55 protein-coding genes and 1 riboswitch (2 of these 56 only partly in view) are annotated in these 55,144 nt (G+C 73.5%); of the genes, 25 read left to right on the top strand and 30 right to left on the bottom strand.

Translation table 11 applies throughout. From position 1 onward, the window contains the following. Positions 1–875, top strand: partial view of a phosphoserine phosphatase SerB gene (serB, locus tag AB0C96_RS13425; protein ID WP_362916793.1) — the 3' portion only. It extends 373 nt beyond the left edge of the window; 875 of the gene's 1,248 nt are visible here — the last part of the coding sequence; its start codon lies off the left edge, out of view; the stop codon is at positions 873–875. A 155-nt stretch (positions 876–1,030) separates the two neighbouring features. On the opposite strand, the gene AB0C96_RS13420 is transcribed toward serB, so the two are convergent. The 4 genes from AB0C96_RS13420 to AB0C96_RS13405 all read right to left on the bottom strand — a co-directional run bounded on the left by AB0C96_RS13420 (position 1,031) and on the right by AB0C96_RS13405 (position 3,511). Next, positions 1,031–1,549 carry a histidine phosphatase family protein gene (locus AB0C96_RS13420; protein ID WP_362916791.1) on the bottom strand — a complete coding sequence of 173 codons (519 nt, stop codon included), beginning with the start codon at positions 1,547–1,549 and terminating at the stop codon, positions 1,031–1,033. Between the two features lie 108 nt (positions 1,550–1,657). After that, the gene (locus AB0C96_RS13415; protein WP_362916789.1) at positions 1,658–1,867 is read right to left on the bottom strand and encodes a hypothetical protein; all 210 of its coding nucleotides are present in this window, start codon (positions 1,865–1,867) and stop codon (positions 1,658–1,660) included. A gap of 203 nt (positions 1,868–2,070) precedes the next feature. Next, the gene (locus AB0C96_RS13410; RefSeq protein WP_258017738.1) at positions 2,071–2,187 is read right to left on the bottom strand and encodes an SGM_5486 family transporter-associated protein; all 117 of its coding nucleotides are present in this window, start codon (positions 2,185–2,187) and stop codon (positions 2,071–2,073) included. Between the two features lie 16 nt (positions 2,188–2,203). Next, positions 2,204–3,511, bottom strand: coding sequence for an MFS transporter (locus AB0C96_RS13405; RefSeq protein ID WP_362916787.1), 1,308 nt, complete (start codon positions 3,509–3,511; stop codon positions 2,204–2,206). A 58-nt stretch (positions 3,512–3,569) separates the two neighbouring features. On the opposite strand from AB0C96_RS13405, the gene AB0C96_RS13400 reads away from it, so the two are divergent. Then, on the top strand, positions 3,570–4,253 hold the full coding sequence (locus tag AB0C96_RS13400) for an FCD domain-containing protein (protein WP_362916785.1): 684 nt from the start codon (positions 3,570–3,572) through the stop codon (positions 4,251–4,253). A gap of 78 nt (positions 4,254–4,331) precedes the next feature. On the opposite strand, the gene fabI is transcribed toward AB0C96_RS13400, so the two are convergent. Continuing rightward, entirely contained in the window at positions 4,332–5,102 is a 771-nt protein-coding gene (fabI, locus tag AB0C96_RS13395) for an enoyl-ACP reductase FabI (protein ID WP_362916783.1), read from the bottom strand. Between the two features lie 5 nt (positions 5,103–5,107). Further along, complete coding sequence (gene fabG / locus AB0C96_RS13390; protein ID WP_362916781.1) at positions 5,108–5,812, bottom strand: 3-oxoacyl-[acyl-carrier-protein] reductase; 705 nt, start codon at positions 5,810–5,812, stop codon at positions 5,108–5,110. Positions 5,813–6,026: 214 nt separating this feature from the next. On the opposite strand from fabG, the gene AB0C96_RS13385 reads away from it, so the two are divergent. The 3 genes from AB0C96_RS13385 to tyrS all read left to right on the top strand — a co-directional run bounded on the left by AB0C96_RS13385 (position 6,027) and on the right by tyrS (position 10,705). Next, positions 6,027–7,607, top strand: coding sequence for a TldD/PmbA family protein (locus AB0C96_RS13385; protein ID WP_362916780.1), 1,581 nt, complete (start codon positions 6,027–6,029; stop codon positions 7,605–7,607). Beyond that, positions 7,604–9,061, top strand: a complete 1,458-nt coding sequence (locus AB0C96_RS13380; protein WP_362916778.1) for a metallopeptidase TldD-related protein — start codon at positions 7,604–7,606, stop codon at positions 9,059–9,061. Before AB0C96_RS13385 ends, AB0C96_RS13380 begins: the two co-directional genes overlap by 4 nt. A gap of 240 nt (positions 9,062–9,301) precedes the next feature. Continuing rightward, positions 9,302–10,705, top strand: coding sequence for a tyrosine--tRNA ligase (tyrS, locus tag AB0C96_RS13375; protein WP_362916776.1), 1,404 nt, complete (start codon positions 9,302–9,304; stop codon positions 10,703–10,705). Between the two features lie 213 nt (positions 10,706–10,918). On the opposite strand, the gene AB0C96_RS13370 is transcribed toward tyrS, so the two are convergent. After that, a complete protein-coding gene (locus AB0C96_RS13370; protein WP_362916774.1) occupies positions 10,919–11,197 on the bottom strand; it encodes a GlsB/YeaQ/YmgE family stress response membrane protein in 279 nt (92 codons plus the stop codon). Positions 11,198–11,431: 234 nt separating this feature from the next. On the opposite strand from AB0C96_RS13370, the gene AB0C96_RS13365 reads away from it, so the two are divergent. Then, positions 11,432–11,806, top strand: coding sequence for a DUF3099 domain-containing protein (locus tag AB0C96_RS13365; RefSeq protein ID WP_362916772.1), 375 nt, complete (start codon positions 11,432–11,434; stop codon positions 11,804–11,806). Between the two features lie 220 nt (positions 11,807–12,026). Continuing rightward, complete coding sequence (locus tag AB0C96_RS13360) at positions 12,027–12,272, top strand: hypothetical protein (protein ID WP_362916770.1); 246 nt, start codon at positions 12,027–12,029, stop codon at positions 12,270–12,272. A 125-nt stretch (positions 12,273–12,397) separates the two neighbouring features. Here AB0C96_RS13360 and moaA read toward each other — a convergent pair whose 3' ends face one another. From moaA to AB0C96_RS13345, 3 genes are all read right to left on the bottom strand, one after another. Beyond that, positions 12,398–13,387, bottom strand: coding sequence for a GTP 3',8-cyclase MoaA (moaA, locus tag AB0C96_RS13355; protein WP_362916768.1), 990 nt, complete (start codon positions 13,385–13,387; stop codon positions 12,398–12,400). A gap of 191 nt (positions 13,388–13,578) precedes the next feature. Continuing rightward, positions 13,579–15,228 carry a cation acetate symporter gene (locus AB0C96_RS13350; RefSeq protein ID WP_362916766.1) on the bottom strand — a complete coding sequence of 550 codons (1,650 nt, stop codon included), beginning with the start codon at positions 15,226–15,228 and terminating at the stop codon, positions 13,579–13,581. After that, a complete protein-coding gene (locus tag AB0C96_RS13345; protein WP_362916764.1) occupies positions 15,225–15,623 on the bottom strand; it encodes a DUF485 domain-containing protein in 399 nt (132 codons plus the stop codon). The genes AB0C96_RS13350 and AB0C96_RS13345 overlap by 4 nt, the downstream gene beginning before the upstream one ends. A 186-nt stretch (positions 15,624–15,809) precedes the next feature. On the opposite strand from AB0C96_RS13345, the gene AB0C96_RS13340 reads away from it, so the two are divergent. Then, entirely contained in the window at positions 15,810–16,001 is a 192-nt protein-coding gene (locus AB0C96_RS13340) for a hypothetical protein (protein WP_362916762.1), read from the top strand. A 177-nt stretch (positions 16,002–16,178) separates the two neighbouring features. Further along, a complete protein-coding gene (locus AB0C96_RS13335) occupies positions 16,179–17,693 on the top strand; it encodes a S8 family serine peptidase (RefSeq protein ID WP_362916760.1) in 1,515 nt (504 codons plus the stop codon). Between the two features lie 82 nt (positions 17,694–17,775). Here the strand turns inward: AB0C96_RS13335 and AB0C96_RS13330 are convergent, their stop codons facing one another. The 6 genes from AB0C96_RS13330 to AB0C96_RS13305 form a co-directional block, all read right to left on the bottom strand. Continuing rightward, on the bottom strand, positions 17,776–18,495 hold the full coding sequence (locus AB0C96_RS13330; protein WP_362916758.1) for a lysoplasmalogenase family protein: 720 nt from the start codon (positions 18,493–18,495) through the stop codon (positions 17,776–17,778). Further along, positions 18,492–19,427 carry a sterol desaturase family protein gene (locus AB0C96_RS13325; protein ID WP_362916756.1) on the bottom strand — a complete coding sequence of 312 codons (936 nt, stop codon included), beginning with the start codon at positions 19,425–19,427 and terminating at the stop codon, positions 18,492–18,494. The genes AB0C96_RS13330 and AB0C96_RS13325 overlap by 4 nt, the downstream gene beginning before the upstream one ends. Positions 19,428–19,570: 143 nt before the next feature. Then, positions 19,571–20,812 carry an amidohydrolase family protein gene (locus AB0C96_RS13320; protein WP_362916754.1) on the bottom strand — a complete coding sequence of 414 codons (1,242 nt, stop codon included), beginning with the start codon at positions 20,810–20,812 and terminating at the stop codon, positions 19,571–19,573. After that, positions 20,809–22,104 carry an amidohydrolase family protein gene (locus AB0C96_RS13315; RefSeq protein WP_362916752.1) on the bottom strand — a complete coding sequence of 432 codons (1,296 nt, stop codon included), beginning with the start codon at positions 22,102–22,104 and terminating at the stop codon, positions 20,809–20,811. Before AB0C96_RS13315 ends, AB0C96_RS13320 begins: the two co-directional genes overlap by 4 nt. Before the next feature lie 10 nt (positions 22,105–22,114). Continuing rightward, positions 22,115–22,999 (bottom strand): SDR family NAD(P)-dependent oxidoreductase, encoded by an 885-nt coding sequence (locus tag AB0C96_RS13310; RefSeq protein ID WP_362916750.1) that lies wholly within the window; start codon positions 22,997–22,999, stop codon positions 22,115–22,117. Further along, on the bottom strand, positions 22,999–23,796 hold the full coding sequence (locus AB0C96_RS13305; protein WP_362916748.1) for an acetoacetate decarboxylase family protein: 798 nt from the start codon (positions 23,794–23,796) through the stop codon (positions 22,999–23,001). Before AB0C96_RS13305 ends, AB0C96_RS13310 begins: the two co-directional genes overlap by 1 nt. 127 nt (positions 23,797–23,923) lie before the next feature. On the opposite strand from AB0C96_RS13305, the gene AB0C96_RS13300 reads away from it, so the two are divergent. The 6 genes from AB0C96_RS13300 (at position 23,924) to AB0C96_RS13275 (ending at position 29,819) form a co-directional block, all read left to right on the top strand. Continuing rightward, positions 23,924–24,568 carry a TetR/AcrR family transcriptional regulator gene (locus AB0C96_RS13300; protein ID WP_362916746.1) on the top strand — a complete coding sequence of 215 codons (645 nt, stop codon included), beginning with the start codon at positions 23,924–23,926 and terminating at the stop codon, positions 24,566–24,568. A 307-nt stretch (positions 24,569–24,875) separates the two neighbouring features. Continuing rightward, positions 24,876–25,910 (top strand): DEDDh family exonuclease, encoded by a 1,035-nt coding sequence (locus tag AB0C96_RS13295; RefSeq protein WP_362916744.1) that lies wholly within the window; start codon positions 24,876–24,878, stop codon positions 25,908–25,910. A 63-nt stretch (positions 25,911–25,973) separates the two neighbouring features. Beyond that, positions 25,974–26,207: a hypothetical protein gene (locus tag AB0C96_RS13290; protein WP_077192103.1), complete on the top strand. Its 234-nt coding sequence runs from the start codon at positions 25,974–25,976 to the stop codon at positions 26,205–26,207. 93 nt (positions 26,208–26,300) lie between these two features. Continuing rightward, positions 26,301–27,128 carry an SURF1 family protein gene (locus tag AB0C96_RS13285; protein WP_362916742.1) on the top strand — a complete coding sequence of 276 codons (828 nt, stop codon included), beginning with the start codon at positions 26,301–26,303 and terminating at the stop codon, positions 27,126–27,128. 113 nt (positions 27,129–27,241) lie between these two features. Further along, a complete protein-coding gene (locus tag AB0C96_RS13280) occupies positions 27,242–29,059 on the top strand; it encodes a glycoside hydrolase family 15 protein (RefSeq protein ID WP_362916740.1) in 1,818 nt (605 codons plus the stop codon). Positions 29,060–29,063: 4 nt separating this feature from the next. Beyond that, the gene (locus AB0C96_RS13275; RefSeq protein ID WP_362916738.1) at positions 29,064–29,819 is read left to right on the top strand and encodes an SDR family oxidoreductase; all 756 of its coding nucleotides are present in this window, start codon (positions 29,064–29,066) and stop codon (positions 29,817–29,819) included. A 72-nt stretch (positions 29,820–29,891) separates the two neighbouring features. Here AB0C96_RS13275 and amaP read toward each other — a convergent pair whose 3' ends face one another. The 5 genes from amaP to AB0C96_RS13250 are packed head-to-tail and all read right to left on the bottom strand — an operon-like array spanning position 29,892 to position 32,271. After that, positions 29,892–30,497, bottom strand: coding sequence for an alkaline shock response membrane anchor protein AmaP (amaP, locus tag AB0C96_RS13270; protein WP_362916736.1), 606 nt, complete (start codon positions 30,495–30,497; stop codon positions 29,892–29,894). A gap of 5 nt (positions 30,498–30,502) precedes the next feature. Beyond that, positions 30,503–31,171, bottom strand: a complete 669-nt coding sequence (locus AB0C96_RS13265) for a DUF6286 domain-containing protein (RefSeq protein ID WP_362916734.1) — start codon at positions 31,169–31,171, stop codon at positions 30,503–30,505. Beyond that, complete coding sequence (locus AB0C96_RS13260) at positions 31,168–31,569, bottom strand: hypothetical protein (protein WP_362916732.1); 402 nt, start codon at positions 31,567–31,569, stop codon at positions 31,168–31,170. The genes AB0C96_RS13265 and AB0C96_RS13260 overlap by 4 nt, the downstream gene beginning before the upstream one ends. Before the next feature lie 6 nt (positions 31,570–31,575). After that, the gene (locus AB0C96_RS13255) at positions 31,576–31,773 is read right to left on the bottom strand and encodes a hypothetical protein (protein ID WP_362916730.1); all 198 of its coding nucleotides are present in this window, start codon (positions 31,771–31,773) and stop codon (positions 31,576–31,578) included. 36 nt (positions 31,774–31,809) lie between these two features. Beyond that, positions 31,810–32,271, bottom strand: coding sequence for an Asp23/Gls24 family envelope stress response protein (locus tag AB0C96_RS13250; RefSeq protein ID WP_362916728.1), 462 nt, complete (start codon positions 32,269–32,271; stop codon positions 31,810–31,812). 224 nt (positions 32,272–32,495) lie between these two features. On the opposite strand from AB0C96_RS13250, the gene AB0C96_RS13245 reads away from it, so the two are divergent. Beyond that, on the top strand, positions 32,496–33,212 hold the full coding sequence (locus AB0C96_RS13245) for a hypothetical protein (protein ID WP_362916726.1): 717 nt from the start codon (positions 32,496–32,498) through the stop codon (positions 33,210–33,212). Positions 33,213–33,266: 54 nt separating this feature from the next. Here the strand turns inward: AB0C96_RS13245 and AB0C96_RS13240 are convergent, their stop codons facing one another. The 6 genes from AB0C96_RS13240 to AB0C96_RS13215 form a co-directional block, all read right to left on the bottom strand. Further along, positions 33,267–34,046, bottom strand: coding sequence for an enoyl-CoA hydratase/isomerase family protein (locus tag AB0C96_RS13240; RefSeq protein WP_362916724.1), 780 nt, complete (start codon positions 34,044–34,046; stop codon positions 33,267–33,269). Between the two features lie 114 nt (positions 34,047–34,160). Then, on the bottom strand, positions 34,161–34,382 hold the full coding sequence (locus AB0C96_RS13235) for a helix-turn-helix domain-containing protein (protein ID WP_030366669.1): 222 nt from the start codon (positions 34,380–34,382) through the stop codon (positions 34,161–34,163). Positions 34,383–34,767: 385 nt separating this feature from the next. Continuing rightward, the gene (locus AB0C96_RS13230) at positions 34,768–36,366 is read right to left on the bottom strand and encodes an ABC-F family ATP-binding cassette domain-containing protein (protein ID WP_362916722.1); all 1,599 of its coding nucleotides are present in this window, start codon (positions 36,364–36,366) and stop codon (positions 34,768–34,770) included. A 689-nt stretch (positions 36,367–37,055) separates the two neighbouring features. Next, complete coding sequence (locus tag AB0C96_RS13225; RefSeq protein ID WP_362916720.1) at positions 37,056–38,531, bottom strand: hypothetical protein; 1,476 nt, start codon at positions 38,529–38,531, stop codon at positions 37,056–37,058. A gap of 147 nt (positions 38,532–38,678) precedes the next feature. Further along, on the bottom strand, positions 38,679–39,806 hold the full coding sequence (locus AB0C96_RS13220; RefSeq protein ID WP_362916718.1) for a hypothetical protein: 1,128 nt from the start codon (positions 39,804–39,806) through the stop codon (positions 38,679–38,681). A 65-nt stretch (positions 39,807–39,871) separates the two neighbouring features. Continuing rightward, the gene (locus tag AB0C96_RS13215; protein ID WP_362916716.1) at positions 39,872–40,540 is read right to left on the bottom strand and encodes a class II aldolase/adducin family protein; all 669 of its coding nucleotides are present in this window, start codon (positions 40,538–40,540) and stop codon (positions 39,872–39,874) included. Positions 40,541–40,921: 381 nt separating this feature from the next. Between AB0C96_RS13215 and AB0C96_RS13210 the strand changes: the two genes are divergently transcribed. Together AB0C96_RS13210 and AB0C96_RS13205 are read left to right on the top strand one after the other, a co-directional pair. Next, on the top strand, positions 40,922–42,196 hold the full coding sequence (locus AB0C96_RS13210; protein WP_362916714.1) for an inorganic phosphate transporter: 1,275 nt from the start codon (positions 40,922–40,924) through the stop codon (positions 42,194–42,196). 28 nt (positions 42,197–42,224) lie between these two features. Further along, positions 42,225–42,461: a hypothetical protein gene (locus AB0C96_RS13205; RefSeq protein WP_362916712.1), complete on the top strand. Its 237-nt coding sequence runs from the start codon at positions 42,225–42,227 to the stop codon at positions 42,459–42,461. A 150-nt stretch (positions 42,462–42,611) separates the two neighbouring features. Here AB0C96_RS13205 and AB0C96_RS13200 read toward each other — a convergent pair whose 3' ends face one another. Genes AB0C96_RS13200 through AB0C96_RS13190 form a run of 3 tightly spaced genes read right to left on the bottom strand, consistent with a single transcriptional unit; the run spans position 42,612 to position 47,109 of the window. Beyond that, on the bottom strand, positions 42,612–43,991 hold the full coding sequence (locus tag AB0C96_RS13200) for an extracellular solute-binding protein (protein ID WP_362916710.1): 1,380 nt from the start codon (positions 43,989–43,991) through the stop codon (positions 42,612–42,614). Next, the gene (locus AB0C96_RS13195; RefSeq protein WP_362916708.1) at positions 43,988–46,660 is read right to left on the bottom strand and encodes a caspase family protein; all 2,673 of its coding nucleotides are present in this window, start codon (positions 46,658–46,660) and stop codon (positions 43,988–43,990) included. The genes AB0C96_RS13200 and AB0C96_RS13195 overlap by 4 nt, the downstream gene beginning before the upstream one ends. Before the next feature lie 5 nt (positions 46,661–46,665). Then, complete coding sequence (locus AB0C96_RS13190) at positions 46,666–47,109, bottom strand: hypothetical protein (protein ID WP_362916706.1); 444 nt, start codon at positions 47,107–47,109, stop codon at positions 46,666–46,668. A gap of 203 nt (positions 47,110–47,312) precedes the next feature. Next, positions 47,313–47,446: riboswitch (cobalamin riboswitch) on the top strand. 183 nt (positions 47,447–47,629) lie between these two features. On the opposite strand from AB0C96_RS13190, the gene AB0C96_RS13185 reads away from it, so the two are divergent. The 7 genes from AB0C96_RS13185 to AB0C96_RS13155 form a co-directional block, all read left to right on the top strand. Further along, positions 47,630–48,631 (top strand): cobalamin biosynthesis protein, encoded by a 1,002-nt coding sequence (locus AB0C96_RS13185; protein WP_362916704.1) that lies wholly within the window; start codon positions 47,630–47,632, stop codon positions 48,629–48,631. A gap of 47 nt (positions 48,632–48,678) precedes the next feature. Then, complete coding sequence (locus tag AB0C96_RS13180) at positions 48,679–50,196, top strand: cobyric acid synthase (RefSeq protein ID WP_362916847.1); 1,518 nt, start codon at positions 48,679–48,681, stop codon at positions 50,194–50,196. A gap of 55 nt (positions 50,197–50,251) precedes the next feature. Beyond that, positions 50,252–52,393: a putative cobaltochelatase gene (locus tag AB0C96_RS13175; protein WP_362916702.1), complete on the top strand. Its 2,142-nt coding sequence runs from the start codon at positions 50,252–50,254 to the stop codon at positions 52,391–52,393. Beyond that, positions 52,393–52,992, top strand: coding sequence for a cob(I)yrinic acid a,c-diamide adenosyltransferase (gene cobO, locus AB0C96_RS13170; RefSeq protein ID WP_362916700.1), 600 nt, complete (start codon positions 52,393–52,395; stop codon positions 52,990–52,992). Before AB0C96_RS13175 ends, cobO begins: the two co-directional genes overlap by 1 nt. 36 nt (positions 52,993–53,028) lie before the next feature. After that, on the top strand, positions 53,029–54,438 hold the full coding sequence (locus AB0C96_RS13165) for a cobyrinate a,c-diamide synthase (RefSeq protein WP_362916698.1): 1,410 nt from the start codon (positions 53,029–53,031) through the stop codon (positions 54,436–54,438). Between the two features lie 25 nt (positions 54,439–54,463). Then, positions 54,464–54,913 carry a cobalamin biosynthesis protein gene (locus AB0C96_RS13160; protein ID WP_362916696.1) on the top strand — a complete coding sequence of 150 codons (450 nt, stop codon included), beginning with the start codon at positions 54,464–54,466 and terminating at the stop codon, positions 54,911–54,913. Between the two features lie 176 nt (positions 54,914–55,089). Beyond that, on the top strand, positions 55,090–55,144 hold the 5' portion of the coding sequence (locus AB0C96_RS13155) for a sirohydrochlorin chelatase (RefSeq protein WP_362916694.1). It continues 845 nt past the right edge of the window; the window shows 55 of its 900 coding nt (coding positions 1–55); it begins with the start codon at positions 55,090–55,092; its stop codon lies beyond the right edge, outside the window.

Here is a 55,144-nt window from a genome sequence, read left to right as displayed (position 1 = left end):
CGGAGTCCACCGCCGCCATCGCCGCCGCCATAACGGCCACCGGCGGCAATATCGACCGTATTTTCCGGCTCGCCAAGTATCCGGTGACCGCTGTGGAATTCGCGGTCTCCGGCGCGGCCACCGAGGCGCTGCGCACCGCGCTGGCCCTGGAGGCCGCACAGCTGGGGGTGGACGTCGCCGTGGTGGCCGCCGGGCTTCAGCGCCGGGCCCAGCGGCTGGTCGTGATGGACGTGGACTCCACGCTGATCCAGGACGAGGTCATCGAGCTGTTCGCGGCGCACGCCGGCTGCGAGGCCGAGGTGGCCGAGGTGACCGCCGCCGCGATGCGCGGGGAGCTGGACTTCGAGCAGTCGCTGCACGCCCGGGTCGAGCTGCTCGCCGGGCTGGACGCGTCGGTGGTGGAGGCCGTGCGCAAGGAGGTGCGGCTCACGCCGGGGGCCCGCACCCTGGTGCGGACCCTCAAGCGGCTCGGCTATCAAGTCGGCGTCGTATCGGGCGGTTTCACGCAGGTCACCGATGCGCTCCAGGAGGAGCTGGGGCTGGACTTCGCCAGCGCCAACACCCTGGAGATCGTCGACGGCAAGCTCACCGGCAGGGTCACCGGCGGCATCGTGGACCGGGCGGGCAAGGCCCGGCTGCTGCGGGAGTTCGCGCACGAGGCCGGGGTGCCGCTCGACCAGACCGTGGCGATCGGCGACGGGGCCAACGACCTCGACATGCTCAACACGGCCGGTCTCGGGGTGGCCTTCAACGCCAAGCCGGTGGTCCGGGAGGCGGCGCACACCGCGGTGAACGTGCCGTTCCTGGACACCGTCCTGTATCTGCTGGGCGTCACCCGGGAAGAGGTCGAGGCGGCGGACACCCACGCCGGGTGAAGCGGGCCCGCCCGGGTCACCGGGACGGGCGCGGGACACCCGCAACGCGACCATGACGACGATGTGGAAGGGCCCCGGCGGTGTGCCGGGGCCCTTCCGCATCACGGTCCGCGGCCGACCGGGCTCGCCGTGCTGCCCGGCGGCGGGTGCCCGGCTCAGTCCTGCGGCGTCCAGTACGCGACCAGCCGTCCGACGCCGTGCTCGACGGACTTCCAGGAACCGTTGAAGGTGAGCACCGCCAGCGCCGCGGTCGGGAAGCCGCTGCGGTTCATCCGCGGCAGCAGATCGCCGTCGGCCTCGCCCGAGAGCGCGTCGGCGAGGGCGTGCACACCGGGGTTGTGGCCGACCAGCATCAGATCGGCCACCTCGTCCGAGGTCTCGTTCAGCAGCGCGATGAGCTCACCGAGGGAGGCTTCGTAGATCCGCTCGTCGTAGACGGTCCTGGGCCGCTGGGGGAGCTCGTGGACGGCGAGCTTCCAGGTCTCCCGGGTGCGGGCGGATGTCGAGCACAGGGTCAGATCGGGGATGATCCCGGCCCCGGCCAGCCGGCGGCCGGCGACGGGGGCATCCTTGCGGCCACGCTCGGCGAGCGGACGTTCATGATCGCTGGTCTCCGTCCATTCGGCCTTGGCATGGCGGAGGAGGACAATCCGGCGGGGTGTATCGGCGCTCATGCGTCCCAGCTTCGCACGAAAGACGGCTCGTGGCGCGGGGTGTTGAGGCGCTCCCCCGGCAGGGTGACAGCGCACGCGGGCGCCCCTCAGCCGCCCTTCAAACACCCTTCAGGCACCGATCCGGACGATCCGGGCGAGGATCTCCAGCAGCGCCGCCAGGCCCCGCGGGGCCTCCGCCGCGCTCACCGGGGCGGCGCTCGCCACCAGCGCCAGCAGGGCTATGAAGGAGACCACCGGCAGGGCCGGCGCCCACCACGGCAGCCGGGCGCGCAGTCCCCGGGCCCTGACTGTCGGTGATCGGCTGAACGCGGCGGACATGCGGATCGCCTCCGTGGCGCAATCGACGGACCGCGCGACCGCGGCCCGCGGCGCGCCACCGCGTATCCGCGGTATACGTCGACGCTACGGATCACCGGCGGCCGTTCCCACCCGGGAAGCCACCCACTCACCCCTGATACCGGCCCCCTAGGGGACGGTGATGCCCCCACCCCTCCCCCGCGGGGTCCCGGGCCGCCGCCCGGTCATGGGGCGGCGATACTCGCCACGATCGCGACGACGACGGTCACGCCGAGCATCAGGCCCAGCACGAGGAGCAGCTTCTTCTGGCTGCCCTGGGGATTCGGTTCGAGCACTGGCATGCGCCCAGTGTCGCACTCAGGTCTCGTCCTCGATCCGGCGGTCCCGCCCGGCCAGCACGCCCACCGCGATCTGCGGCACCATCAGCCCCGCCATCAGGGCGATCGGCAGCCCCCAGCCGCCGCTGTGCTGGTAGAGCGCGCCGACCAGCAGCGGCCCGGGGATGGAGATCAGATAGCCGACGCTCTGCACGAAGGCGGACAGCTTGACGACCCCGGCGGAGCTGGTGGAGCGCATTCCGATCATGGTGAGGGCCAGCGGGAAGGCACAGTTGGACACGCCCATCAGCAGCGCCCAGACCCAGGCGCCGGCGGCCGGTGCCAGCGAGAGCCCGGCGTAGCCGGCCAGACCGCACAGGCCCAGCAGCGCCGCGAGCGGACCCTGATGCCGCATCCGGGACGCCAGCCGCGGCAGCACGAAGGAGAGCGGGACGCCCATCGCCATGGTGACGGCGAGCAGCACGCCCGCGGTGCCGGCCGAGACCCCGGCGTCGCGGAAGATCTGCGGCATCCAGCCCATGGTGATGTACGCGGCGGTCGCCTGGAGACCGAAGAAGACGGCCAGCGCCCAGGCGGTGGACGACGAGGCGATCCGTACGGGGGCCGGCGCGGGGCGCGCGGCGTCGCCGGCTGCCGACCCCGGGGCGGCCGCGCGCCCCCGCACCACCGCGAGCCAGGGCAGTACGGCGACCGCGGCGAGCGCCGCCCAGACCGCCAGGCCGGTGCGCCAACTGCCGCCCATCGCCTGGGTCATGGGCACGGTGAGCGCCGCGGCCAGCGAGGTGCCCAGGGCCAGCGCCATCGAGTACAGCCCGGTCATCGGGCCGACCCGGTCGGGGAACCAGCTCTTGATCACGACCGGCATCAGCACGTTGCTGACCGCGATCCCGGCCAGGGCGAGCGCGCTGGTGACCAGGAATCCGGCGGTTCCGCCGGCGTACGGCCGCACCGCGACGCCCACGGCGATCGCGACCATGCCCGCGCAGACCACCACTCCCGGCCCCCTGCGCCGGGCGAGCCGGGGTGCCGCGACGCCGAAGACCGCGAAGCACAGCGGTGGCACGGAGGTCAGCAGCCCGGCGAGGGTGCCGCTCATGCCGAGCCCGTCGCGGACCTCCTCCAGGAGCGCGCCGAGGCTGGTGATGGCCGGGCGGAGGTTGAGCGCCGCCAGGACGAGACCGACCATCACGATCCGCGGCAGCCAGCGGCCGGCCGGCCCGCGGTCCAAGTCGGCGGCCGGCCGCTCCCGGTCGGGTGCCGTCGGTGCGCCGGAGGTCGTAGGGGGCTCGGTCACGGGGCCGAGGGTCGCGAGGTCGTCGTCTGCCATGTGCGCCATCATAGAATCATGGGATGAATGCCTGTCCAGTCGATTGCGGAGCCCTGCCATGCCTCTGACCTCGCCCCGCCGGTCCGCGCTGGCCGACCAGGTGATCGCGCAGCTGCGCGCCCAGATCACCTCCGGTGAGTGGCCGGTGGGATCCCGCATCCCGACCGAGCCGGAGCTGGTCGAGCAGCTCGGGGTGGCCCGCAACACCGTCCGCGAGGCGGTCCGTGCGCTGGCGCACAACGGGCTGCTGGACATCCGGCAGGGTTCGGGCACGTACGTGGTGGCGACCAGCGAGCTGGCCGGGGTGATGAACCGCCGGTTCGCGGCCGCCGAGCCCGGACACGTCGCCGAGCTGCGCAGCGCCCTGGAGGCGGCCGCCGCCCGGCTCGCCGCCCGCCGCCGGACCGCCCAGGACATGCGGCAGCTCGACGCGCTGCTGGAGCGGCGCGAGGCGGCCTGGGAGTCCCGTGTGGCCGAGGACTTCGTACAGGCCGATGCCGCCCTGCACATGGCGATCGTGTCGGCCTCGCACAACGAGGTGCTGGCCGAGCTCTACGCCGACCTCGGCGGGGTGCTGCGCGACTTCCTGCGGGCCGACGTCGGCGAGGAGCTGCGGCCCGAGGCGCACATGGACCACGCCCGGCTGGTGGAGGCGATCCGCGCCGGTGACGCCGACCGGGCCGCCGCCGAGGCGAGCGCGCACCCCTTCGGCTGCCGGCCCGGCCCCGCCGAGCGCGGCTGATCCGCGCCGCACCGCCCCCGGACACACGTACTGCCCGCCCCGGAGACCGGGACGGGCAGTACGGGAGAGCTCCGGGCGTCAGGCGCCCATCATGTGCACGCCGCCGTCGACGTGCACGATCTCACCGGTCGTGCGCGGGAAGAAGTCGGAGAGCATGCCGACGACACCGCGGCCGGCCGGCTCCGGGTCGGCCAGGTCCCAGCCGATCGGGGCGCGGTGGTTCCACACGTCCGCCAGCTCCTCGAAGCCGGGGATGGACTTGGCGGCCATCGACTTGATCGGGCCGGCCGAGACCAGGTTGCAGCGGATGCCCTTGGGGCCCAGGTCGCGCGCCAGGTAGCGGTTGGTGCCCTCCAGCGCCGCCTTGGCCACGCCCATCCAGTCGTACTTGGGCCAGGCGATCTGCGCGTCGAAGGTGAGGCCGACGATCGCGCCGCCGTGCTCCATCAGCGGCAGGCAGGACATGGCCAGCGCCTTGTAGGAGTACGCCGAGACCTGCACCGCGGTGCTCACGTCCTCCCAGGTCGCCTCCAGGAAGTTGAAGGCGCCCTGCGGGCCGAAGGCGATGGAGTGCACGATGCCGTCGAGGCGGGCGTCCTCGCCCTGGTGCTCACGGATCTTGTCGGCCAGCCCGTCCAGGTGCTCCTGGTTGGTGACGTCCAGCTCGATGACCGGGGCGGGCTTGGGCAGCCGCTTGGCGATCCGCTCGACGAGGGAGAGCCGGCCGAAGCCGGTGAGGATGACCTCGGCGCCCTCGTTCTGGGCCACCTTGGCCGCCTGGAACGCGATCGACGACTCGGTCAGGACACCCGTGACCAGGATGCGCTTGCCTGCGAGGATTCCACTCATGCTGATCAGTGACCCATGCCCAATCCGCCGTCTACGGGAATGACGGCTCCGGTGATGTACGCGGCCTCGTCGGAGGCCAGGAAGCGGACCGAGGAGGCGATCTCCTCGGGCTGCGCGTACCGCGCGAGCGGCACCTGCTTGACGATGTTTTCGCGCTGCTCATCGCTGAGCACCCGGGTCATGTCGGTGTCGACGAAGCCCGGCGCGACGACGTTGACGGTGATGTTGCGGCTGCCCAGCTCGCGGGCGAGCGAGCGGGCGAAGCCCACCAGACCGGCCTTGGAGGCGGCGTAGTTCGCCTGCCCCGGGGCGCCCATCAGGCCGACCACCGACGAGATCAGCACGATGCGGCCCTTGCGGGCCCGCAGCATCGCGCGGTTGGCGCGCTTGACCACCCGGAAGGTGCCGGTGAGGTTGGTCTCCAGGACCGAGGTGAAGTCCTCCTCGGACATCCGCATCAGCAGCTGGTCACGGGTGACGCCGGCGTTCGCCACCAGCACCTCGACCGGACCCTGCTTCTCCTCGATCTCCTTGTACGCCTGCTCGACCTGCTCGCTGTCCGTGATGTCGCACTTCACGGCCAAGAACCCCGCGGGCGGCTCGCCCGAGCGGTAGGTGATGGCGACCTTGTCGCCTGCCTCGGCGAAGGCACGGGCGATGGCGAGACCAATGCCGCGGTTACCTCCGGTGACCAGAACCGAGCGGCTCAAGAGATCACCCTTTCCGTTTTCCGTCCGTCCTGCATTCGGTACGAAACTATCGGTCACGGGGCCCTTCCGTGGAATCGAGCACGGACAGGCGCGCGCGCCCGTCACTGTCGGGTCTCCACAGAACCACGCCGACGCGCCGTGCCACGGCCCGGCGTGCTCTGGGCCATGGGCGCGCCACAGGGCATGATGCAGGCGCCGACTACGGGAGGACGCTTTGGCCGCTGTACCCCATGCCCTTGACGAAACGTTCCTGGCGTTGCCGCTGCGCGCGCTGGCCGATGCCGCGCTGGCCCGCGCCCGCGCGCTGGGCGCCGACCACGCGGACTTCCGCCTGGAGCGGAACCGCAGCGCGTCCTGGCGACTGCGGGACGCCCGTACGGCCGGGACCTCGGACACCACCGACCTCGGGTACGCGGTGCGGGTGGTGCACGGCGGGGCCTGGGGCTTCGCCTCCGGCGTGGACCTGACGATGGACGCGGCGGCGCGGGTGGCCGCGCAGGCGGTGGCGATGGCGAAGCTGTCGGCGAAGGTCGTCCAGGCGGCCGGCGTCGACGTCGCGGCGCGCGGCGCTGCGGGCGAAGGGCCGCGCCGGGCGACGGGCGGGCGGGTGGAGCTGGCGGACGAGCCCGCGCACCCGGACCGCACCTGGGTCTCCTCGTACGAGATCAACCCCTTCGACGTACCGGACGCCGACAAGACCGGGCTGCTCGCCGAGTGGAGCGCACGGCTGCTGGCCGCCGACGGCGTGGCCCATGCGGACGCCTCGCTGCTGACCGTCCAGGAGAACAAGTTCTACGCCGACACCGCGGGCACCAGCACCACCCAGCAGCGCATCCGCCTGTACCCGCAGCTGACCGCGGTCGCGGTGGACCCGGCGAGCGGCGACTTCGACTCGATGCGTACCCTCGCCCCGCCGGTGGGGCGAGGCTGGGAGTACCTGACCGGCGCGCACTACGACTGGGACGAGGAGCTGGCGCGGATCCCTGCGCACCTCGCCGAGAAGATGCGCGCGCCCAGCGTCGAGGCCGGCGCGTACGACCTGGTGGTGGACCCCTCCAACCTGTGGCTGACCATCCACGAGTCGATCGGCCACGCGACCGAGCTGGACCGGGCGCTGGGCTACGAGGCGGCGTACGCCGGGACCTCGTTCGCCACCTTCGACCAGCTCGGGAAGCTGACCTACGGCTCCCCGATCATGAACGTGACCGGCGACCGGACCGCCGAGCACGGCCTCGCCACCATCGGCTACGACGACGAGGGCGTGGCCGCGCAGTCCTGGGACCTGATCAAGGACGGGACCCTGGTCGGCTACCAACTCGACCGCAGGATCGCCAGGCTGACCGGCTTCGCCCGCTCCAACGGGTGCGCGTTCGCGGACTCACCGGCCCATGTGCCGGTCCAGCGGATGGCGAACGTGTCGCTACAGCCGGCGCCGGACGGCCCGTCCACCGAGGAGCTGATCTCCGGGGTGGAGCGCGGCATCTACGTCGTCGGCGACCGCTCGTGGTCGATCGACATGCAGCGGTACAACTTCCAGTTCACCGGCCAGCGGTTCTTCCGGATCGAGAACGGGCGGCTGGCCGGGCAGGTGCGCGACGTCGCGTACCAGGCGACCACCACCGACTTCTGGGGCTCGATGCGCGCGGTCGGCGGGCCGCAGACCTACGTCCTGGGCGGCGCCTTCAACTGCGGCAAGGCCCAGCCGGGCCAGGTCGCGGCGGTCTCGCACGGCTGCCCGTCGGCCCTGTTCGAGAACGTCAACATTCTGAACACGACGCAGGAGGCCGGTCGATGAGCACGCCGACGTCCCGTACCACCGCGCCGCACGAGATCGTCGAGCGGGCCCTGGAGCTCTCCCGTGCCGACGGCTGCGTGGTCATCGCCGACGAGCACTCCAGCGCCAACCTGCGCTGGGCGGGCAACGCGCTCACCACCAACGGCGTGACCCGCGGGCGCACCCTGACGGTCGTGGCGACGGTGGACGGCGCGCAGGGCACCGCCTCCGGCGTGGTCTCGCGCGCCGCGGTGACCGCGGACGACCTGGAGCCGCTGGTGCGGGCCGCGGAGGCGGCCGCCCGGGACGCCGGGCCCGCCGAGGACGCCCAGCCGCTGGTCGGCGGCGAGAAGGCGTCCGCCGACTTCACCGACGCGCCGGCCGAGACCTCCCCGGACGTCTTCGCGGCGTTCGCGCCGGCCCTCGGCGAGTCCTTCCGGCAGGCCCGCGCCGGCGGCCGGGAGCTGTACGGCTTCGCCCACCACGAGGTGGTCTCGTCGTATCTGGGCACCTCGACCGGGCTGCGGCTGCGGCACGACCAGCCCACCGGGACGCTGGAGCTGAACGCCAAGTCCCCGGGTGCCGACGGGGGCGTGCCCCGCTCGGCCTGGGCCGGACGCGCCACCCGCGACTTCACGGACGTCGATCCGCGCGAGCTCGACGTCGAGCTGGGCCGCCGGCTGGGCTGGGCCGAGCGGCGGGTCGAGCTGCCCGCCGGGCGGTACGAGACGCTGCTGCCGCCGACCGCCGTCGCCGACCTGCTGATCTACCAGCTGTGGTCCTCCGCGGCCCGGGACGCGGTGGAGGGCCGTACGGTCTTCTCCCGGCCGGCCGAGAACGACGGGGCCGCGGCGGACCGGCCCGGGGCGGGCACCCGACTGGGCGAACGGCTCAGCGAGCTGCCGCTGACGCTGCGCAGCGACCCGGGGGCGCCCGGCCTGGAGTGCGCACCGTTCGTGCTGGCGCACTCCTCCGGCGACGATGCGTCGGTCTTCGACAACGGGCTGCCGCTGACCGCGACCGACTGGGTGCGCGAGGGCGTGCTCAACCGGCTGGTGACCACCCGGCACACCGCCGGGCTGACCGGCCTCCCGGTGGCGCCCGCCATCGACAACCTCCTTCTGGAGGGCGGTGGTTCGCGCTCCCTGGAGGAGATGGTGTCCTCCGCCGGGCACGACGGGCCGACGCTGCTGCTGACCTGTCTGTGGTACATCCGCGAGGTCGACCCGGCGACGCTGCTGCTGACCGGGCTGACCCGGGACGGCGTCTACCTGGTCGAGAACGGCGAGGTGGTCGGTGAGGTCAACAACTTCCGGTTCAACGAGTCGCCGGTGGACCTGCTGTCCCGGGCCGTGGAGGCGGGCCGTACCGAGCGGACCCTGCCGCGGGAGTGGAGCGACTACTTCACCCGGGCGGCGATGCCGGCGCTGCGGATCCCGGACTTCAACATGAGCTCGGTGAGCCGCGGGGTGTAGCGGGATGTAGGGGTGCGGCGGGAGCAGGGGGTGCGGCGGGATGTAGGGGTGCGGCGGGATGTAGGGGTGCGGCGGGATGTAGGGGGTGTAGGGGCCGGACGGGCCGCTCCCGCCCCGGTGACGGACCCCACGCGCGCAAACCCGCGTGTGGGGTCCGCCGCAATGGCAATAGACTTTTGCCCTGTCCCTACTGGGACGCCTGTCCTCCCTCACGGGAAAACCCGATCGATCAGGAACGCCATGACACGCCTCGGCGAATCCGTCGCCCGCGCCAGCACGCTGCTCTCCGCTGACCTCTCCTCGGACGCCACCGTCCAGGAGCTGCTGGAGGAGACCGGCGCGCGGCGCTATCTCGACCTGACGGACCTGCCCGCCAAGGAGCAGGCCGAGCTGATCGCGTCCCGTACGGTCGAGGTGCTGCCGGGTGTGGAGCAGCTGGCCGAGCGGATCGAGGAGCGCCGGGCGGCCGGCACGGGGCTGCACATCAAGCTGGGCATCGACCCGACGGCGACCGATGTGCACCTGGGGCATGCGGTCCCGCTGATCGTGCTGAGCCGGTTCCAGCGGCTGGGCCACGACGTCACGCTGATCATCGGTGACTTCACCGCCAAGATCGGCGACCCGTCCGGCCGTACCGCCGAGCGTCCGCCGCTGACCGACGAGGACATCGCGCACAACCTCGCCACCTACCGCGAACAGGTCCGCCCCTTCTTCGACTTCGAGAAGGTCAGCTTCCGGCAGAACAGCGAGTGGCTGGCGCCGTACACCTTCCCGGAGCTGCTCGCCCTGCTCGCCCAGGTGCCGGCCTCGCAGCTGTTGCAGCGCGAGGACTTCCGCAACCGCCTCGCGGCCGGTTCAGGCCTGACCATGACCGAGCTGCTGTACCCCATCGCGCAGGGCCTGGACTCGGTGGCGCTGGAGTGCGACGTGGAGCTGGGCGGCTCCGACCAGCTGCTCAACCTCCAGATGGGCCGCAAGCTGATGGAGCTGCGCGGGCAGCGACCGCAGCTGGTGGTGACCATGCCGCTGATCGAGGGCACGGACGGCACCGGCGCCAAGATGTCCAAGTCCAAGGGCAATTACGTCGGGCTGGGCGCGCCCGCCGACGATGTGTTCGGCAAGATCATGTCGGTGCCGGACCGGCTGATGGAGCCGTACCTGAAGGCCTGGACCGAGTGGACGGACGACGAGATCGCACTCGTCCTGGGCCGGGTCACGGACCGCTCGCTGCACCCGATGGACCTCAAGAAGATCCTCGCGGGCGAGGTCGTGGCGGCGCTGTACGGCCTGGAGGCGGCGATGGCGGCGCGGGCCGGCTTCGTCGCGCAGTTCTCCAAGAAGTCGTTCTCCGACGTGGAGTCGCTGCCGGTCGTCGAGGTCGCCGAGCACGGCGCGGAGACGGTGGCAGCGGTGCTGACCAAGGTGCTGGAGTTCGCCCCGAGCGCCTCGGCGGCGCGCCGGCTGGCCAAGCAGAACGCGCTGCGGCTGGTCGTGGAGGGCGAGGACGGCCAGCAGACCGTGGTGTTGGCGGAGGCCGACGCGATCCGGCCGCTGGCCGAGGTGCTGGCGGAGAAGGTGGCGGACGCGACCGGCGTCGCGTACCTGAAGGCCGGCCGGAAGCTGGCCCAGCTCCAGGGCCGCTGACGCGGCGGGTTCGACCGACGGCGGACTGCTGACGGCTGACGGCTGACGGCCGGTGCGCGGTGATGCGCACCGGCCGTCGGAACACCGACTGTCGGAACACCGGCTGTCGGGAATGCCCACCATCGGGAATACCGCCCGCCCCCGCCGCGTTGCGGCCCCGCAGGGGGCGCATTCGTCCCTTACGGGATCTGTTCCCACCACCCCTAGGTGCCCCTAGGTGGTCTGTTTGCGGCGGCTGCGCAGAGAGACCCAGAGCCGGTCACCGACGGCGACGACGACGATCGCGCCGGCCAGTTGCAGCAGGTGCCGGATCCAGTCGATGCCTTTGGTTTCGGCGACGCCGAGGCCGGACGCCACCCAGTTGCCGAGGACGCTGCCCAGCATGCCGAAGATGATGGTCAGCCAGAGCGGAATCTGCTGCTTTCCCGGAATGATGGCCTTCGCGATCAGGCCCAGCACCAGGCCCACGATGATGGCCCACAACCACGTCATGTCGCCTCCTCTTGCGGCGGGGTGCACGCGAGGTCGCACCTGAGGGTCGCCCCGTCAGTGTCGCTCCGCATCGACTACGCCGCATGCCGGAGGCGGGGCTACGCACACCGTCCCGGCAGACCCGGCCGGCTGGGGGCAGACCCCGGTCTCGAAGGCGGCGCAGGTGCGGCGTACCGTGGAAAGCGACCGGAAACCGGGGAGAATCCGGCACGACTGAGCAGGTGGTGGAACGTGATGCGGAAGCAGAGCAGCGCCCAGACCTTCCGGATCACGGGGGCCCGCCAGGGGCTGTCCGAGGACGTGCGGGGCCGCCAGCGGCGGTACGTGATCTCGATGGCGGTACGGACGGTGGCCGTGCTGCTGACCGTCGTGCTGTGGAACGTCGAGCGCCCGGTTGCCATTGCGACGCTGGTGCTGGGCATGGCGCTGCCGTACATCGCGGTGGTGATCGCCAACGCGGGCCGGGAGAACGTCCCTTCGCTCCCCAAGACCTTCATCGAGGGGCCGAGCAGGCCGATGCTGACGCCGGGAGCCCCGGACGCCTCGGCGGAATCCGTTCCGGAGCGGCCGGCGGCGGACTCGTCGGCACCTCGACAGGACGCCGGTTGATCACCATTCGGTCTGCAAAGCTCAAGAAAAGCTCAGATCAATCATGGAGTTCCGGTGCACCGCGCACCATCGCCCGTGACATACTGCGTACGCGCTCCGCATCCCCCGTCGGAGCGACGGACCGACGCCGGGCGGCTCCCCCCGTGGCTGCCCGGCGTCGCCATGTCCGGGGACTTCCGCAGGGCCGGGTGCCGCAACGGCAGGACGTAGGGTTGAGGCCGTGAACTCCCCTGATCTTCCCGGCTCCGCCGACGGCGCCGTCATCTGCTCCGCCAAGGGCTGCCGCGCCACCGCCGTATGGGTGCTGGCCTGGAACAATCCGAAGCTGCACACCCCGGAGCGCCGCAAGACCTGGCTGGCCTGTGAGGAGCACCGGGAGCATCTGTCGCAGTTCCTGGGCGTCCGCGGATTCCTCAAGGACGTCGTGACGTTGGAGGAGTGGGAGGCACCGGCCTCCGAGGGCTGACGTTCCCTGCCGTGCGTCCGAGGGCTGACGCTCCGGCGGTCCCGTGTGACGGCTGACGTCGCCCGCCGTCCGTCCGGGGGCTGACGTCCCTGCGGTCCCGTGCGGGGGCCGACGCCCCGGGCCGGTCAGCCGCCGATCGCGGACATCGGGCGCTCGGGCTGGAGGAAGGACGGGTCGTCCAGGCCGGAGCCCGCCTTCTTGCCCCACATCGCGAGCTTCCATATGCGCGCGATCTCTTCGTCCGGGACCCCGGAGCGCAGGGCCGTGCGCAGGTCCGTCTCCTCGGTGGCGAACAGGCAGGTACGGACCTGGCCGTCGGCGGTGAGTCGGGTGCGGTCGCAGGCGCGGCAGAACGGGCGGGTGACGGAGGCGATCACGCCGACGCGGTGCGGGCCCCCGTCGACGATCCAGCGCTCGGCGGGCGCGGAGCCGCGCTCCGCCTCGCCCTCGGGGGTGAGCGCGAAGCGGGTGCGCAGCGAGGCGAGGATGTCACCGGCGGTGATCATGCCGTCACGCTTCCAGCCGTGCTGGGCGTCGAGCGGCATCTGCTCGATGAAGCGGAGCTCGTAGTCGTGGGCGATCGCCCAGGCGAGCAGGTCGGGGGCCTCGTCGTCGTTGAGGCCCGGCATCAGGACGGCGTTGACCTTCACCGGGGTCAGGCCGGCGGCGCGAGCCGCCTCCAGGCCGCGGAGCACGTCGTCATGGCGCTTGCGGCGGGTCATGGCCTGAAAGACGTCCGGCCGCAGGGTGTCGAGGGAGACGTTGACCCGGTCCAGGCCGGCGTCGCGCAGTGCGGTGGCGGTGCGCGTCAGGCCTATGCCGTTCGTGGTCAGCGACATCCGGGGGCGCGGGTCGAGTGCGGCGACCCGCTCGACGATGCCGACCAGGCCGGGGCGGAGCAGCGGCTCGCCGCCCGTGAAGCGGACCTCGTCGATGCCGAGGTCCCGCACGGCGATGCTGATCAGCCGGACGATCTCGTCGTCCGTGAGCAGGTCGGGCTTGGCGAGCCATTGCAGGCCCTCTTCGGGCATGCAGTACGTGCACCGCAGATTGCATCGATCGGTGAGCGAAACGCGCAGGTCGGTGGCCACGCGACCATAGGTGTCGATGAGCACAGGGCCCCCTCCCCGAGTGACGGCTCGGTACGTCCGGGCACCTCTCCCGTATGGATCAGTGCGCCTTTGAGCCTACGTGATGGGGGTGACGGCGAGCAGGGGTGGGAAGCACGAGGTGGGCGGGGTGGCGTCGTAGATCTCTACGATGCCACCCCGCCCGGTCCCTGTACGGATGCCTCAGTGCGGTGCGGTCAGTGGGCTCCGGTGCCGGTCAGCGAGCGGACCTCCAGTTCGGCGTACTTCCGGGCGTCCGGCTCCTCCGTGGAGAGCAGGGATCCCAGCCAGCCGAGCAGGAAGCCCAGCGGGATGGAGATCAGGCCCGGGTTCTCCAGCGGGAAGACGGCGAAGTCCGCGCCGGGGAACATCGAGGTCTCCTTGCCGGAGACGACCGGTGAGAAGAGCACCAGCAGGACCGAGGAGGCCAGGCCTCCGTAGATGGACCACAGCGCGCCCCGGGTGGTGAACCGCTTCCAGAACAGGCTGTAGAGGATCGTCGGGAGGTTGGCGGAGGCGGCGACCGCGAAGGCGAGCGCCACCAGGCCGGCGACGTTCAGCCCGCGGGCGAAGACGCCCAGCACGATGGCGACGGCGCCGATGCCGACGGTCGCCCAGCGGGCCGCGCCGACCTGCTCCTTGTCGGTGGCGTTGCCCTTGCGGATGACGTTGACGTACAGGTCGTGCGCGAAGGACGAGGACGAGGCGAGGGTGAGGCCGGCGACCACCGCGAGGATGGTGGCGAAGGCCACCGCGGAGATCACGGCGAGCAGGATGGCGCCGCCGGTGGAGCCGGCGCCGCCGCCGATCGCCTCGGCGAGCAGCGGGGCCGCGGTGTTGCCCGCCTTGTTGGAGGCGGTGATCGTCTCGGGCTTGATGAGGGCGGCGGCACCGAAGCCGAGCGCGATGGTCATCAGGTAGAAGACGCCGATGATGGCGATGGCCCAGTTCACCGACGTACGGGCGGCCTTGGCGGTGGGGACCGTGTAGAAGCGGATGAGGATGTGCGGCAGGCCGGCGGTGCCCAGGACCAGCGCGATGCCCAGCGAGATGAAGTCGACCTTCGAGGTGGCGGTGGCGCCGTACTTGAGGCCGGGTTCCAGGAAGGCGGCGCCCTTGCCGCTGTTCTCGGCGGCGGCGCCGAGCAGCGACGAGATGTCGAAGTGGAACCTGACCGCCACCAGGAACGTGATCAGCAGGGTGCCGGCGATCAGCAGCACCGCCTTGACCATCTGGACCCAGGTGGTGCCCTTCATGCCGCCGATGGTGACGTAGAGGATCATCACGATGCCGACGAGGACGACGACCAGGATCTTGCCGGCCTCGCTGGTGATCCCGAGCAGCAGGGTGACCAGGGCGCCGGCGCCCGCCATCTGGGCGAGCAGGTAGAAGATCGAGACGATGATGGTGGAGGTGCCGGCGGCGGTGCGGACCGGGCGCTGGCGCATCCGGTAGGCGAGGACGTCGCCCATGGTGAACCGGCCCGAGTTGCGCAGCGGTTCGGCCACCAGGAGCAGCGCGACGAGCCAGGCGACGAGGAAGCCGATGGAGTACAGGAAACCGTCGTAGCCGAAGAGGGCGATGGCACCGGCGATGCCGAGGAAGGACGCGGCGGACATGTAGTCGCCGGAGATGGCCAGGCCGTTCTGGAAACCGGTGAACTGCCGGCCGCCGGCGTAGAAGTCCTCCGCGCCCTTGGTCTGCCGGCCGGCCCAGACGGTGATGCCGAGGGTGGCGGCGACGAAGACCGCGAAGAGGGTGACGATCAGGGCGCGGTGCTCCCCCGCGCCGCCCGCTGCGAGGTGGAGCGCGAACGGCTGCTGGAGGGTCTGCTGAAGGTGGCTCATGCGTGGTCCTCCAGGCGGGACGTGTCGCCCTCGCCCTCCGGGCGGGACGTGACGGCTCCGCCCTCCAGGCGGGACTTGATGGCCTCGGCCCTGGGGTCGAGCTTGGCGGCGGCGTGCCGGGAGTACCACCAGGCGATGAGGAAGGTGGTGACGAACTGGGCGATGCCGAGGACGAAGGCGACGTTGACGTTGCCGAGGACCTTGGTGCCCATGAAGCCGCCGGCGTAGCTCGACAGCAGGACGTACCCGAGGTACCAGGCGACGAAGGCGACGGTCAGCGGGAAGGCGAACGAGCGGTGTGCGCGGCGGAGTTCGTCGAATTCCGCGCTCGACTGCACCTGGAGGTAGTCGGGCGGCTCATGGGTACCCGGATCGAGGGTCGGTGCGGCGCTCACGGGGGTCTCCTGACGCGAGGGGGCTGGTGCTGAGGCCGAGGATAAGGCCCGGATAAGTGACGTGGATCACGCATCGTAGGGCCGTGTCCCGCCATGCGTCAGGGGGCCGTTGGGCGACTCGTCGAAGAAACGGGGGAATGCGCGCACCGACCGCCACCGCGCGCGGGACGCTTCGTTGAGCCGGATGTGACTGAGCCGCCCCAGCAGGTCCCGCCCCCGCCCGGTCCCCGTCGGCGCCCGTACGGCAGCGTCCGGCTGCCGGCGCCGCTCACCGCCCCTCCTGCGCAGCCCCGGCCCGCCGCCGACGCCCGCCGTTGGTACGGCCGGCGGATCGCCCTGCCGCCGCTGAGCCTGGGCGCCCTGCGCCGGCACGACTGACCGGCCGCTCGCCGCCGCAGCGGTGCACCATCCGACGGAGCGTCAGTGTGCCCTGACTGAACGGGTTTTCCCGACTCCATTGCTGTGTGTCGCTGATCGCCGATAACTTCACCTCTCACTGCATCCGCCCGTGCGCGACCCGCGCGCGGGCGGTCTCACGGATGATGTGGAGTACCCATGGCACATCCCCGATCCAGACGCGTGCGGGCGCTGGCCGTACCGCTCGGTCTGGCTCTGACGGCGTCCCTCGGCTTCCTCCCGAACGCGGCCACCGCCGCGCCCCAGGACTCCGCCCCGGCCGCCGCGGCATCCGCCGACGGCCCGCTGCTCTCGTACGTCGTGAACACCACGCCCGACCACGCCACGGTCGGCCGGGTCGAGAAGGCGATAGCCAAGGCCGGCGGGAAGGTGATCGTCGCCCATGAGCAGATCGGCGTGATCGTCGTCCACTCGGCCAACCCGCAGTTCGCCGCCACTCTGCGGGCGGTGCCCGGCGTGCAGACCGCGGGCGCCACCCGCACCGCGCCGCTGAAGGCCTCCGGCACCACCGACGTCGGCAAGCCGAAGAAGGTCGACCTGTCGGCGTCCCAGCTCAAGGCGGTGGGCAGCGCGGCGAAGGCCAACGGGCAGGAGCCCCTCGAACCGCTTCAGTGGGACCTCCCCGCCATCAAGGCCGACAAGGCCGCGAAGGTGAACCCCGGCAGCCGCAACGTCACCGTCGCCATCATCGACACCGGCGTGGACGACACCCACCCGGACCTGAAGGCGAACTTCTCCGCGAAGCAGTCCGCCAACTGCGTGGGCGGGGTGGCCGATACGTCCAAGGGCGCGTGGCGGCCCTGGAACCCGGAGACCGACTACCACGGCACGCATGTGGCGGGCACCATCGCCGCCGCGCGCAACGGCGTCGGCGTGGCCGGTGTCGCCCCGGGCGTGAAGATCTCCGCCATCAAGGTGAGCGAGCCGGAGACGAGCCTGTTCTACGCCGAGAGCGTGGTCTGTGCCTTCGTCTTCGCGGCCGACCACGGCGTCGAGGTCACCAACAACAGCTACTACGTCGACCCGTGGATGTTCAACTGCAAGGATGACGCCGACCAGGCGGCCATCGTTGACGCGGTCGGCCGTGCGGCGAGCTACGCCCAGCGCAAGGGTGCGATCAACATCGCCGCCGCGGGCAACTCCGACCTCGACCTGGCAGCCACCAAGCTCACCGACAGCGGCAGCCCCAACGACTCCACCCCCGTCGAACGCACCGTCAACCCGAAGACCTGCTGGGACGTGCCCACCCAGCTGCCGGGCACGGTGACGGTCGCGGCGACCGGCGTCAACAAGCAGAAGTCGTTCTACTCGAACTACGGCCTCGGCCAGATCGACGTGGCCGCACCCGGCGGCGACTCCAAGCAGGTCCCCGAACTGCCCGCCAAGAACGGCAACATCCTCTCCACCATGCCGGGCGGCGACTGGGCCTACCTGGCCGGCACCTCCATGGCGACCCCGCACGTCGCGGGCGTGGCGGCGCTGCTGAAGAGCGCCCACCCCAAGTCCAGCCCGCAGGAGATCCAGTGGCTCCTCAAGCAGCAGGCGGACAACCCCGGCTGCCCCACGGGTGACACCACCTGCACCGGCACCAAGCACGTCAACAGCCACTTCGGCTACGGGATCGTCGACGCGCTGGACGCGGTGAAGAAGTAGCAGAAGCAGCAGCAGAAGAAGCAGCGGGCGCGGTCCCCGGAGCCCTGTCCGGGGACCGCGCCCACCGGGCCGCCGGCCCGGTCTACGGCACGCCCGCCCCGGGAGCCGCCGGCACCGGCCGTGGCGCGGGCCGGGGGTCCGGGTCGGCGGCCGCCCGCAGCACTCCGCCGGCCAGCGCGAACTGGGCCGCGACATAGGTGAGCATGATCCAGAGCTGGGGAACCGGCAGCTGCGGCCAGTGTGCGATACCGCTCGCGATCAAGGTGTCGGAGAGCAGGAAGAGCAGCCCGCCCAGGGCGGCCCCGGGCCCCGCCCGCAGGGCGCCGAACGCCATCGCGGTGAGCAGCAGGCTGTAGCCGGCGACCGGGATCCGCAGCTCGGCCGGGAGGTCCGGCCACAGCAGCGCCACCGTGCCGGCCAGCAGCACCCCGTACGCGGCGGCCGGTCCGGCCGTGCGCCCGCGCCGGCCGCGCCCCGGCCAGGTCCCATGGCGGGCGAACAGCAGCAGGTAGCAGACGTGCCCCGCGGCGAACGAGGCCATCCCGACCAGGAAGACGGCGCCCCCGGCGCCGGCGCCGATCTGGAGGAAGGTGTCGCCGCCGCAGCCGAACAACAGCGCCCCGGCCAGCAGCACCGGGCCGCCTCGGGCCAGCACATAGCCGGCGAGCACCGGCATCAGCGCGGGCTTGGTGAGCTGCACGGCGACCGTCGCCCCGGCGGCCAGCGCCGTCAGGTGCACGACGGCGAGCACGGCGAACGCCGCCAGCAGCGGCCGTACGCCGGCGGGCCACCGCGCCGTCATACGACCGGCTCCTCGACGGAGGAACGCGCGGCACCCTTCGCGCCCTTCAGGTCGTTCGCGCCCTCCAGGTCCTCGGCGCCGTTCGCGCCCTGCTCCGTCCGCTCGGCCGGCTGCCAGCCCGGTCCGCGGAACACCCGCCCGGCGCGCTCGCTCCAGCTGTCCGCGGCCCGGACGTCGCGCGCGATGGCGGCGTACTCATGGGTGGCCACCCGGAGCGGGTTGAACGTGCCGATGTTCTTGGTGAGTCCGTAGACCGGGCGTTCCGTCTCGGCGACGAAGGAGCCGAACATCCGGTCCCAGACGATCAGGATGCCGCCGAAGTTGCGGTCCAGGTAGCCGCCCTGCGAGGCGTGGTGGACGCGGTGGTGGGACGGCGTGTTGAAGAGGAACTCGATGGGGCGGGGCAGGGTGCCGATCCGTTCGGTGTGCACCCAGAACTGGTAGACGAGGTTGGCGCCGGAGGTGAAGGCGATCGCGGCCGGATGCACACCGAGGGCGACCAGTGGGACGTAGAACGGCCAGACGGTCCAGGTCGTCCAGGGCTGACGCAGTGCGGTGGTGAGGTTGAACTTCCTGCTGGAGTGGTGCACCACGTGGCAGGCCCACAGGACGCGGATGACGTGGTGCCCGCGGTGCGACCAGTAGTAGCAGAAGTCCTGCGCGAGCAGCATCAGCAGCAGCGTCCACCACAGCACGGGTATCCGCAGCGGGGTCAGTTCGTAGACGGTGGCGTAGATCGCGACGATCGGGATCTTCCACAGGGCGTCGAAGACGAGGCTGCCCAGCCCCATCCCGACGCTGGTGGCCGCGTCCTTGGCTTCATAGCCCTCGGCGTCCTCGTCGGGATGGAGGCGATAGCTCACCATCTCCACCACGGTGAGCAGGACGAAGGCCGGTACGGACCACAACACGACATCGGGCAGGTGCGGCATGCCCCGCACCATAAGGGCGGCGACGGCGGTGCCGCTAGGGGTTGTTACTCAGAAGTATGTGAGACCTGGTGTCAGCTGTCCGGGCCCACGGCGCGCCGCGGCCGCCCCCTCCGCCTGCACGGAGGGGGCGGCCGATCCGCCCTTCACCACACCCGGACCGACCCGCCCCGGGCGAACGCCGGGCTGGTGGCGTTCGCGGGGATGTCCGTCAGGGGTTCGGTGAGTTCGGCGTGGGTCGGGCCGATACGGGCGGCGAGGGGGGCGAGCTGGGCGAGGTCGAAGCCGTATACCCGGGCGGCGTTGGTGCCGAGCATGGCGGCGATCTCGTCGGTGGGCAGGCCCGCGTAGGCGAGGCGGAGGGCCTCGCGGGAGTGCGGGTGGGTGCCCTCGTCGTGGGGGTAGTCGCTGCCCCACATGATCTTGTCGAGGCCGATGCGGTGCCGCAGGGGGACCTCGTGCGGGCGCATGAAGCTGGCGCCCACGTAGCAGTGCTCGCGCCAGACGTCGCTGGGCGAGGTGCCCGCGGTGGCGGCCAGGCCGGCACCGAACTTGGACTCGGCGGTGGCGGCCCGGGCCCCGGCCGTGACCAGCCGGCCGTGGTAGTAGTCCAGCATGTCCAGGACGCCGGGGATCCAGCCGGAGCCCTGTTCGGTGAGGACGAGGCGCAGGCCCGGGTGGCGGCGGAAGGCGCCGCCGAAGATCAGGTGCCACAGGGCGCGGTGCGAGAACCAGGTCGTCTCGACCATGAAGACGGCGCGGGCCGCCGGGTCGTCGCCGAGCGGCGGGGAGGCCGAGCCGCCGTGGTGGGTGACGGGGACGTCCAGCTCCGCGCAGACGGCCCAGAGCGGGTCGTAGTCGGCGGAGTGGAGCTCGGAGAGGCCGGAGCCGGGTGGGGTGCCGGGGAGCAGGACGCCCCCGGTGAGGCCGGCTTCCCTGGTGCGGCGGACCTCCCGTACCGCCTCGTCGACGTCGTTGAGGAGGATCTGGGCGACGCCGGCCCGGCGCCCGGGCGCCTGGGCGCAGAAGTCGGCGAGCCAGCGGTTGTGCGCGCGCAGGCCCGCCCAGCGCTGCTCGTACTCCTCGCGGGTGGGGGCGGGGGCCATGAGGGAGGCGCTGGGGAAGAACGGCGGGATGGTGTTCGGGAAGACGACCTCGGCGACGATGCCGTCGGCCTCCAGCTCGGCCAGCCGGCGGGCGGAGTTCCAGTTGCGGTCGGCGGTGTCGGCGAGCAGGTCCTCGTGCGGGTTGACGTAGCCGGCCGCCCAGGCGTCGAACGCCTCGTGGTAGCCGGACTCCAGGTAGGGCCGGTAGTCCAGGAGGTCGGCGCCGGCGTGGCAGTCGGCGGAGATGACGGTGTAGCGCTCCGGTGCGGTCTCGTCGCTCATGTGTCGGCCCCCAGTACCGGGAAGTCGTGGTCGGTCAGCCAGTGGCGGCCCACGGCGCGGGAGCGCGCCCAGGAGGCCTCCACGGTGCTCTGGTCGGTGCGCTGGTCGAGGTCGGCCGGGGTCGGGCCGATGCGGCGGGCCAGCGGGGCCAGCGCGTCGGTGTCGAAGCCGAAGACCTCGGCGGCGGACAGGCCGAGCATGCGGCGGGTCTCGGCGACCGGGATGTCGTGGAAGGTCTTCCTCAGCCACCCGCGCGTGTCCGGCCAGGTCCCCTCCGGGTGCGGGAAGTCGCTGCCCCACAGGATGTTGTCGACGCCGATCTCGTAGCGCTGGGCGAGTTCCCGGCGCTTGGTGTTGGTGGCGCAGACGAAGACCTGGCGGTCCAGGTACGCGTGCGGGGCGCGGGTGAGTTCGGCGAACGGCGACAGCTTCTTGCCGCCGTGTGCGCCCAGGTAGAGGCGGTCCATGAACCACAGCAGGTTCGGCAGCCACCAGCAGCCCGACTCGGCGATGCCGAACCTCAGGCCCGGATGGCGCTCGAAGACCCCGGACCACAACAGGAACCACAGCGGTCGCGCCGGCCACCAGGTCACCTCGCTCACGTAGATGCCGAGGTGCTCGCCGTACTCGTGGCGGGGCGCCGCCCCCGAGTGCGTCACCACGGGCATCCGGCACTCGGCCGCCGCCGCCCACACCGGGTCGTAGCGGCGCGCGTGGTACGGCTCCTGGTCGACCCACATGGACGGGATCATCAGGGCGCCCAGCCCCGACTCCTTGGCGCGGTGCACCTCGGCGACGACCGCGTCCGGCTCGGCCGTGATGGGCAACAGGGCGACACCGCAGTGCCGTTCGGGGTGCGTGGAGACGAATTCGGCGAGCCAGCGGTTGTGCGCCCGGGCGCCCGCCATGCCGAGTTCGGGGTCCTGGTCGCCGGAGAGGCCGAGCCCGACGCCGAAGGGCGCGGCGGTCTGGCTGTCCACAGCGTCCGCGTCGGGGAAGACGACCTCGGCGGCCACCCCGTCGCCGTCGAGCTCCTTGAGGCGCTGCGCGGCGTCCCAACCGCCGCGCAGGCCCTCCTCGTTGTCGGCGAACCACCGGGCGGCGAACGCCTCGTTGCGGATGCCGAGCCGGGTGGCCTCGGCGCGGCGGGCGCCCTGCTGGCCGAGGAAGTCGTCGAAGGCCCGGTGGAAGCGGCGCTCCAGGTAGGGCCGGTACTCCGCGGTGGGCAGGCCGGCGTGGCAGTCGGAGGAGATGATCAGGTACGGGTCCTGCACGCGCTCCTGGTCGGTCATCACACGTCCCTCATTCAAGGATGAAGCTCTCCAGATACGCCGGGTTCGCCCGGTCCAGCATCGACTGCGCCCTGGCGCGGATCTGCCGGTCGCTGTGCTCGCTCCCGGGCAGCAGCCAGAACCTCTCCGCGGTGATGCCCTCGACAACCAGGTCCGCGACCTGCTCGACCGGTGTGAACAGCACCTCCCGCCCGGCCTCCTTCATGGCGGCCTCCCATTGGTCGAGGCTGCGGTAGGGGGTTCTGCGGGGCCGGGACTTGGCGTACTTCTCCGGGCGGTTGCGATGCGACTCCCACAGTCCGGTGCGCAGCATGTGCGGCCCGGGGAAGAGGACGGAGGCGCCCACCCGCGCACGCTCCGCCTTCAGGTGGGCGTAGAGCGACTCGGTCATCGTCACCACGGCCGCCTTGGTGACCGCGTAGACGGAGGCGGTGGGCAGCGGCGCAACACCGCCGTCGGTGGAGGAGGTGTTGACGACGTGGCCCGGCTCCCCGCCGGCGATCATGCGCGGTACGAACGCCTGGATGCCGTGGAAGACGCCCCAGACGTTGACCGCGAACGCCCATGTCCAGTCGTTCGGTTCGTGCTCCCACATGCGGCCCTCGGCGCCGGAGCCGACGCCCGCGTTGTTGCACAGCACGTGGCACGCGCCGAAGGTGTCGTACACCTCCTCGGCCAGCGCCATGACCTGCTCGCGCTCGCCGACGTCGACCACCCGCGCATGGACCGTCGCACCGTCGTCCCGCAGCCCGGCCGCGGCGCTCTCCAGTGCCGCCTGCTCCACGTCCGCGAGGACCACCGCGAGGCCGTCCGCCGCGAACCGCCGGGCCATGGCGAGCCCGATGCCGCCGGCCGCACCCGTGACGACGGCGACCTGTCCGGCCGCGAGCCGCATCAGACGCTCCCCTCGGGCGGACCGTCGAGGGCCTGCTGCGGGTCGTCGTACCGCTGGTGGAGGTACGGGAGCAGGGCCTCGGCGCTGACCCGCTGGACGACCCTGCCCTGCTGGTCGGTGGTCTTCTCCCCGATGGTGATCTCGACGAGCGTGCGCACGGGGAGGTCGGCGACCGGGTCGTACATGGACTCCCGCAGGACGACGTCGCCGGTGATCCGTTCCAGCGTGCGCACCTTCTCGTTGCGCAGGCAGTGCACGAGCACCGGCTCCCCCTCGAAGCCCGAACCGTCCACCGCCGGGAGGAACTTGAAGTAGAAGTCCGTCTTCCGTGCCGGCTCGGGGAGCGGCAGGGGCCCACTGACCGCGCCGCGCACCTCCACGAACGCGATGCCGTGCCGGGCGAGCGCGGCGCGGACCACCGGCCCGTCGCGCCGCACCGTCACCTCGCCGAGCTTCTTCGGCTCGCCGAAGACCTCCCGGCCGCCGATCAACGCCCGTTCGTGGGTCATCGGCATGACGAGCGGATACCAGCCCTCGACGCCGTCGTGGTCGGCGGCGACCGCGACCGAGCCGGCGCCGAGCGGGTAGCCGGGCAGGTCGACGGTGCTGATGGTGGCCCGGACCAGGGGGCGCCCGGTGGGCCGCAGCGGCGGCGGGAGGACGGCCGCGACCGCGTCCGGGTCGCTCTCCCAGAGGGCCACCACGCCGGTGGACCAGATGTCGGGGAGCTTGCCGCCGGCGGTGCGCGCCTCGGTGATCTCCGCCTCGGTGCGCGCTCCGTAGCGTATGCGTGCCATGTCGTACCGCCCTTCGCAGGTCGTGACCTTCCGGGGGTGCTACCGGCTTCTGTAACACTGTTACACCGCGCCGGACGAAGGGTAAAGAGCCTTGCGCCGACGGGAGTTGTGGGGGTAGGTGAGGGGCATGACACGTACCGCGCTGACCGGCGAGGAGGTGCTCGCGGCGGCCGCCCGGCTGGTGCGGGCCGACGGCCCGGCGGCGCTGACCATGCGCCGGCTCGCCACGGAGTTGGGCACCTCCGTCACCTCCATCTACTGGCACGTGGGCAACCGCGAGTCGCTGCTGGACGCCCTCGTCGAGCGCACCGTCCGGGAGATGGGCGAGATCCATCCCACCGGGCGCACCCCGCACGCCCGCGTCGTCTCGGTCGCCCGCGCCCTGCACACGGCGCTGCGCGAGCGCCCGCAGCTGATCGCGATGGTCCACGAACGCGGCCTGACCGAGCGGATGTTCCTGCCCGCGCAGCAGGCGCTGGTCCACGAGGTGCACGCCGCCGGGCTGCGCGGTGAGCGCGCCGCGGAGGCGGTGCGCGCCGTCCAGTTCCAGGTCGTCGGCTTCGTCCTGGTCGAGCGCGCCCGCGAGCGGTCGCCCGAGCAGCATCCGAGCGAGGGCGAGCTGTGGGACTCCCCCGCCGCCGGGCACGATCCGGCGCTGGCCAGGGCGCTGGCCGGCCCGGCCGACCCGGAGCGGCTGTTCACCGTGTCCCTGGAGGCGCTGGTGACCTCGCTGCTGGCCTCCGGGACGCCCGCGGCGGAGCCGCTGCCCTGAAGGGCGGCGCGCGGGCCGCGGCGACCACCGGTGCCGACCCTCCGGCACGGTCACCACGACCGCCGAGGCCCCTCGGCCGCCGATGCCTCTCTCCACGGCCGAGGTCCCTCGACGCCCGGCGCCTCCGCCCGGTTTGTCCCTTCCGCCCTCAACTCCCGCCCGCCCCCTCGGATCTGCTGCGTCAACAGCGGGCCCGCACGGATCCGCCGCGTCAACAGCGCGCCGTCGGCGGCCTCCCGCAGCGGGCGCCGGGAGGTGGCTCCGTCGACGGCGGTTCGGTGGCTGTCAGTGGTGGCCCGTATCCTCAATGACCATGCTCGAAGACCGCATGGCAGCAGCCGACCCGATCGCGCCGACGATCGGCCAGCAGCCGGGCCCGCAGACGCCGCCGGCGCCCTGGCCGTCCGGGTATCCCCAGGGGTACGCGGTGGTCGACGTGGAGACCACGGGCCTGGCCCGCGACGACCGGATCATCTCCGCCGCCGTGTACCAACTCGACGCACGGGGCGAGGTCCAGGACCACTGGTACACCCTCGTCAACCCGGAGCGGGATCCGGGGCCGGTGTGGATCCACGGTCTGACGAGCGCGGTACTGGCCGATGCGCCGCTCTTCCCCGAGGTCGTCCCGGAGCTGTCCGCGCGCCTGGAGGGCCGGGTGCTGGTGGCGCACAACGCCATGTTCGACTGGTCGATGATCGCCCGCGAGTACGCCCGCGCCACGGCGACCGCCCCGGTGCGCCAGCGGCTGTGCACGATCGCGCTCTCCAAGGAGCTGGGCCTGCCGCTGCCCAACCACAAGCTGGAGTCGCTCGCCGCCCACTACGGCGTGGTGCAGGAGCGCGCCCACCACGCGCTGGACGACGCCCGGGTGCTGGCCGAGGCGTTCCGCCCCAGTCTGCGGCGGGCCGCGCGGGAGAACCTGCGCCTGCCGCTGCTGACCTGCCAGCCGCTGACGGAGTGGTCGGACGCCCCCACGCCCCGGCAGCGCTCCGCCGCCCCGGCGTACCGCCCCGGCTCCTGGCGGCCGTCCCGCAAGCGCCCGGCGTGCCCGTACCCCAACCCGGGGCGCTACGCGGCCGGCGGCCGGCTCGTCCAGGGGATGCGGGTCGCCTTCTCGGGCGACACCTCGGTGGACCGCGAACTGCTGGAGGACCGGGCGATCGAGGCCGGGCTGCACGTCGCGACGAGCGTGTCCCGCCTGACCAGCCTGCTGGTGACCAACGATCCGGACGCCCGGACCGGCAAGACCGTCAAGGCGGCCTCGTACGGCACGGTCGTGATCGACGAGGCGGCCTTCATGCAGCTGCTCCAGGACGTCCAGCCGGCGCCTGCGTCCGGGTGAAGACCGCCCAACACACCCGCCGGCGCCTCGCCCCGCGCCGGCCCCGGCCGCACCCTGTGGCGCATGGCACGTTGTGAGGTCTGCGGAAACGACTACGGGATGACGTTCGAGGTGCACGCGCAGGGCGCGGTGCATGTCTTCGACTGCTTCTCGTGCGCCATCCACCGCATGGCGCCGATCTGTGAGCACTGCCGGGTCCAGATCATCGGCCAGGGCGTGGAGGCCGACGGCAAGTGGTACTGCGGGGCGCACTGCGCCCGCTCGGACGGGCGGGTCGGGATCGTCGACCGGGTCTGACCGACCCGGTCCGTCGCCCGCCGGTCGCCCGCGCGGCGGTGGTCGGGGGCCCCCGAGCCCGGCGGCTGGGGCGCCCCAGGTACCGTCGGGGTCGTGTACCGCTTCCTGTTGTCCCGGCAGTGGGTGATCCTCACCCTCGTGGGTCTCGTGCTGATCCCCGTCATGATCAAGCTGGGCTTCTGGCAGCTGCACCGCCATGAGCACAAGGTGGCGCAGAACCAGCTCATCGCCTCCAGCCTGGCGGCCAAGCCCGTCCCGGTGACCGACCTGGCCGCCCCCGGCCGGAACCTGCCGCACCACGACATGTGGCGCACGGTCACCGCCACCGGGCGCTACGACGCCCCGCACGAGGTCGTGGTCCGCCAGCGCACCGCCGCCGACGAGCAGAGCATCGGCTACTACGTCCTGACCCCGCTGGTGCTGGCGAACGGCGACGCCGTGCTGGTCAACCGCGGCTGGATCTCGGCGGGCAACGACCTCACCAAGTTCCCGGACGTCCCGGCCACCCCCAAGGGCACGGTCACCGTCACCGGCCGGATGATGGCCGACGAGACCACCGCGGTCAGCGGCATCAAGGACACCAAGGGCCTGCCCGCCCGCCAGGTCATGCTGATCAACAGCCGGGAGCAGGCGAAGCGGGTCGGCCGGCCGATGCTCGGCGGCTACATCGAGCAGACCGGACCCAAGCAGCCGGGCGGCACCCCGGAGCTGGTGCCCGAACCGGACCACGACTCCATCGGCCCGCACATGGCGTACGCGATCCAGTGGTGGCTGTTCGCGGCGGCGGTACCGGTGGGCTGGATCGTCCTCGTCCGCCGGGAGCGCCGGGACCGCGCGGCGGCGGCCGCCGAGGGAACCCCGGGGGCGGAGGGCGCCGCCGACGGTGCCGGGGCCCGCCAGCCGGAGGACGCGCCGGCCTAGGAGTCGGGCGTCATCCCGCTCTCCGTGGGCCCGCGGCGGCCGGTGAAGGCACCTCTAGCCCGGACAGCCGTCAGCGTCGCGTAGCGCACCCGCCCGGCGGGAAGGTGCGCTGAGTGCACCCACACATCGAGGACTATGCGCTGATCGGCGATCTTCAGACCGCCGCCCTCGTCGGCCGCGACGGCTCCGTCGACTGGCTGTGCCTGCCCCGCTTCGACTCCGGCGCCTGCTTCGCCGCGCTCCTCGGCGGCAAGGACAACGGCCACTGGACGCTGTCCCCGCACTCCCCCGAGGCCCGAGCCCGGCGCTCCTACCGCGGCGATTCGCTGGTCCTCGACACCGTCTGGGAGACCCCCTCCGGCCGCGTCCGGGTCACCGACTTCATGCCGCAGCGCGACCGTCAGCCCGATGTCGTACGGATCGTCGAGGGCCTCGACGGCAGCGTGGAGATGCGCAGTGTGCTGCGGCTGCGGTTCGACTACGGGCGGGTGGTGCCCTGGGTGCGCGCCACCGAGGGCTGCCGGGCCGCCATCGCCGGCCCGGACTCGGTGTGGCTGCGCACCCCGTCCCAGGGCACCACCTACGGCAAGGACTTCAGCACCCGCACGGACGTCACCGTCGCCGAGGGCGAGCGCACCGCGTTCGTGCTGACCTGGCACCCCTCGCACGAGCCCCGGCCGGACCCGATCGACCCGTTCGAGGCGCTCGCAAGCACCCTGGAGGACTGGCACGCCTGGTCCGCGCGCTGCACCTACGACGGGCCGCACCGCGCCGCGGTGGTCCGTTCGCTGATCACCCTCAAGGCCCTCACCTACGCGCCGACCGGCGGCATCGTCGCGGCCCCCACCACCTCGCTGCCCGAGGAGCTCGGCGGCTTCCGCAACTGGGACTACCGCTACTGCTGGCTGCGCGACGCCAGCCTCACCCTGAACTCCCTGCTCTCCGCCGGGTACCTGGAGGAGGCCGGCGCCTGGCGGGAGTGGCTGCTGCGGGCGGTGGCCGGTGCCCCCGACGACCTACAGATCATGTACGGGCTGGGCGGTGAGCGGCGGCTGCCGGAGTTCGAACTGCCGTGGCTGGCCGGGTACGACGGCTCCGTGCCGGTGCGCATCGGCAACGCCGCCGTGGAGCAGCGGCAGCTCGACGTCTACGGCGAGGTGATCGACTCCTTCCATGTCGCGCGCACCGCCGGGCTTCCGGCGGAGCCGCACGCCTGGAGCATCCAGCGGGCCCTGGTGGACTACCTGGAGTCCACCTGGCGCGACCCCGACGAGGGGCTGTGGGAGATCCGCGGACCGCGCCGGCACTTCGTGCACTCCAAGGTCATGGCCTGGGTGGCGGCGGACCGGGCGGTGCGGGCGCTGGAGACCGATCCGACGCTGGGCGGGGACATCGACCGTTGGCGGGCGATGCGCGACGCGGTGCACCAGGAGGTGTGCGAGCACGGCTACGACGCCGACCGCGGCACCTTCACCCAGTCCTACGGCTCGACGGAGCTGGACGCCGCGACCCTGCTGATCCCCCGCGTCGGCTTTCTGCCGGGGGACGATCCGCGGGTCGTCGGGACCATCGACGCCGTCCGCCGGGAGCTGACGCTCCCTCACCACCCGCACGGCACGGGCCGTGCCCCCATCGGTCTGGTCCGGCGCTACAGCACCGAGGGCGGCTCCGTGGACGGGTTGCCGGGCGGCGAGGGCACGTTCCTGGTCTGCTCGTTCTGGCTGGCCGATGCGCTCCGGTTGAGCGGGCGGCGGCGGGAGGCCGCGGAGCTGTTCGAGCAGCTGCTGGAGCTGCGCAACGACCTGGGGCTGCTCTCCGAGGAGTACGACCCGGTGGCCCACCGCCAGCTGGGGAACTTCCCGCAGGCCTTCAGCCACATCGGTCTGGTGGGGACCGCCTTCGGTCTGCTGGAGGGGGCACGGGCAGACTAGGGCCATGGATCTGGGACTTACCGACCGGACGTACATCGTCACCGGAGCGACCCGCGGCCTCGGCTTCGCCTCCGCCCGCGAGCTGGTCGCCGAAGGCGCGCGCGTCGTGCTCGGCGGCCGCACAGCGGAGAGCGCGGCCAAGGCGGCCGCCGCACTGGGCGAGCGGGCCCTCGGGGTGGCCGCCGACAACGCCGACCCGGAGGCCGCGACCCGCCTGGTGGCGGCGGCCCGCGAACGCTTCGGCCGCCTGGACGGCGTGCTGATCAGCGTGGGCGGCCCGCCGCCCGGCGGCGCCCTGGAGAACACCGACGACCAGTGGCGGGCGGCCTTCGAGTCGGTCTTCCTCGGCGCGGTACGGCTGGCCCGTACGGCCGCCGCCGAGCTCACGGAGGGCGGTGTGATCGGCTTCGTCCTCTCCGGCTCGGTGCACGAACCGATCACCGGCCTGACCGTCTCCAACGGGTTGCGGCCCGGCCTCGCCGGGTTCGCCAAGTCGCTCGCCAACGAGCTGGGACCGCGCGGCATCCGGGTCGTCGGGGTACTGCCCGGCCGGATCGCCACCGACCGGATGACCCAGCTCGACGCGCTCTCCGGCGACCCGGAGGGCACCCGCGCCCGCAACTCCGCGGCGATCCCCCTGGGGCGCTACGGCACACCGGAGGAGTTCGGCCGGGTCGCGGCGTTCCTGCTGTCGCCGGCCGCGTCGTACGTCACGGGCGTGATGGTGCCGGTGGACGGCGGGGCGCGGCACGGCTTCTGAGTCGGGGACCGGGGGCGCGGTCGGTCCGTCGGCCACCGCTCCCGGCCGGTCGGACCCTGGCGCGGCCCCCGGTCAACTCACCCGCTCTGCCCGGTGTTTGACCTCGTGCAGGCGGACCTCCGCGGGCAGCCGGTCCAGGCCGGCGGAGCGGCGGGCATGGGTCAGGGCTTCGTCGGACAGCCGCCCGAGGACCGTCCCGGGGTCGGCGTGCGGGGCGAGGGCGAGGGCGGCCAGGACATGTGGCTCGGTGCGGCGGCCGGTGAGCAGGACGGCGGCCCGGTCGACGCCGTCCAGGGACTCCGTCTCGGCTGCCAGGACGCCTTCCACGGCCCGGCCGCGCAGCAGGGCGCCCTCGCCGTCGCCGCTGTCGACGAGGATCCCGTTCAGCCGGTGGCGCCGCAGCTGGGTCAGCAACCACCACAGCATCAGCAGGACCAGGACGGCCAGGGCGGCGATCACCACCGGCCACCACCAGCTCTGCCCGGTGAAGCGGGTGCGCTGGTGGGCGGAGAGCAGCACGTCGCCGCTGCGGGACCACGGCCAGTGGGCGGGCAGGTGCAGGTGCCAGGAGGCGGGCAGGTCGAGCCCGCCGAACAGCACCAGGCCGCCGGTGCCGAAGAGCACCGCTCCGGCCAGCCCGAGGAGCACCCGGTTGACCGTGCTGCGGACCCTGTGCATCGCGCTCACCCCTTCTTCGGGCGCCGGACGTGCACGGTCAGGCCGAGCGGGCGGGCCAGGCCCAGCTGCCGCAGGCCGTCGCCGAGCGCGGTGTCGAGGTCGGCGCGGACCTCGTCCAGCTCACGGAAGTGGGCGACGGCGTGGGCCCTGGCCCGGCGGCGGCCGACCGTCATCCGTACGGACTGCACACCGGCGACCTCCATGGCGCGGTCGCGCAGCACCAACGCGGCGGCCGACCGGTCCAGTCCGGCCCTGATGCCCGGGGCCACCGGCCGCATCGGCAGCACCTGGCGCAGACCGGGGGTGACGGCCAGCACGATCAGGCAGACGCCGAGCAGCATCGCCAGCGCCGCGGCGCCCAGCACCCAGGGGTCGTCGAGGTGGCGCACGGCGAGTTCGTGGGCGAGCCGCCGGCGCCAGGCCATCGCAGGGCGGTGGGCCCGTACCGCGGCCACGTCGTAGAGCAGCAGGCCCGTGGCGGCCAGCAGCGCCAGCGCGAGCACGGCGGCCGGTACCCGGCGGGCGGACCAGAAGCGGCCGGTGCGGCCGTCGTCGGCGGTGGCCGGGGCGGCGGCGCCCGAGGAGGACTGCGTCAACCCGCCGCTCGCGCCCGGCGGTTCGTCGAGCGTGGGCAGCTTCCGGGTGTCCGCCGGCTCCGCGTCGTGGTCGCTCATCGCACCCTCTCCCGGCCCCTGCGCTCCAGCAGCGGTGAGTGCAACCGCTCGACCTCCACCGCGACCTCGGACACCACCATGCTCGTCAACGCGCCCACCCGCTCGGTGACATGGCGGCGCACCACCCGGACCTGCGCGCCGATGTCCGAGGGGTAGCCCAGCTCCACCGCGATCCGCAGCCGCGCCTCACCGAGGTGCTCCCGGTCGGCGGAGCGGTGGACGGTCACCGTGGCGTGCGCGTCGGTACGGTCCCCCGGGGATTCGACGCGCAGCGCCTCCCGCGCGACGCGGGCGGCGATCTTCGCCACCACCCGGTCCGCGATCCTGGTCCCGCCCCGCTCGCCCGCCGGTACGTCGGCGGCGGTGCCGGGCGGGGCCGCCCGGTAGACGGCTGCCACCCGGGCTCACCGCCGCCGGTCGTCGCGGTCGCCGGTACGCGTACGGAAGAAGTCGCCGGCCTCCAGGTCCCCGTCGAGGAACTTGCCGGCCACGAATCCGATGGCGCTCAGCGCCGCCACCACGACGAAGGCCCCGAAGCCGCCGAAGTATCCGGCGAAGCCCAGCGCCATACCGGCCCAGAGACCGACCACGGCCATGCTCATCGTGCGCTCCTTCGCTGCCGCCCCGGGCAGGCCTGATCACTGGAGCCGCGGCTCCGCTTCCTCTTCCTCGTCCGCCTCGTCGGGCAGTTTGACGTCACTGACCGCGATGTTGACCTCGACGACCTCCAGGCCCGTCATCCGCTCCACGGCGGAGATGACGTTCTCCCGGACGGACCGCGCGACATCGGCGATGGCGACGCCGTAGACGACCACGATCTCCAGGTCCAGTGCGGTCTGCACCTCGCCGACCTCGGCCTTCACCCCGCGGGTCGCGGTCGCGGACCGTCCACCGCCCGGCACCCGGTCCCGTACCGCACCGAGCGTGCGGGCCAGACCGCTGCCCATGGCGTGCACGCCGACGACGTCCCGGGCCGCGAGACCGGCGATCTTCTCCACCACTCCGTCGGCGATGGTGGTGCGCCCCCGCGACGCGGGGTCGCCGCCGCCGCGCTTGGCCGGGGTCCTGGGGGCCTCCGTCTGCTGCTGGTTCTCGCTCATCGGCGTGGTGTCCCTTTCCGCCGGGAGGAGCGGGGTGCCCGCTCCGTTCCCCACAGTAGGTGGGGTTGCCCGGGGCCGCTCCGGGGATGTGGCAGCGGAGTGCTCCGCACGGCGCCGTGCGGCACCGCACCCGGCCGTTCGGGCCGGTCTGCGGCAGGCTGGGGGTGTCGTCCGGCCACCGGCCCGCGGACCGGGCCGGGTCCTGCCGGGAAAGGGGTGACGCGGTGGCCGCGAACCAGGTGGCGCAGGCGGTGCGCGAGCAGCTCGGGATCGGCCGAGTGCTGCCGCTGGGCGGTCCCGCGGACGGGGCCTGGATCACCGAGCAGGCCGCCGCCCGGGCGCTGCGGGATGCCGTCGGGGCACCGTCGGCTGCCCGGATCGGCCGGCTGCGGCTGTCCGTCGCCGACCCCGGGCACGCACCGCGGCCGGTGGTGCCGCCCCCGCCGAGCGCGCTGCCGCCAGGCCCGTTGCGGATCACCGCGGACATCGAGGTGGCCCTGGCCGCGCCGGCCCGGGACCGACCGTTGCCGGCGGTCGCCGACGAGGTCCGGGCGGCGCTGCTGGCGGCGTCGGTCCGGGAGCTGGGGCTGGTGGTGGGTGCGGTGGATCTGCTGGTGAGCGGGGTGCCGGAGGCAACCGAAGAGGCAGTGGCGCAGCCGGCCAGGGCGCCGGCGGGCGGCCGGACCGGTGCCGGGCCGGAGGGTACGGAGGGGCTTGCGGCGGTGGCGCTCGGGGTGCCGGGGGTGGCCCGGCTGGCGCCGGTGCTCGGCGGCCGGGCCCGTCCGGTGCGGCTGGCCGAGGGACACGCCCTGATCCAGGTGGCGGTCGCGGCGGGCCATCGCGCGCTGAACGTCAGCGGCGCGGTGCGGCGGGCGGTGGCGGCCGCACCGAACCCGCCGTCGACGGTGACAGTGTTGGTCACGGCCGTGGAGCGGACCTGACCCGGCGGCCCCGGGGAGCGAGGTGCTCATGAGGGGCCGCCGAAGGCTCGGCTCCTAGTCGCCCACTCCGGCGAGGTCGCGCAGCCGGCGTGCCTGCGCGGCCCGCTCGGCGATGCGCTGCTCCTCGTAGCCACGGCCCGCGGCGCCGGCCAGTAGGGCCTTGGTCTCGACGACGGCGTCACGCGGCGGGGCGAGCAGCGCGGCGGCCAGGTCGGCGACCGCGGCGTCGAGTTCGTCCCCGGGCACGACGAGGTTGGCCAGGCCGGTCCGCTCGGCCTCCTCGGCGTGCACGAAGCGCCCGGTGGCGCAGATCTCCAACGCCCGGGCGTAGCCGACCAGTCCGACGAGGGGGTGGGTGCCGGTCAGGTCCGGCACCAGCCCCAGGCTGGTCTCGCGCATGGCGAACTGCACATCGTCGGCGACCACTCGCAGATCGCAGGCGAGCGCGAGTTGGAAGCCCGCGCCGATGGCGTGCCCCTGCACGGCGGCGATGGACACCAGGTCGTTGCGCCGCCACCAGGTGAACGCCTCCTGGTACTCGGCGATCGTGGCGTCCAGTGCGCTGTCCGTGCCGCGCGCCAGATCGATGAACGACGGCTCGCCGTCGAAGCCTTCGGGCGTGAACGCCTGCCGGTCGAGGCCCGCGGAGAAGGACTTGCCCTCACCGCGCAGCACCGCGATCCGAACGCTTCCCGGCAGCAGCGAACCCGCCTCGGCCAGCGCCCGCCACATGGCCGGCGACTGCGCATTGCGCTTGGCCGCGTTGGCGAGCGTCACCGTGGCGACGGCACCGTCCACGGTGAGCCGTACGCCGTCCTTGTCGAGCAGAGTCATCAGCGCCTCCGAGTCAGCCGACCGCACCTGCGTGCGTAAGTGACTGAACGGTAACCTCCCGGTCGACGGTGCGGTCGACCGGGGGGACACCGCTACTGCCCGGAGTCGCGGCCGTCAGGCCGAGGCGGCCTTCTTGCCCCTTGTGGCTCCGCCGCGACCGCGCAGGATCACACCGGATTCGCTGAGCATCCGGTGCACGAATCCATAGGAGCGGCCGGTTTCCTCGGCCAGCGCCCGGATGCTCGCACCGGAGTCGTACTTCTTCTTCAGGTCTGCCGCGAGCTTCTCGCGCGCGGCGCCGGTCACCCGGCTGCCCTTCTTCAGAGTCTCGGCCACCCGTGCCTCCTCGTGGGAAGTGCGCTCTGGACTCTCATGATCACCCCTCCCCGGCTTCCTGGCCACCCATTCCGCAAGGTCCGTACGACATCCTTTGCCGCCGGACGCCCGGAAACTCGGGCCGGAATCCCTCATTCCGGCCGCCGGGCGAGCCGTCCGGACCCGGAACGCGGCGAGAAGTAGCAGGTCAGAAGAGTTGTGGGAGAAAAGGGACGGGGCCGGGTCCGGGAGCGCGCGACGAGCGTCGCAGGCTCGCCGGTGTACGAGCCGTTCTCACTCAGATGATGGATCACACATCGGCCGAATGATCCATACGGCGTGATCCCACCGCCGTGACCGCGCCGCCGACGTCCGGCGCGGTCCGACGCCGGTCCTCCGACGACGGTCAGGCCAGCGCGACCAGATCCGCGTAGTCCTGGCCCCACAGGTCCTCGACGCCGTCGGGCAGCAGGATGATGCGCTCCGGCTGGAGTGCGTCCACCGCTCCCTCGTCGTGCGTCACCAGGACCACCGCGCCGGTGAAGGTGCGCAGCGCGCCGAGGATCTCCTCGCGGCTGGCCGGGTCGAGGTTGTTGGTGGGCTCGTCGAGGAGCAGCACATTGGCGGAGGAGACGACCAGGGTCGCCAGGGCGAGCCGGGTCTTCTCACCACCGGAGAGCACACCGGCCGGCTTGTCGACGTCGTCACCGGAGAAGAGGAAGGAGCCCAGCACCTTCCGGACGGCGACCAGATCCATGTCCGGGGCGGCCGAGCGCATGTTCTCCAGGACCGTGCGGTCCGGGTCCAGGGTCTCGTGCTCCTGGGCGTAGTAGCCGAGCTTGAGTCCGTGGCCGGGGCGGACCTCGCCGGTGTCCGGATGCTCGACACCGGCCAGCAGCCGCAGCAGGGTGGTCTTGCCGGCGCCGTTCAGGCCCAGGATGACGACCCGGGAGCCCTTGTCGATGGCCAGGTCGACGTCGGTGAAGATCTCCAGGGAGCCGTAGGACTTCGACAGGCCCTCGGCGGTCAGCGGGGTCTTGCCGCACGGCGCCGGGTCCGGGAAGCGCAGCTTGGCGACCTTGTCGGAGACCCGCACCGCCTCCAGGCCGGCGAGCAGCTTGTCGGCGCGCTTGGCCATGTTCTGCGCGGCGACCGTCTTGGTGGCCTTGGCCCGCATCTTGTCGGCCTGGGAGTTGAGCGCCGCGGCCTTCTTCTCAGCGTTGGCGCGCTCGCGCTTGCGGCGCTTCTCGTCGGCCTCGCGCTGCTGCTGGTAGAGCTTCCAGCCCATGTTGTAGACGTCGATCTGCGACCGGTTGGCGTCGAGGTAGAACACCTTGTTCACGACCGTCTCGACCAGGTCGACGTCGTGCGAGATGACGATGAAGCCGCCGCGGTAGGTCTTGAGGTAGTCGCGCAGCCAGACGATGGAGTCGGCGTCGAGGTGGTTGGTCGGCTCGTCGAGCAGCAGGGTGTCGGAGTCCGAGAAGAGGATCCGGGCCAGCTCGACACGGCGCCGCTGACCGCCGGAGAGGGTGTGCAGCGGCTGGCCGAGGATGCGGTCGGGCAGCCCGAGGCTGGCGGCGATGGTCGCGGCCTCCGCCTCGGCGGCGTACCCGCCCTTGGTGAGGAACTCGGTCTCCAGGCGCTCGTACTTCTTCATCGCCTTGTCCCGGGTGGCGCCCTTGCCGTTGGCCATCCGGTCCTCGTTCTCGCGCATCCTGCGCAGCACGGCGTCCAGACCGCGGGCGGACAGGATGCGGTCGCGGGCGAGCACGTCCAGGTCCCCGGTGCGCGGGTCCTGCGGCAGGTAGCCGACCTGGCCACCGCGAGTGACCGTGCCGGCGGCGGGGATGCCCTCACCCGCCAGCACCTTGGTGAGGGTGGTCTTGCCGGCGCCGTTGCGGCCGACCAGGCCGATGCGGTCGCCCTTGGCGATACGGAAGGAGGCGGACTCGATGAGGACGCGGGCGCCGGCACGCAGCTCAAGGCCGGAGGCGGTGATCACGGGAAAAGCTCCAGGGCAGGAAGACGGCGGGGGGACGGACGTTCCGAGAGCGGGCTGCGCCGTCTAATGAACCCAAAGGAGAACTGCCATAGCAGGCAGTCTAACGGCCCTGTGCAACCAGTTTTTCCGAGCGGGGGTCATTGTGACTCCCCCCACGTTTCGCTGCGCTTGGCTTGGCTTCCCACGTTGTTGGCTGTCCCGCCGTGGCCTGGCGGCCGGCGTTCTCCCCACGTTGTTGGCTTTCCCGCCGTGGCCTGGCGGCCGGCGTTCTCCCCACGTTGTTGGCTTTCCCGCCGTGGCCTGGCGGCCGGCGTTCTCCCCACGTTGTTGGCTTTCTCGTCGTTGCGCCTGCGGCGGGCTGTGCCGCTGCGCGGGGCTGTCGGGTGCGGTGACGGGCCTCCGGGGCAGGGGTTCCGGACTGCTTCGCTTTACGTCCGGAACCCCTGCCCCTCCGGCCCGCCCCCTCCCGTTGAGGGGTGGAAAAAGACCGGTGGGGGCGGACACGAGTGGTCCCCTGTGCGCAGTGAACAGACGGCGCCCGCCCCCACAAGTCCTTCCCCCCACTCACGGGAGGGGCCGCTCCGCAGGACGAAGTCCGGAGGAGCGGCACCGCACCCGACAAACCCACGCCCGCCGCAGGCGAAACGGCGAGCAACACACACGGCGGGAAAGCCGAAAACGTGGGGAGGCTACCCCCCCGTATGGACCTGGAACGCCGCCCGTCGTACGGCCTTGGCGAGGGCCGGGTCGGGGTGGGCTGCGGCCAGGGCGACCAGGACCTGGACGGTGCGGGGATGTCCCACGGCACGCACTTCGGCCAGGAGGCGTGGGACCGAGCCCTGGATCGCCGAGTCGAGGTGGCGCACCAGCAGCTGGGTCTCGCCGTGGTCGGCGACAGCCGCCGCGGTGTCCACCCAGAGCCAGGTCGACTCCTCGCGGGTGAGCACGTCGGGCGCGGTCTCCGGATCGCCGCCCTCGTGCTCGACCAGCCACAGCAGGGCGTACGGGCGCAGGCCCGGCTCGTCGGCGGCGGCGCGGACGGCGGGTTCGGCCGGTGCCCCGACCGCGCGCAGCGCCTCGAAGGCCAGGCCGCGCAGCAGCGCGTCCTCGCCGCGGGCCACGGCCAGCAGCTCCTCGACGGCCGCGCCGACGGAGCGGGCGGCGAGCCAGGCGCGGTATTCGGCGCGGGCCGGGCCCGGGGTGAGCCGGGCGCTGCCGCGCAGCATCGCCTCCGCGGACTGCTCGATGTGGCCGGCCGTGCTCTGCGCGGCCACGCAGATCTGCTCCAGCTTGACCCACACCGACCAGTTGCCGAGCGGCGTCAGCTGTGCCTCGGGCGCGCCGTGGGTGCCGTGATAGGCGCCGTCCGGGGTGCCGGGCGGCGGCACCAGCGCGCCGACCGTGAGCAGTGCGTCCAGCGCCCAGCCCAGCAGCTCGGCCAGCGACGCCCCCGCGGCGTCGTCGACCTCCGGCAGGGCTTCCCCGGCGTCGGCGCCGTCGGCCGGGCCCGGCGCGGCGTCCTGCCCGTAGGGGACCTCGCAGCGTTCCGTGCGCAGTTCGGTGACGCGCTGTTCCAGCATGTCCAGCAGCACCGGCAGCCGGACCGGACCGGCCGACAGGTGCAGCAGGGACAGCAGCTGCGGCAGCGCCTCGACGACCTCGGCGACGAGCGCGGGACCGGCGTCGGGCGGGGCGGGGCGGGCCAGCGACCAGGCGTCGAAGAGCGCGACCCAGCCGCGCAGCACGGCGGTGTCGTCGCGGTCCCAGGCGCGCAGCCGCCAGCCGGGGCGGGCGAGGCCGTCGTGGAGTTCGACGAGTCCGGCGAGCCGGGCCCGGTCCCAGTCGACGCGGACCTGCTGCGACGTCAGTCCCAGGTCCTCGGCGGCGCGTTCCACGGCGGGTGCCGGGAGTGCTCCGTCCCGCCCGGCGCGCAGTCCGCCGCCCGGGTCGACGGTGGCGCCGACGCCGTCGGCCCAGCGGGCGAGCCGGGCCGCGCCGGCCAGCACGGCACGGGCCTGGCGGGCCAGTTCCGCGGGCGACGGCGTGCCCTCGGGCGGGCGGGGGGCCGGGCGCTTGGCCCGGGCGGCAACCGCCCGGCGGGCGGCCGTGACCGGTTGACGGGGGACGAGTCGGAGCCGGGAGTCGCGCGGAGTACGGGACGTCACAGGAGCAGTCTTGCCGCTGACGGCCCGAAAGCCCAATCGGACGGCGGATTGCGGTCCGGCGGGCTCGCGCCATCCGGCCGACGCATCCCCGATATGGGCAGTTGTCCGCCCGTATGCCGCGGCGTCATCCCAGCGGCCCGCCCGGCGCTACATGAGAGGGGTGAGGAAGCGGCGCAGCGCCTCTTCGTAGCGGGCCGGGTCGGCGTTCCACATCGCGGCGTGCGGTGCGTGCGGGACGGCCTGAAGGGTGATCAGCTCCGTCCGGCGGGCGGCGAAGGAGCGGGAGGCCGTCCAGGGGGCGATCAGGTCGTCGGGGCCGTGGAAGAGCAGCGTGGGGACGGCCAGCGCGGCCGGGTCGGCGGCGTCCGCGGGGCGGTGCACGGGCATGCCGGTGGTGCCCTCGGCGGCGCGGACGACCAGCGGCAGCAGGGAGCGCGGGACCCCTCGGGCGGCGGCCAGCGCACGGACCGTGGCGTGCCGGTCGAGGACCGGTGAGTCCAGGATCAGCCCGCTGATGCGGTCGCGCAGCGCGGAGCGGGCGGCGGCCCGCAGCGCCATCGTCGCGCCGACGGACCAGCCGTAGAGGACCACGTCCCGGGCGCCGTAGTGGACGGCGTAGCGGATGGCCGCGTCCAGGTCGCGCCATTCGGTGTCGCCGAGGTGGTTGATGCCGTCGGCGGTGCGCGGGGCGCCGAGGTCGTTGCGGTAGGCCAGGTCCAGGACGGGCAGCCGGTGGCGGTGCAGGAACGGCATGACCACCATGGGGTGCTCGCGGGTGGTGCCCAGGCCGTGGACGGTGATGACCCAGGTGTCGCGCACGCCGGGGACGAACCACGCGGGGAGGGGGCCGAGTTCGCCGGGGACGTCGACGTCGGCGCAGTCGAGGCCCAGCGCGTCGCGGGGGTTGCCGATGTGCACCTGGGGGGTGAGCCGCACCCGGGTGCCCGGTCCGAGGGTGCCGTGGGTGACCCGCTCCAGCCGGCGGACGACCGCGTCCACGGGGTGGGGAGCGCCGTGGACGACGGAGCCGACCACCGCGTGGCAGCCGGCGCCGGTGAGGCCGTAGGTGCCGGGCCGCAGGGACGCCAGGCTGCGGGTGAGGGCGACGCGCCGGTCACCGACGGAGTGCACGGTCAGGCGGGAGTCGCCCGGCAGGGGGTGCTCGGGCGACGGTTTCAGGGCGATGTCACCGGCGTACCGGCCGACCGCCACGGCGGCCGCCGTGGCGCCGATCACGCTGAGGGCGGCCGCGGCCGCCGCTGTACCCGGACGCATCTCCTCAGTGTGCGCAGCGATGTCGGGTGCGGCCACTTGGCGCAGTCGGCGGAGTGAGCGGGCGGTCAGTCCCGGGGGTCGGTGCGCTGGCCGTAGCCGCGCAGCCGGTCACCAGCCGCGTCCAGCTGCTCGGCGGAGAGCAGGCTGGGCGTGTGCCCCGGTACGGAGCGGGCGAGGAGCCAGACCCGGCACATCCACTCCAGTTGGGCGGTGCGGTCGAGGGCCTGGTCGAGTCCGTCGCCGTAGGCGATGGTGCCGTGGTTCCGGAGCAGGGCGGCGGTGCGGTCGCGGAGCGCGTCGACCATGTGCGCGGCGAGCTCGTCGCTGCCGTAGAGGGCGTAGGGGGCGACGCGCACGGGGCCGCCGAGGTCCCCGGCCATGTAGTGGATCGGAGGGAGTTCGGGGACGAGGGTGGAGACGGCGGTGGCGTGCGGGGCATGGGTGTGGACCACGGCACCGGCCCCGGTGCTGCGGTAGACCGCGAGGTGCATGGGGAGTTCGCTGGTCGGCCGGAGGGACCCGATGATCTGGCGTCCATCGAGGTCCACGGCGGTGGTGTCGGCGGGCCCGAGCCGGTGATAGGGGACTCCGCTGGGGGTGACCAGGATCAGGTCCTTGATGCGGCGTGAGACATTGCCCGAGGTGCCGACGACCAGGCCGTCGGTGACCGTCCTGCGGGCGGTGGCGACCAGCTCGCTCCAGGCGGCGGCGAGCTGGTCGGGGTGGTCCTTCATGGGTCCTCCGACACGGTGCGGCGAATGCGGATGCGGTGCGCGCCACCGTACGAGCAGGCCGGGGCGGGGGCACCGAGGGCCTGCGGAGGCGGAGGTCACCACACGGCGATATTCCCCCTTTGTCCCGATTTCCCTGCCGAGCCCGTTCAGATTTCCCTGCCGAATCCCTTGCGAATCCTTCCGTGGCGCCCCCTGTCGGAGCGGACTACGGGAGAAAGCACAGTGAGTTCACGGGAAGATGAGGTGGAAGTGACGCGAGAGACACCTCCGCGTGAACAGTGCGGTGGTGTCATCGCGGCGCCCGACCCAGTTCACTTTCCGTTCACCCACTCTCCGTACGGTCCCGAGCGACACTGACCTTCGAACTGATTGCCTGGGTGAATGGAACACATCACGCTTCTCATCGGGATCGTGATCGTCACGGCCTTGGTGTTCGACTTTACGAACGGCTTCCACGACACGGCCAACGCAATGGCCACCACCATTTCCACCGGCGCCTTGCGACCCAAGACCGCGGTGGCGATGTCAGCAGCACTGAACCTCGTCGGTGCGTTCCTGTCCGTGGAGGTGGCCAAGACCATCTCCGGTGGCATCATCGACGAGACCGCCGGCATCAGACCTGAAGTGATCTTCGCCGGCCTGGTCGGCGCCATCCTCTGGAACCTGCTGACCTGGCTCGCCGGTCTCCCCTCCAGCTCCTCCCACGCACTCTTCGGCGGTCTGATCGGCGCGACGCTGGTCTCCGTCGGCAGCCACGGCGTGCACGGCGACGCCGTCGTGATGAAGGTCCTGATCCCGGCGGTGGCCGCCCCGGTCGTCGCCGGTCTGGCGTCGATGGCGGCGACCCGGCTGACCTACCGGCTGGCCCGCAACCGCGACGAGGCCGACACCGCCAAGGGCTACCGCGCCGGCCAGATCGCCTCGGCCGCCCTGGTCTCGCTGGCCCACGGCACCAACGACGCCCAGAAGACGATGGGCGTGATCACCCTCGCGCTGATCACCGGCGGCGTGGTCGCCCCGCACGCCGACCCGCCGCTGTGGGTCATCGCCTCGGCCGGCCTGGCCATCGCGCTCGGCACGTACCTGGGCGGCTGGCGGATCATCCGCACGATGGGCAAGGGCATCACCGACATCCAGCCGCCGCAGGGCTTCGCCGCCCAGACCGGCGCCGCGGCCACCATCCTGGCCTCCTCCCACCTCGGCTTCGCCCTCTCCACCACCCAGGTCTGCTCCGGCTCCGTGATGGGCTCGGGCCTGGGCCGCAAGGGCGGCGTGGTGCGCTGGTCCACGGCCGGCCGGATGGTCGCCGCCTGGGCCCTGACGCTGCCGGCCGCCGGTGCGGTCGCCGCGGCCGCCGCGTTCCTGACCAAGCAGGGCACCTGGGGCGTGGCCGCGGTGGCGATCCTCGCGCTCGGCGCCTCCGGCGCGATCTGGGCCGCCTCCCGGCGCAACACCATCGACCACTCCAACGTCAACGCGGGACCGGACGCCGAGCCGGCGGGCGTGGTGACCACCGCGCTGCGGGCCGTCTCCCCTCCTCCGGCGGGCCAGCCGGCGCCGTCGGCCGACGTACCGCACACCGCCGGCGAGCCGACCCCGGCGACTGATAACGACTCCTCCGCCGCGCGTGCCCAGGCCGCGACGGTCACCCCCTAGCGGCCCTCACCTAAGGAACGAACACTCCATGAGCATCGACTGGGCAGCCTTCGGCCAGGTCTTCGGCGTCAGCCTCGTGGTGACGGTCGGGATCGTGGGCCTGTTCACCGTCGGCATCGTCGGTACGTCCCGCAAGCCGAGCCAGGACGGCACGGTCGCCGCGACGACCGCTCCCGGGGCCGGCGCGCGGGCCGGGGCGGTGGCCGCCTTCGCCCTGTGCGCGGCGGCCGTGGCGTACGGCATCTATCTGATCGTCGCCGCCTGACACGGCAGCGGCGACGACCCCCGGGGCCTTGAGCGCCCGGGACGAGGCGTTCGGCGGACCGCGGCATCAGCCGCGGCCGCTGAGCGCCTGACGCGCTTCCCGGCCACTTCACTCACGGCCGCCAAGCGCCTGACGCGCTTCCCGGCAACTTCACTCACGGCCGCCAAGCGCCTCGTCTGCTTCTCTGGCCAGTTCGTCGGCGATCGCCGTGCCGCCGCGGCTGTTGAGGTACTCGGAGACCCGGATCTGCACGACCTTGCTGAAGGTCTGGTAGTGGGCGCTGCGCGGCCGCGGCTCGGCCGCCCGCAGCGCCGCGTACAACGTCCGGGTGTACGGCGGCTCCCGGCCGGGCCACGGCGCCCGCTGCCCAGTGGTGCCGTGCTCGGCCGGATCGGGCGGCAGCGGACAGGAGGGCGCCTTGCCCGCCTGCCGGTACGCCGAGTCCCGGGTCGCCGCGAACCCCCGCTCCAGCAGACAGCGCTCGCTGCTCGGGCTGGTCAGCGCCTCGATCAGGGCCCGGGCCCCGGCCGGCCGCTTGCTGCCGGCCGAGATCGCCAGGTTCTGCCCGCCCAGGACGGACATCCGCTTGCCGTCGGCGGCCCGGGCCGGCAGCTCGGCGACGTCGAACTGGGTGCCCGGGGTGAGCTTCTCGGCGACCGAGGCGTACTCCACCGGCCAGTTGCGCATGAACAGCGCGCGGCCGTCGGCGAACCAGCGGCGGCTCTCCGTCTCGTCCATCGCCGTGGCCTCGTGCGGCATGATCCGGTCCAGCCGGTCCTTGACGTCCGCGACGCCCAGTTGGAGCGCGCCGACCTGCTCGCCCTTGGTGAAGCTGGTGGCGTCCGGGTCGCCGCCGCTGGCCCAGGCGGACTCCAGGGTGTTGACGGTCAGCCCCTCGTAGGGCCGCAGCTGGGCGACCATGCCGTACATCCTGCGGTCCTCGGGGACCTTGCCGTCCTTCGCCCGGGCCGCGAGGTCGCGGTTGTAGGCGGGCGCCACCTTGAGGGCCATGTCCTTCAGCTGGCCCCAGTTGGCCGGCGGGGCGTACTCGCCGTACCTGGCGAGGATGTCCTTGCGGTAGTAGAGCAACCCTGCGTCGCTGTTGAACGGGACACCCCAGATCTTCCCGTCGTAGTCGACGGTCTTGACCACGCTGGTGAGGAAGTCGTCGTCCAGGGGCGCGTCCCAGGGGCGGATCACGCCCGCCTCGGCGAACTCCGCGGTCCAGGCCACGTCGAGGTTCAGGACGTCGTAGTCGCTGTTGCCGGACTGGCCCGCGGCCAGCAGCTGGCTGCGCTGGCCGTCGGCGGTGTCCGGGAGCTTGACGATCCGCACCGTGCGGCCGGTGCGCTTCTCGAACGCCCGGATGAGCTCCTGGCGGACGCCGGTGCTGCTCAGGTCGCTACCGGTGGCCACGACGATCGGCCCCAGCTCCGGGCCGGGCTCCGGCCCCGCGGTGCAGCCGCCGACCGCCGCCGTCAGCAACAGGCACAGCAGGGCGGCCGGCCAGCCCGCACGGGAGCGTCTCATCGGTCCCCCCGGCCTGCCGTGCCGATCGAGGCGACCAGCCCGGCCAGCAGGTCGGGCGCCTGTGGACCACCGGGTACGCACTGCCCCCGGGACGCGCCGGCCAGCCCCTGAAGGGCGAAGGTGTCGCAGCCGGTCCGGCCCATCACCAGCGTCAGCACCGGCACCGCGGGCTTCTCCTTCAGCAGCGCGGTGAGGGTCTGCTCGACGCCCGCCGCGCGCCCCGGCCCGCCGTCGTCCTCGTCGAGGATCAGCACGATCGCCTGATTGCTGCCGGCCGACTTCTTCATCTCCCGTACCGCGACGGTCAACGCCTCCTCCATGGCGGCGCCGTGGTCGACGAGCTCGCCCGGGCCTCCCCTGCCGATCCTCTCCAGCTCGGTCTTGCCCCGGGCAGGGTCGGCGGTGCCGAGCGGGACGACCCGGCGCACCGACCCCCGGTCGCCGGGGTGCGCACGGTCCGGGAAGGTCCACAGGCCGTAGGTGTGGCGGTCGCCGACCATCTCCAGGACTCGGCCCGCCGCGGCGAGCGCCACCGGCAGCTTGCCGCCGTCGGCCATCGACGTGGAGGCGTCCATCAGGATCAGCAGCCGGCTGGACTTCTGGGCCTTGTCGTAGCCGTCCAGCACCCGGGCGACCTGGCCGGGGCCGACCGCGAACCGGTTGACCGGGGCGTCCAGGTCGGCGCCCGCGCGGCTGCTCCGCAGCGGCGAGCCCGCCGGGAGCACGGGCTGCCCGCCGCCGTCCGCGCCGGCCCCGCCGGTCACCGGACGGTAGCCCTGCCCGACGAGGGTCCGCTGGCCGCCGGCCGGGTCCCGCAGCCAGCCGGCGAACCGGTCGACCGCGGCCCGCCTGGGGGTGGCGTCCGTGGTGCCGCGCCAGTCGACCCGGATCAGCGGGTGGTCGAGCGCCGGCACGTTCCTGGGGTAGTACGCCGCGTACCGGTCGCCGGGGGCGAGCGGGGCGTCCTGGGCGGGGCAACTGCCGATCGCGTGGCCGAGGTTGAAGTCGGCGAGGGACTTCTCGGAGACCAGCGGCGCCGCGTGGGCGCCCTGGCCGGTGCCGGGGCCGCCCCGGCGGTCCGGGCCGGCGGCCGGGCGCAGCGAGCAGAGCAGCTCGGTGCTGCCCGCGTACTGGCTGCCCGGTGCGGACAGCCGCTGCTCGGCGCCCTCGGCGAGGGCCGGGTCGGGGTCGCCCGACGGGCCGATGGCGGAGCCGTCGCCCGCGAGGTAGAGGCCGATGGTGTGCAGCAGTCCGGTGCCGGACAGCACCGGACTCGGGCGGAGGAGTCTCAGGTCGCCGTGGGCGCTGTCGGTGCCGGCGAGCAGGTCCCGCCAGGAGGCGCCGACCGGTTCGACGTCGTCCAGCCGCTTGGTGGCCGGGATGCCGACGACCAGTGGGCTGTAGGCGACCGGGCCGGTGTTGTGCAGGGCCGCCGGGGAGCCGGCCGGGGGCATCCCGCGGCGGGCCTCCTCGTAGTCGGCGGTGGATTCGGGGATCCACAGGTCGGGCTGCGGCCCCGGCCGGTAGAGAGGGTCGGGGCCCTTGGTGTCGGACGCGCCCCGGCCGGTGCCCTTGGCCTCGCCCTGCCAGCGGTCGGCGGCGGCGAAGCCCTGGTCGACCTGGTCCTTGGCGGCGGAGTAGACGGTGATCTGGGCGCGCCGGCAGCCGCGCGGCAGGTCGCCCTCGCCGGGCAGCGGGCGGGTGTTGAGCTCGGACATCTCGTAGTCGAACGCAGCCTGGCGCAGGGCGGGTTCGGCCTCCGGGGCGGTCAGCAGCCGCAGCTCCAGGGCGGGCGGGCAGTCCGGCAGCGGGCGCAGCACCTGGAGGGCGACCAGCCCGGCGGCGGCCAGCACCAGCACCGTGCACAGGGCCAGCAGCAGCCGCAGCCGGGGCCGGAGGTGCTGGTTGAACCAGCGGCGTAAGCGGACCCGCGGCGGGGTCGGCAGCCGCACTTCGGGGGTGGCGAAGGTCAGGACGACGTCGTCGACGGTGTTCTGCTTCGCCGACCGCGGCTCCCACACGTCACCCATCGGGGTCCGCTCGTCGGCGAGCCGCACCCGCAGCTCCCGCACCAGGTCCTCGAAGGTGACGAACCGGCGGCCGGGGATGCCGTGTTCCAGGACCTCCACCACGGCCCGGGTGAAGAGCGTGCCGCCGGCCGGTTCGTCGCCGCTGAAGATCCGGCGGTTGGGCTGGGCGGCCATCAGCAGCGACATCGGCTTGCGGCGGGAGTGGAAGGCACCGTCGGCGTTGCCGGAGTAGCAGCACTCCAGGACGATCACGATGCGCTCGGCCCGGGCGTTGTCGAGGCAGGAGAGGACCATGTCCTGCCAGGAGACGGTGGTGTGGCTCTGCCGGGGCACCGACGCGCCGACCATCAGCTGGAGATCGCCGCCGTCGCTGCCGACCCAGCCGTGGCCCGAGAAGTGCACCAGCAGCAGCCCGCGCGCCTCGTCGGCGGCGGCGGTGAGCGCCTGCACCAGCTCCCACGGCTCCTCGGGGCGGCAGAGCGTGACCTCGTCGGCGGTGAACAGATCGGTGCCGGTGAGCGCGCGGCGGAGCTCCGCGGCGTTGTCCTCCACCGCGGGCAGGTCGGTGAGGGTGGTGTAGTCGTGGACGCAGATCAGCAGCGCGCGGTTGAGCTTTCCCCGTGCGTCGTATTCGGACATCCGGCTCAGTCCTCGACGGTGCTGCCGCCCCCGTGCGCCGGGCTGCCGGGATCGCGGCGTGTGGTGTCGCCGACCGTGTGCACCTCCCCGCCGGTGCCGACGTCGACGGCGGGCGCCTCGCCCGCGGCGCGCTCCTCCTTGCGGCGCCGCAGCCACTCCCGCAGGGCGATGCTCAGCCCCTTGGTGACCTCGGTGGCGACCGCGCCCACGATCACCAGGATCAGGTCGTCCACGCCCACGGCCATGTCACCCAGATCGGGTCCGTCGGGCGGGCCGGTCTCCGGGGCGGGGTGCGGCCGCTGCTCCCAGGAGTGTTCCTGGCGGGTCAGCCAGGGTTCGCGCTCCAACCACGCCCGGAGGTCGTCGAGATCCTGCTGCGGATTGTTCGTCCCCGTGACCCTGATGCTGATCTCGTGACGACCCTCATGTCGATCGGCGCTCTCCGGCATCCCCCGGCCCCCCTTCCGGCGGCCCCGTCGCCACCGTGCACCAGATAGTGACGTGGGATCAGGGGCAGGGGCAACCGTCTGTGACGCCACAGCCACCCTGTGGCGTCCGCCACAGCGCCCGCCGTGGTGCAGCGCCGCAGGTCAGGGGTGAGTTGACGGGCATTCGCGGGGCGTGGTGGACTGCCGGGGCCAATCGGCGACAGAAGAGGAAGTCCGGTGAGAATCCGGCGCGGTCCCGCCACTGTCACCGGGGAGCGTCCCTCCGACGAGGGCCACGGTCCGTACCCGTACGGACTGGAAGGCCGGAGGCCACGCCGATCCGGGAGCCAGGAGACTCTCGTCGCCGTTCCGTCGAACCAGGGCGCGGACCCTGAGTGAGGACGTACGCCCATGCCCGGCTGCCCTTCGAGAGCCCCGATGCCCGCTGCCGCAGGGCCCGTTCGAGGCGCCGTGCCAGGCGTCCCAGGCGTCGCGGCCCAGGCGGGACCGTGCGGACACGCCCTGCCGGCGGCCTGACCCGATGCGCGGCGAACACGCGGGATATGCGTGCGGCGCGGCCCTCGGCTTCCTCGGCGACCTGATCGCGGCGGATCCCCGGCGCGGCCATCCGGTGGCCGCGTTCGGCCGGGCCGCGGGCGCCGTCGAGCGACGGCTGTGGCGCGACCACCGCGGCTACGGGGCGGCGCACACCGTGCTGTGCGCGGGCGGCGCGGCCGCCGGTGCCGCCCTGTTGCAGCGCGCCGTGGGGCGCCGCCGCGGCGCCCGGGTCACGCTGACCGCGGCGACGGTGTGGGCGGTGCTGGGCGGCACCTCGCTCGGCCGGGAGGCGCGGGCCGTCGGCGGTGCGCTCACGGCGGGCGATCTGGACGTGGCGCGGGAGCGGTTGCCGCATCTGTGCGGGCGCGATCCGCAGGCGCTGGACGGGCCGCAGATGGCCCGCGCGGTGGTGGAGTCGGTCGCCGAGAACACCTCGGACGCGGTGGTGGGCGCCCTGGTGTGGGGCGCGCTCGGCGGAGTGCCCGGGCTGGTGGCGTTCCGGGCGGTGAACACCCTGGACGCGATGGTGGGTCACCGGTCGCCGCGCTACCGCCGCTTCGGCTGGGCCGCGGCCCGGCTCGACGACCTGGCCGGCTGGCCCGGCTCCCGGCTGACCGCCGCACTGACCGTGCTCGCCGGCCCGGACCGGCGCGGTGCGCTGCGGGCCTGGCGGGCGGACGGCGGTGCCCACCCGAGCCCCAACGCGGGCCCGGTCGAGGCGTCCTTCGCGGGCGCCCTGGGCGTACGGCTGGGCGGCACGCTGGCGTACGGCGGGCGCGTCGAGCACCGCCCGGTGCTCAACGGCGCGGCGCGGCCGGCCACCGCGGACGACATCGAGCGGGCGGTGCGGCTCTCCCGACGGGTGAGCGCGCTGGCGCTGGCGGCGACGGTGGCGGGGCGGCTGGCGGTGGCCGCGGCACGGCGCGGGAACCGCAGTGCGAGCGGGTACCGGAGCGGCAGCGCGAGCGGGAAGGGACCCCGGTGAACAGGAAGTTGAAGGCCTCGTCCGGTGCGGGCGTCGGCGGTGGCCTGATGGTGGCCGGCACGACGTCCGACGCCGGCAAGAGCGTGGTGACGGCGGGGATCTGCCGCTGGCTGGTCCGGCAGGGCGTCCGGGTGGCGCCGTTCAAGGCGCAGAACATGTCGCTCAATTCGTTCGTGACGCGCCAGGGCGAGGAGATCGGGCGGGCCCAGGCGATGCAGGCCGCCGCGGCCCGCGTGGAGCCGACCGCGCTGATGAACCCGGTCCTGCTCAAGCCGGGCGGCGACCGCAGCAGCCAGGTGGTGCTGCTGGGCAAGCCGGTGGGCGAGCTCAGTGCCCGCGGCTACCACGCGGGGCGCCAGGAGCAGTTGCTGGACACCGTGACCGGGTGCCTGGCCGAGCTGCGGCGGACGCACGACGCGGTGATCTGCGAGGGCGCCGGCAGCCCCGCCGAGATCAATCTGCGGCGCACCGACATCGTGAACATGGGCATCGCCCGGGCCGCCCGGATACCGGTGGTGGTGGTCGGCGACATCGACCGCGGCGGGGTGTTCGCGTCGTTCTTCGGGACCACCGCGCTGCTGTCGAAGGAGGACCAGGCGCTGGTCGCCGGGTACCTCGTCAACAAGTTCCGGGGCGATGTGACGCTGCTGGAGCCGGGGTTGGACATGCTGCGGGGCCTGACCGGTCGGCCCACGCTGGGCGTGCTGCCCTTCGCCCACGGGCTCGGCATCGACGAGGAGGACGGGATGGGGGTGTCTCTGCGCGGCGCGGTCCGCGAGAGCGTGGTGGCGCCCCCGCACGGCGCGGACGTGCTGCGGGTGGCGGTCTGCGCGGTGCCGCTGATGTCGAACTTCACCGATGTGGACGCGCTGGCCGCCGAACCGGGCGTGGTGGTGCGGTTCGTGGACCGGCCCGAGGAGCTGGCCGACGCCGACCTGGTGGTGCTGCCGGGCACCCGGGGCACCGTCCGGGCGCTCGGGTGGCTGCGCGAGCGCGGACTGGCCGCGGCGATCGCCCGCCGGGCCGCCGAGGGCCGCCCGGTGCTGGGCATCTGCGGCGGCTTCCAGATGCTGGGCGAGCGCATCGAGGACGACGTCGAGTCGAAGGCGGGCACGGTCGAGGGGCTCGGCCTGTTGCCGGTACGGGTCCGGTTCGCGGCCGAGAAGACGCTCGCCCGGCCCGTCGGCAGGGCGCTGGGCGAGCGGGTGGAGGGCTACGAGATCCACCACGGTGTCGCCGAAGTGACCGGCGGGGCCGAGGCGTTCATGTCCGATGACCGGGGCGACGGCCTCGACGGCTGCCGGGTGGGCGCCGTGTGGGGCACGCACTGGCACGGCTCCCTGGAGAGCGACGCCTTCCGCCGGGCCTTCCTGCGGCGGGTCGCGGCCGACGCGGGCCGGGCGTTCGTCCCGGCCCCCGACACCAGCTTCGGCACGCTGCGCGAGGAGCAGTTGGACCGGCTGGGCGACCTGATCGAGGAACACGCGGACACCGACGCCCTGCTGCGGCTGATCGAGGACGGGGTGCCGGAGGGACTGGCGTTCGTGCCTCCGGGGGCGCCATGAGGGGTACGCAACGGACGGACCGGGGAGCCGACGGCGACGTGGAGGACGACACAGCATGACAACCGCGCACAACACGACCCCGCAGTACCCCTTCACCGCGGTGGTCGGCATGGACGATCTGCGGCTGGCGCTGCTGCTGAACGCGGTGAGCCCCGCGGTCGGCGGGGTGCTGGTGCGCGGTGAGAAGGGCACCGCCAAGTCCACCGCGGTACGGGCGCTGTCGGCGCTGATGCCGACCGTGGACGTGATCGGCGGCTGCCGCTTCGCCTGCGCCCCCGCCGCGCCCGACCCGGGCTGCCCCGACGGGCCGCACGGGGCGGGTGCCGTCGAGTCCCGGCCGACGCGGATGGTCGAACTGCCGGTCGGTGCCTCCGAGGACCGGCTGGTCGGCGCGCTGGACATCGAGCGGGCCCTGGCGGAGGGCGTGAAGGCCTTCGAGCCCGGCCTGCTCGCGGACGCGCACCGCGGCATCCTGTACGTGGACGAGGTCAACCTCCTCCACGACCACCTGGTGGACCTGCTGTTGGACGCCGCCGCCATGGGCGCCTCGTACGTGGAGCGCGAGGGCGTCTCGGTGCGGCACGCCGCCCGCTTCCTCCTCGTCGGCACCATGAACCCCGAGGAGGGCGAGCTGCGGCCGCAGCTGCTGGACCGGTTCGGGCTGACGGTCGAGGTCGCGGCCTCCCGGGAGCCGGAGCAGCGGGTGGCGGTGGTCCGCCGCCGGCTGGCCTACGACGCCGATCCGGCCGGCTTCGCGGCGCGCTGGGCGGCCGAGGAGGAGGCGCTGCGGCACCGCATCGCGGCGGCGCGGGAGCTGCTGCCCGGCGTGGTGCTGGGGGACGGGGCGCTGCGGCAGATCGCGGCGACCTGCGCCGCGTTCGAGGTGGACGGGATGCGCGCGGACATCGTGATGGCGCGCACCGCCACCGCGTTGGCCGCCTGGGCCGGGCGGACCGACGTCCTGGAGGAGGACGTCCGGCAGGCGGCGCTGCTGGCCCTGCCGCACCGCCGGCGCCGCAACCCCTTCGACGCCCCCGGCCTCGACGAGGACAAACTCGACCAGACGCTGGCGGAGTTCGGCGCGGACGAGGGCGCGGACGGCGACGACGATCCGGAGCCGGACGGTCCGGACGGCGGCCCCGACGGGGACGGACCGGGCGGTGGGCGGCCGCCGCAGGACGACAGCGGGCCGGCCGAGGCCCCGCTGCCGCCGCAGCCCGAACTGCCGCACCAGTCGGACCGGGAGAACCCTCCGGCGGCGCAGCCCCCCGAGGAGCCCGCACCGGAGGCCGACGCCCGGCCGCAGCCGCAGGGCGCGGCCGGGGAGAAGCCGGCGGTCGGCGCCGCCGAGCCGTTCCGGACCCGCCGCCTGGACGTACCGGGCCTGGGCGAGGGCGCCGACGGCCGGCGCTCCCGCGCCCGGACCGCGCACGGCCGGACGACCGGCGCCCGGCGCCCGCACGGCGCGCTGGGCAGGCTGCACCTGGCGGCCACCGTGCAGGCCGCCGCGCCGCACCAGCACGCCCGCGGGCGGCGGGGCGCCGGCCTGGTGGTGCGCCGGGACGACCTGCGCGAGGCGGTGCGCGAGGGCCGCGAGGGCAACCTGGTGCTGTTCGTGGTGGACGCGTCCGGGTCGATGGCGGCGCGCAAGCGGATGAGCGCGGTCAAGGGCGCGGTGCTGTCCTTGCTGCTGGACGCCTACCAGCGGCGCGACAAGATCGGGATGATCACCTTCCGGGGCGCCGGCGCCGAGCTGGCGCTGCCCCCGACGTCCTCGGTCGAGGCCGGGGCGGCGCGGCTGGAGCAGCTGCCGACCGGTGGCCGCACCCCGCTCTCCGCCGGCCTGCTGCGGGCCCACGAGGTGCTGCGGGTGGAGCGGATGCGGGACCCCTCGCGGCGCCCCCTGCTGGTGGTGGTCACCGACGGTCGGGCGACGGGCGGGTCCGATCCGGTGGCACGGGCCTCCCGTGCGGCCCGGCTGCTGGCCGCCGAGGGCCTCGCCTCGGTGGTCGTGGACTGCGAGTCCGGCCCCGTGCGGCTGGGCCTGGCGGGCGAGTTGGCCCGTGATCTCCAGGGCACCGCGGTCACCCTCGACGAGCTCCGGGCGGACAGCGTCTCGGCGCTCGTCCGCACCGTCCGGGGCACCAGGACCGCGCACGGCGACCAGACCGTGCACCGCAACAGGAAGGCCGCGTAATGCCGCAGGGACAGCCGACCGTCGTACCGAACGACGGGCTCACCACCCGCCAGCGCCGCAACCGCCCGCTGGTCTTCGTCCACACCGGAACCGGCAAGGGCAAGTCCACGGCCGCCTTCGGGCTGGCGCTGCGGGCCTGGAACCAGGGCTGGCCGGTGGGGGTGTTCCAGTTCGTCAAGTCCGCGAAGTGGAAGGTCGGCGAGGAGCGCGCGCTGAAGGTCCTCGGCGACTCCGGCGAGGGCGGCACGGTCGCCTGGCACAAGATGGGCGAGGGCTGGTCGTGGGTGCAGCGCGACTCCCAGTTCAGCAACGAGGAGGCGGCCCGCGAGGGGTGGGAGCAGGTCAAGCGGGACCTCGCCGCCGAGACCTACAAGCTGTACGTCCTGGACGAGTTCGCCTACCCGCTGAAGTGGGGCTGGGTGGACACCGACGAGGTGGTGTCGGTGCTCCGGGACCGCCCCGGGACCCAGCACGTCGTCATCACCGGACGGGGCGCCCCCGAGGCGCTGCTGGACTTCGCCGACCTGGTGACGGACATGACGAAGGTCAAGCACCCCATGGACACCGGCCAGAAGGGCCAGCGGGGCATCGAGTGGTGAGCGGAGCATCATGAGCGAGCGCAGCGAGGTGTCGGCATGAACGGTGGTCGGATTCCGCGGTTGGTGATCGCCGCACCGTCCTCGGGCGCCGGCAAGACGACCGTCGCCACCGGGCTGATGGCCGCGTTCGCCGAGGCCGGCTTGGCGGTCTCGCCGCACAAGGTGGGCCCGGACTACATCGATCCGGGCTACCACTCCCTGGCCACCGGCCGCCCCGGCCGCAATCTGGACGCCTACCTGTGCGGCCCCGGCCGGATCGCACCGCTGTTCCTGCACGGTGCGGCGGGCGCGGACCTGGCGCTTGTCGAGGGCGTGATGGGGCTGTTCGACGGCGCGTCGGGGCTGGGCGAGCTGTCGTCGACGGCCCAGGTGGCGAAGCTGCTGCGGGCGCCGGTGGTGCTGGTGGTGGACGCGTCCTCGCAGTCCCGGTCGGTGGCCGCGCTGGTGCACGGCTTCGCGTCCTGGGACCCGGAGGTCCGGCTGGCCGGGGTGATCCTCAACAAGGTCGGCTCGGACCGCCACGAGGCGCTGCTCCGGGAGGCGATGGGCTCCTCCGGCGTGCCGGTGCTGGGCGCGCTGCGGCGCGACGGGCGGGCCGGTACGCCCTCCCGCCACCTGGGGCTGGTGCCGGTCGCCGAACGACGCGCCGAGGCGCTCGCGTCGGTGCGGGAGTTGGCCGCGCGGGTGCGCGAGGGCTGCGACCTCGACGCCCTGCTGGCCCTGGCCCGCTCGGTGCCGGAGCTGCCGGACACCCCGTGGGACCCGGCGGCCGAGGTGGCGGAGGTGGCTGCGCCGGCCGCCGGGGCGGCCGTCCCCGGACGGCCGCGGATCGCCGTGGCCGGCGGCGCCGCGTTCACCTTCGCGTACGCCGAGCACACCGAACTGCTGACCGCGGCGGGCGCCGAGGTGGTCCCCTTCGACCCGCTGCGGGACGAGCAACTACCGCCCGGCGCCCAGGGATTGGTGATCGGCGGCGGCTTCCCCGAGGTGTACGCGCCGGAGCTGTCGGCGAACGCTCCGCTGCGCGCGGCGGTGGCCCGGCTGGCCGCCTCGGGCGCACCGGTCTCCGCGGAGTGCGCCGGACTGCTGTACCTCTCCCGTGCAATCGACGGGAAGCCGATGTGCGGGGTGCTGCCCGCCGAGGCCCGGATGACCGAACGGCTCACCCTCGGCTACCGGGAGGCGGTGGCGCTCGCCGACAACGCGCTGGCCGCGGCCGGGTCCCGGGTGCGCGGCCACGAGTTCCACCGGACGGTGCTGGAGCCGGGCGCCGGCGCGGAGCCGGCGTGGGGGCTGACGCACCCGGAGCGGCGGGTGGAGGGCTTCGTCACCGGCGGGGTGCACGCCTCGTACCTGCATGTGCACTGGGCCGCGGAGCCGTCGCTGGCCGTCCGGCTGGTGGCGGGCGCGGCGCGGACCGCGACGGCACCGGGCGCCGCCCGATGACCGGCGGACCCGGAGCCCTCGCACGGTGAGCGGCCGGGCGGACGCCGGGACCGCCGACGGGCCACTGGTCGTCGGTGTGGGCGCCCGCCGCGGCGTCACGGCGGCCGAGGTGCTGGACCTGATCGCGACCGCCCGCGCGGCGAGCGGATGTGCGGCCCGGCCGGTCGCGGCCCTGGCGACGGTGGAGGCCAAGGCCGCCGAGCCGGGCCTGGTCGGGGCGGCGCGGCGGCTCGGGGTGCCGCTGCGGGCGTTCCCGGCCGCGGCGCTGGCGGCCGTACGGGTGCCGGCGCCGTCCGCCGCCGCGGCCGCCGCCGTCGGGACGCCGAGCGTCGCGGAGGCCGCGGCGCTGCTGGCCGCGGGCCCGGGGGCCGTCCTGATCGCGGGCAAGCGCAGCTCGGCGCGCCCGGGGAGGCCGGCCCGGGCCACCTGTGCGCTCGCGGTGTCGACGGGCGGGCGCCCGCTGTACCGCCAGTAACGCGCAGCGGTGGACTTACCGCTGGTAGGGAGGGAGCGGCCGCCGCCCCCTCCACCGGTGCCGATATCGTCGTGACCTCCCCCAACGCCCCGCCGTGGACCGGAACGGCGGACGGCGGGCGGCGGACGACGGCGATCAGGCGCCCCCAGCGATCCCACCGGTACCAAGGAGACCTAGTGACCACCCCTCCCGCACTGCTCATCGCCGGTCACGCCACCCGTGACGACGGCG

This window comes from Streptomyces sp. NPDC048506, from assembly GCF_040651315.1.
GTDB lineage: Bacteria > Actinomycetota > Actinomycetes > Streptomycetales > Streptomycetaceae > Streptomyces.
The sequence above is the reverse complement of the archived record's forward strand: the minus strand, read 5'-3'. Positions and strand labels throughout refer to the sequence as shown.

Coding starts and splice junctions, on each gene's coding strand:
- AB0C96_RS13420 (WP_362916791.1), bottom strand. CDS start 1,549: ATGAGCGCCGATACACCCCGCCGGATTGTCCTCCTCCGCCATGCCAAG.
- AB0C96_RS13415 (WP_362916789.1), bottom strand. CDS start 1,867: ATGTCCGCCGCGTTCAGCCGATCACCGACAGTCAGGGCCCGGGGACTG.
- AB0C96_RS13410 (WP_258017738.1), bottom strand. CDS start 2,187: ATGCCAGTGCTCGAACCGAATCCCCAGGGCAGCCAGAAGAAGCTGCTC.
- AB0C96_RS13405 (WP_362916787.1), bottom strand. CDS start 3,511: ATGGCAGACGACGACCTCGCGACCCTCGGCCCCGTGACCGAGCCCCCT.
- AB0C96_RS13400 (WP_362916785.1), top strand. CDS start 3,570: ATGCCTCTGACCTCGCCCCGCCGGTCCGCGCTGGCCGACCAGGTGATC.
- fabI (WP_362916783.1), bottom strand. CDS start 5,102: ATGAGTGGAATCCTCGCAGGCAAGCGCATCCTGGTCACGGGTGTCCTG.
- AB0C96_RS13380 (WP_362916778.1), top strand. CDS start 7,604: ATGAGCACGCCGACGTCCCGTACCACCGCGCCGCACGAGATCGTCGAG.
- tyrS (WP_362916776.1), top strand. CDS start 9,302: ATGACACGCCTCGGCGAATCCGTCGCCCGCGCCAGCACGCTGCTCTCC.
- AB0C96_RS13370 (WP_362916774.1), bottom strand. CDS start 11,197: ATGACGTGGTTGTGGGCCATCATCGTGGGCCTGGTGCTGGGCCTGATC.
- AB0C96_RS13365 (WP_362916772.1), top strand. CDS start 11,432: ATGCGGAAGCAGAGCAGCGCCCAGACCTTCCGGATCACGGGGGCCCGC.
- AB0C96_RS13350 (WP_362916766.1), bottom strand. CDS start 15,228: ATGAGCCACCTTCAGCAGACCCTCCAGCAGCCGTTCGCGCTCCACCTC.
- AB0C96_RS13335 (WP_362916760.1), top strand. CDS start 16,179: ATGGCACATCCCCGATCCAGACGCGTGCGGGCGCTGGCCGTACCGCTC.
- AB0C96_RS13330 (WP_362916758.1), bottom strand. CDS start 18,495: ATGACGGCGCGGTGGCCCGCCGGCGTACGGCCGCTGCTGGCGGCGTTC.
- AB0C96_RS13325 (WP_362916756.1), bottom strand. CDS start 19,427: ATGCCGCACCTGCCCGATGTCGTGTTGTGGTCCGTACCGGCCTTCGTC.
- AB0C96_RS13320 (WP_362916754.1), bottom strand. CDS start 20,812: ATGAGCGACGAGACCGCACCGGAGCGCTACACCGTCATCTCCGCCGAC.
- AB0C96_RS13315 (WP_362916752.1), bottom strand. CDS start 22,104: ATGACCGACCAGGAGCGCGTGCAGGACCCGTACCTGATCATCTCCTCC.
- AB0C96_RS13310 (WP_362916750.1), bottom strand. CDS start 22,999: ATGCGGCTCGCGGCCGGACAGGTCGCCGTCGTCACGGGTGCGGCCGGC.
- AB0C96_RS13305 (WP_362916748.1), bottom strand. CDS start 23,796: ATGGCACGCATACGCTACGGAGCGCGCACCGAGGCGGAGATCACCGAG.
- AB0C96_RS13300 (WP_362916746.1), top strand. CDS start 23,924: ATGACACGTACCGCGCTGACCGGCGAGGAGGTGCTCGCGGCGGCCGCC.
- AB0C96_RS13295 (WP_362916744.1), top strand. CDS start 24,876: ATGACCATGCTCGAAGACCGCATGGCAGCAGCCGACCCGATCGCGCCG.
- AB0C96_RS13290 (WP_077192103.1), top strand. CDS start 25,974: ATGGCACGTTGTGAGGTCTGCGGAAACGACTACGGGATGACGTTCGAG.
- AB0C96_RS13275 (WP_362916738.1), top strand. CDS start 29,064: ATGGATCTGGGACTTACCGACCGGACGTACATCGTCACCGGAGCGACC.
- amaP (WP_362916736.1), bottom strand. CDS start 30,497: ATGCACAGGGTCCGCAGCACGGTCAACCGGGTGCTCCTCGGGCTGGCC.
- AB0C96_RS13265 (WP_362916734.1), bottom strand. CDS start 31,171: ATGAGCGACCACGACGCGGAGCCGGCGGACACCCGGAAGCTGCCCACG.
- AB0C96_RS13255 (WP_362916730.1), bottom strand. CDS start 31,773: ATGAGCATGGCCGTGGTCGGTCTCTGGGCCGGTATGGCGCTGGGCTTC.
- AB0C96_RS13250 (WP_362916728.1), bottom strand. CDS start 32,271: ATGAGCGAGAACCAGCAGCAGACGGAGGCCCCCAGGACCCCGGCCAAG.
- AB0C96_RS13240 (WP_362916724.1), bottom strand. CDS start 34,046: ATGACTCTGCTCGACAAGGACGGCGTACGGCTCACCGTGGACGGTGCC.
- AB0C96_RS13220 (WP_362916718.1), bottom strand. CDS start 39,806: ATGCGTCCGGGTACAGCGGCGGCCGCGGCCGCCCTCAGCGTGATCGGC.
- AB0C96_RS13215 (WP_362916716.1), bottom strand. CDS start 40,540: ATGAAGGACCACCCCGACCAGCTCGCCGCCGCCTGGAGCGAGCTGGTC.
- AB0C96_RS13210 (WP_362916714.1), top strand. CDS start 40,922: ATGGAACACATCACGCTTCTCATCGGGATCGTGATCGTCACGGCCTTG.
- AB0C96_RS13205 (WP_362916712.1), top strand. CDS start 42,225: ATGAGCATCGACTGGGCAGCCTTCGGCCAGGTCTTCGGCGTCAGCCTC.
- AB0C96_RS13200 (WP_362916710.1), bottom strand. CDS start 43,991: ATGAGACGCTCCCGTGCGGGCTGGCCGGCCGCCCTGCTGTGCCTGTTG.
- AB0C96_RS13195 (WP_362916708.1), bottom strand. CDS start 46,660: ATGTCCGAATACGACGCACGGGGAAAGCTCAACCGCGCGCTGCTGATC.
- AB0C96_RS13190 (WP_362916706.1), bottom strand. CDS start 47,109: ATGCCGGAGAGCGCCGATCGACATGAGGGTCGTCACGAGATCAGCATC.
- AB0C96_RS13185 (WP_362916704.1), top strand. CDS start 47,630: ATGCGCGGCGAACACGCGGGATATGCGTGCGGCGCGGCCCTCGGCTTC.
- AB0C96_RS13180 (WP_362916847.1), top strand. CDS start 48,679: ATGGTGGCCGGCACGACGTCCGACGCCGGCAAGAGCGTGGTGACGGCG.
- AB0C96_RS13175 (WP_362916702.1), top strand. CDS start 50,252: ATGACAACCGCGCACAACACGACCCCGCAGTACCCCTTCACCGCGGTG.
- cobO (WP_362916700.1), top strand. CDS start 52,393: ATGCCGCAGGGACAGCCGACCGTCGTACCGAACGACGGGCTCACCACC.
- AB0C96_RS13165 (WP_362916698.1), top strand. CDS start 53,029: ATGAACGGTGGTCGGATTCCGCGGTTGGTGATCGCCGCACCGTCCTCG.